The organism is Microcystis sp. LE18-22.4A (assembly GCF_027531105.1).
Classification (GTDB): Bacteria; Cyanobacteriota; Cyanobacteriia; order Cyanobacteriales; family Microcystaceae; genus Microcystis; species Microcystis aeruginosa.
In genome coordinates this window covers 1-45,408 of record NZ_JAPZRB010000222.1, presented here as the reverse complement: position 1 = coordinate 45,408, position 45,408 = coordinate 1, and the positions used below count along the sequence as shown (strand labels likewise).

Here is a 45,408-nt window from a genome sequence, read left to right as displayed (position 1 = left end):
TTAATTTATACAGCACCATTTTTTTATTACTTTTTTCCTCTTTTTTTTGACCAACTAAAACTTTTTTCTCCCTTTGTCACTTTAATGGGGTTGTGGGTGGGGGGGTGTGGGGTGGGGGGTGTGGGGTGGGGGGGGTGGGGTGTGGGGTGTAGGTAAGGAAACCTCTTTCGTCTCTGGTGGTGAAAATTTTTTCATCGGGACTGTCTCCTGTTTTTTAACAACAGAATCCTGTTTCTTCCCTGCTGTCTCCTGTCTCCTGTCTCCTGTCTCCTGTCTCCTGTCTCCTGTCTCCTGTTTTTTAACCACAGAATCCAGTTTCTTCCCTTCTGTCTCCTGTCTCCTGTCCCCCGACTTGCCAGTGGGAATTTTTGTCCGTCTGCTATCGGCGAATTTTTTCTTTAAAGAGCGCAATTCTTTTTTCAGAGACTTGAGAAACTCCTGACGGTTATGGAGGAGGGTTTCCAGCTGTTGAATTTTTGTTTGTAATTCCGTCGCTTCCGTCTCTAATTTTTGTCTTTCCAAACCGGTTAAACGACGTAGGGGCATAGCCAAGATAGAATCAGCTTGAGCGTCACTAATGCCCAATTCTGCCTGAAAACGATACTTAGCCGTCGTCCCATCGGGAGCATTTTTGAGAATATCCACCACTCGATCGATATTCTGCAAAGCTAATAATAAACCCTCGACTAGGTGTAAGCGATCGCTGGCCTGTTGCAACTCATCGCCATACTGACGGGTGAGAGTCGTTTCTCGAAAGCGCAAGAATTCCTGTAAAACTTGTTTTAAAGATAACTGCCGGGGTTGATTATCGACCAAAGCGAGGATAATCGCCCCAAAATTAGTCTGTAGGGCCGTTTGTTGGTATAAAGCCGCCAAAACCTGCTGCGGTTGACTTTCCCGCTTTAATTCAATCACCACCCGAATGCCTTCGCGATTACTTTCATCGCGGATATCGGCAATTCCCTCCAATTTCCCTAAATTGACTAATTCGGCGATTTTTTCGATCCATGCAGCCTTATTCACCTGAAAAGGCAACTCAGTAACCACAATTGCCGTCCTTTCCCTTCGGCGCTTGCCCTCAATGATAATTGTTTCAGTTTTCGCCACTCCGCGCACGGGAATAATCCCCCTACCGGTGCGATAAGCCTCCCGAATGCCGGTATCATCTAAAATCTCGCCTCCCGTGGGAAAATCGGGACCGGGGATAATTTCTACTAACTTTTCCTCGCTTAAATCGGGATTATCAATCAAAGCGATTAAACCTTCCACCACTTCCCCTAAATTATGGGGAGGAATATTAGTCGCCATCCCCACCGCAATACCTGAACAACCATTAAGAATCAGTATCGGTAACTGAGCGGGTAAAACAACGGGTTCCTGTTGAGAATTATCAAAATTACTGGTAAAATTAACGATAGCTTCGCTAATTCCCCCTAAAACCGCCTGATCACCGATGCCGGCCAAACGGGTTTCTGTATAACGCATGGCCGCCGGGGGGTCGTTATCGATCGAACCAAAGTTACCATGGCCCGATAAAAGTGGGTAACGACTGGAAAAATCCTGTACCATACGAACCAGTGCCTCGTACACTGACTGATCGCCGTGGGGATGATATTTACCCAAGACATCCCCCACCACCCGCGCACATTTGCGAAAAGGGCGATCGGGAGTTAAACCCAGTTCGTGCATAGCGTATAATATGCGACGATGCACTGGTTTTAGTCCATCGCGTACATCCGGCAAGGCTCGCCCCACGATCACACTCATGGCATATTCTAGATAGGATCGTTCCATCTCTTGGTGTAAGGCCGTGGGTATAATTTGACCACTAGCTAAGAAATCCAGTTGTTTGGCCATGAGTCTCTCGTTTTCAATCTGTCTAGCTGTGAATCATAAGGCATTTTGTCCGTTTTAACCTTGTTTATCCCTGAGCATCCCTATGACGACTGTTTTGATTGTAGAAGACGACCCGATTAATTTTCGCGTTTTTGCCAAAATTTTGACCAAACGAGGTGGTCTAGAGGTTAAAGGGACCGAAGACGTGGAAGAAGTGCTTCGTATTGCTCGGGATAAGGAAGCGGACGTGATCTTAATGGATGTCTCCCTCTCCCATAGTGTCTATGAAGGGAAAGCGGTAGATGGCATTAAAATCAGCCAAATTCTCAAAGCTAACCCCGAAACCGCCGATTTACCCGTTATTCTCGTCACCGCTCACGCTATGGAGGGCGATCGAGAGAATTTTCTCAAGCAGAGTCAGGCCGATGGTTATATTTCTAAACCAGTGGTTGATCACCAAGCTTTTGTTAATCAAATTTTGGCGATCATCGATCAGAAGCTGGTCTAAGCTTTGAGTCTTCTTTTGTTAGTATATCAGTATTGATCTAGGGTGGGCTGAATAAATCTAAAAACCTTGTTGGGTAAGACTTTTAGACCTTTTGTCAATCAAAAAGTACCGGCGACGGAAGTGATTGGGGGGAAAATCCCTGGACTTTTCCCCTGAAAATTAGGTAATTGACCCCCTCAAAATCGGTAAAACCCTACACCCCACACCCTGTCCCCACAAGAAACTTTTTGCCGCAAACCCTACTTAATCCTCCACTCTGCCATAGATGGCGTAGGCTCGATCGAGCGACCAGGCCCACATCTGATCCCCTAGGGAAAAATGCCACCATTCCCCCTTATGTCGGCTAAATCCCGCCTCCTCCATCACTTTAGCCAATAAAACTCGTTTTTGATGATAACTCTGTTCTCGCGGGCTTTTTGCGGCGATATAATAATCGGGATGCGATCGCTCACTGATCTCATCGATTTCCCCCCCCATGGGGATGGCTTGTCCCTTCTCGTTCACCAGGGTAATATCGATCGCCGCTCCGGTACTATGGGGAGGCGGAGTGGCGGCATTATCGCTGGGAACCGCCCAAATAGTGTAAACTTCTGTTAAAATCGCTTGACTTTCTGCCTCCGATAGTTTCTCTTTGGCTAATCCTTTTGTGTCTAGGAGACTCTGAAAACTATAATCGACCATAAATTGTTGCACTTCCACCGGTCGATAGGCATCAAAAATCAAAATTTGCCAACCAGGTTGATAGACTTGCAGGCGGTTTTGAGCGTCAATCAGAGCATTTAACACCCCTTGTCGCAAAAAATAGGGAGATTTACCCCGATAATTAGCCCCTAATTTCTCGTAAGCGTGGGGAGAAGGGATAACAAATTTATCTGCGGGTATAGGTACTAGGGGTTCCCCACATTCACGAATAGGAATTTTTTGGTAGGGTTTCATCTCGTCATCGGGAAACAGTAATTTTATTGATGGTCAACTCGATCGCCAGTTTACATAGGGTTTGCGGCAAAAAGTTTTTCGTGGGGGTAGGGTGTGGGGTGTGGGGTGTGGGGTGTGGGGTTTTACCCATTTTCAGGTGGTCAATTACCTAATTTTCAGGGAAAAAGTCCAGGGATTTTCCCCCCAATCACTACAAGGGTCGGCACTTTTTGAGGGAAAAAAGTCTAAAAACCTTATCCAACAAGGTTGTTAGATTTATTCAGCAAACCCTACATAATCCCGTTATTCTTCCTCCTCAACGGTTGTAGGGAATTTCATACTGGCCCAAGTTAACTGTTTTTGCGGGTCTTTTTCCGGTTCACTAAAACTCTCCTTGAGTTGTTCTTTCACCTGGGCAATATTACCACTTTGAGCGGCATTCTTTAGATCATAGACATAACGAGCATTTTCGATCGCTTCCTCTTTACTACGAGAACTAGACTCAAAGCATTTTTCTAGGTCTTTGTAAATACCCTTTCGAGAGATTTTGAGAAAATATTGACGTTCTGTATCGATAAGTTTAGCCAATAATTCTAGGTGCATGGAATCCTCGGCACAGATATCCGCGAGTATATCCCATTCTTCACTCCCCAAAAGATTATTATCCGCCCCCGGTCGCGGGTCTTGAAAAGTTTCTCCAGTCACTTGTTTATAAATCTTCGGTAATTGGTCATCAAATTCGTGCTTTTCTTCCCTCCAAATCCGGCGAATTTCGCTGAGTTCCTCCGTGGTAATTAGGGTAATATCTTTCATCTCCTCTGGGGCATTAGTACGCACGCTCTCCTGAGCTTCTAATACCCTTCTCAGCCAATATTCTCGCCATTGTTTAGTATAAGGACCGGGTATGGGTTCGATCGATATTTCTCCATTTAAGTTTCTTTCAAATAATTGTACTTTCCCAAAGATACGGCGAAAATCCCGTTTTGGTCGGTCATCTTCTATATCTAATTCGTTGCGAAGGTCTAAAAGCGGTTGTAACCATTCTTTTTCTTGGTCATTCTGTATCATTGCCTCCATCGATTTATCTTTATTCACCAACGTACACACCCAACAACCTAAACGCGAATCTCCACAGCTAGGAGTGGAAGTATCTACCACTAGGGGACATTCATTATCCGCAGTCGCTCCTCTATACATTGCTAATAATTCTTTGTTATCTCCTCCCCAGGGATTTTCCCACTGCATTAAGTACATCCATACTTCATCAGTACGCCAATCTTCTAAAGGGCTATAAATAATTGCATTGGGAAGGCTACCACTATAGCGCAATGGTTTACTAATATTCTCCTTAAGATTAAGTTGTTCTTGAAAGCTATTAATTTCATATTTATTCATTGTTGAAGCACGTTTATTACTCTCAGCCTTTCTTGTACCGAGCATAAGAATAACTTCGCCATTTTCTCGAATTTGCTGACGAATAAAATGATTTGTTGGTGTTATCTTTAGTCTTTCAGTACACCAACGAAATCCATGACGAGGTGCAGGATAGCCTTTACCAATTAAACAAGTCCAAAAAGTATCTTTTATTTCTGGGCGTAATAAATAAGGTTCTACAGGCATCTGCTGCATTTTAGCTTCATTTTTCATTCTGGCTAAAGATTGTTTAACCCAAGTAGATACAAGAGGATTTTCAACTTGAGTATCTGTAGTCATTACATAAATTTTTTTATGACGCTCCTCGATGGAAAGTTTGCTGATTGCATTCCAAATTAACTGAACAACAGCACTACTATCTTTTCCTCCTGAGTAACCTATAACAAATGGAATACTGTTAGAAAGATATAAACTTTGAATTTCTTTTGTAATTATTTCAACGTCTATAACAAAGTCATCAACAGTTCTAGAAGGAAAAATATTTATCTGTGTTTGCTCGCCAAAAATAACATTATTTCTCATAAATTTAACCTTTAAATATATTATCTCTATGCCATTTTACGGATTCAAGATTAGGCAGATATTCGTGATTATCAGGCAGTATAAGATTCTCACCATGAAAATCTTTTATAGACTTTGCGTTCGGTGAAACTTCTTCAAAATCTTCTGTGATAATAATTTTGTATTGATTATCAATTGTGAATAATCCTTGATCAAATGCCCAATGATGATTTTTACACAGAGATAAACCATTGTTTATCTGGTTATTATAGAATTTAGCAAAAGGTTTGATATGTGCGCCATCGACAATACTTTGTGTCAAGGAGTGGTTTACTTTAAGACCACAAAAAGAGCATTGATAATTATATATATAAACGACTGCTTTACGAAAAAAAGCACTTCTTATTAAAGATTTTCGTAGGTAGAATTTTTTCTCCTGTTCTACATTATCGAATATTGATAATTCTTCCGTACTTACATCCTGCAAGTTAGTGTTAATAGTCAATATTTCACTAATTTCTTTTTGAGATGATAAAAACCATACTGATATTAAAGTGTCTATTAATTCTTGACGACAATTTTGGTCTTGAAGCAAATTATATAAATCCTCATCTAATGAGGCATATTCTACAGCTAATTTGAGTTTTTTCATTGACTTTGGCTGTAGCCCATTAAAATCTGGCTTTAATCTTAAATACCAGAATCCTTCGCTTTGTAAGTGAAAAAATGGATAATACAACCCCCCCTCGTATTGAGACGATAAAACATTCCAGTATTTATTAAATGTATTAATTAATTCATCCGAAACAAAAATTTTATTTTCCGTGATTAATCCCTGTGAAATTAGATCGATAACTGATAAAAGTAAAATTGGTTTATATTGAGCATTACCTCTTTTTTTACTAACATTAACATTCAAAGATGCGAATCTTTCACAATAATATTTTAAATTGCGTAGGGGAAGACTATCGACCATAGGGGGGGGGAGATATGCGGATAAAAAAAGGAAACTATTACCAGCATACAGAAAAACATCCCACCGAGAGGGAAAAATACAGAAAGCCTAGAGAGATAGTCATAATAACATCGATCGAGCGCGGCTGACAAGCGATCGCAAAGTCGAACTTATGTACTATGATCAACCCTTAATGCAACTTTAAAAACCCGCTTCCCACTCCCTCCTATACCCTTTAAACAGGATTTAGTATCACTTTCCCGGGTTGAGGGTTTAAGTCCGGTTAGGGATTAAAGAGTAACTCCACCGTCCACGGGTAAAACCACCCCTGTCATATAGGGGTTGATAATCAAACTCAATACTGCTAGGGCGACTTCTTCGGGTTGCCCTAAATGTTCGACAGGTAGAGCAGAAACCGCCCATTTGCTCAGGTCGGAGCGTTCCGAATCACCTTGACTGGTCCAGATGCTTGTATCTTCTATTAATCCGGGGGCAACAACGTTAACGCGAATAGGAGCGAGTTCTAGGGCGAGGGCGCGTCCAAATACGGCTACGGCACTATTAGCGGCGGCTATGACGGAAATTCCGCCCATTTTGGAATATTTGAACATAGTGACGCTGGATGTCAGGGTAATAGAACCGTCCTTGGCCAAAGTTTTCAGGGAGCCACGCACTGCTAAAAAGGTTCCCCAGAATTTCTCCATACCTCCCCGGGCCGTTTCTGCGGTCATTTCGGTTAATAAGGCTCGCGGCATATTTCTGTCTCCGAGAGAGGTGACTACTAAATGGTCAAAGTTGCCAATTTCTGCAAAAAAGGCATTAACAGAATCTTCTTCTAAAAAATTAACAGTTTTGGCTTCAATCTCCCCGGAAATTAGGGCAACAGCGGCAGCTAATTTCTCTTGAGAAGCATGGGAAAGCACCACTTTTGCCCCCAGGGAGAGCAATTTTTCGGCAATCGCTAGGTCAATCCCGGAGCTTGCACCAATAATAACGACTTTTTTACCCGATAAGGAATCAAACATTTTTTTTGTCTCCAAAAATTCAAGAAAAACTTACAACTATTACAGTATATTGACTGGCTTTTGGGCAGCAACTAACCAATAAGTTATGGCCGAGGAACTTAGCAAATTATCCAGAGCCTTAATGTTTAAATTATAGGTTTCTTCGTCTAATTTTCCCGATTGCAATTCCTCTGTTAACCAAGACTTAAGATGGCGAAAATGTCTGAACCAGCACTCCTCCGTCACCTCGACAAATTGAACATCTTTAAACCCTGCCTGTTGATAAAGATTTTGATACTCTGCCCTATCTTTGACCGTGTTTGCTTGGGGAACTGTCCAATCACCTAAAAGTTCTGTTGTGGCAAAACTCAGATCTGAGAGAATTAAGGTTCCCCCCGGCTTTAATACTCGCCAAGCTTCTTGCAAGAATTGCCGCCTGGTATTAAAATAAAAAGCCGCTTCTACACAAATAATTTGCTCAAAAGAATGATCGGCAAAATCCATCTCTACTGCGTCCATTAACAGAAATTTACCCTCGGGAAAATTCAAGAGACTTCTGGCAATTTGTGTCGGAGAAATGTTAATCCCCACAATTGCTGTCAATGGGTAATATTTGAGAAGATAATGGGTAGTTGCTCCTAAACCACAGCCAACATCAAGAATTGTTCCCTGTTTGTTGGGAATAAATTCTAAAAGTTTCTCCATCAGAGTAGAGGATGCTTCCTGTTGATCTTGGGTATGGGAGAGCCAATAACCGACATTAAAAAACTCTCTTTCACCATAAAACTCTCGAATCGAAGGACTACAAATTAAATCATCGAATCTACTAATCCATTCATTTTTATCCATTGTTAAACTCACTTAACTGTTTCGGCAAAAACTACATTAGTTTAACACGATTGGGCTTAGTAGAGCGGGAAGTGGGAAGTGGGTTATAGTAATGCTTGCCAAACTCCTGTTAAGGCACTAGATATTGACCGCGTGGCTGAGGCGATATAAAAAAAAGGAGCCACACCTTTTCCCTTAGATACTGATAAATTTCCCTTAGAGGTTCAACTAACAGCCCAATTTAATGGTAAAAAAAGTTTTTATCAATTAACCTATAACCATCAATCTATATTATCATATCTGGTGAGGGACAGAAGTTATCGCTTTTGAATTAGGAATGGGGAGCGGAGAACAGGGAAGAAAATTGGCGTACCTGATGACCCTGAATAAAGCTATAAGTGTCACCCATGGGAGTGCGGGTAAGGTGAGTATTTGACTTGAGTAAGACGGCAATATATGTTACTATCACAAGGTAATCGCAGCTATCTTGAAAAAGCTGCTACTCAAAACTAGGAATGACCATGAATTATCCCAATACCGAACAAAGTAAAGCAATCCCCTTCTTTGCTCGTTTTCTATCTGTGGACCAAGACGAGGATCCGACTCCCGATTCCCCCCCCGATTCTGAACCGGCTCCCGTTTGGACTTGGAAATGGCCTTCTGACTGGGAAGATAGTTAATTAATTTAAAGATTGCTTTCAGTAATTCACACAGAAAACAACCACCGCCATAGGTCAAGCAGGAGTAAGATTTATGGCGGTTTTTTGTTGTATTTAGGGTTTGCTGAAAAAGTCAATTTGCCGGTGAGGGCAGCGGGGGGAGAAGGTGCTTAGTCAAGTCACAACTACTCTTCAGCAATTTCGACTTCTTTGGGAGCAATGGGTTCTTCGGCAGCAATTTCTACTTCAATAGCCTTTTTCAGGTTAAGTTTTAGAACTTGAGAAATTGGCAAACCTTCCACCTCATTGATGAGATATTCTTGAGTTTCTGTTTCACGACGTTTGAGATAGACCGTTTTAAGCAGTGCCTCAATGCCATAACCCGTCACAATGTCGCCAATAATGGTAGAGAGGCCTAAGACCCCAAGTCCACCAATTAGTCCCAGCGGACCGCCTAACCCAAAAAGTGCGTAAATCATCGGATAGGCAGTACCACCGGATGCGGCAACAGCAATAATGAAAATAATGCCGGGGAGTCCCAGAGAAGCAAGTTTTTGAACAACTTCATCCAGAGAAATTCCCCAGGAGACAAGTTTTTTGTTGATGTCTGTGGGATTAATTCCGAGAAAATCATTGGGAATGGCCGTTTCAGTAGTTTCCGTCATTGATGAGACTCCTAAAATCACTAAGTTGGATTGGTTGGTCGGGATTTCAGTCATATAAAATCCATGGTAAGGCAAAAGAATACAAATCGGCTGTCTAGCAATCAGATGCCTTGCAGCATTTTACATTAGTCTTACCGTTCACACAACTTGTAGAAAATCGTCAGTTCTTAGATTAAATCCTGTTGAAAAGATAGAGGAGATTGGGGAGAAACAATTGATAACTGTGTTTTTCAAGTTGAATTGGGAGTGAACCATAGTCTTAAAAACGGGTTTGGTATCAAATCTCAAGGCAAACTTTTAACTCTTCGGCTAAAATCTGGACATGGGGTTCTACCATAATCGAGACATGATTTCCTAGTACGAAATGAATCTCAACTGGCTCTGTAGAAAATTCACTCCAGCCTAAAGAGGAATCCTCGCAATCTCCAGCTATTAAATCTTTATTTGGATCATCAGCTAATTCCTCCCTAGCCCGTATAATCGTAATTTTACCAGGATAAATCTGTTTAGGGAGATAATCAATCAGACATAAACAGCTAGTTTTATAGGCTTGGACAATTTTTTCAAGCTGCCTAGTTTCCGCATTGGGAGGAAGCATATTAGCCAGTTTAAAAAAGTTTAAGGCGTATCTTAATTGTTCCTCCACTGTTAAGAGTTGAAGAGTTTCATAGGAAATATCGATGGTTTTATCTAAATAAACTTCGATACCTTTGCTGACTTCAGCTAACCATCGCGCATGATCCCAATTAATATAATCAAGCAAAATTTGTTTGTCTTTATAAGTGGGTGCTGAAGAATCAATGATTGCTAGTAATGCCACTTGTTGACCCTGATTAACCAACTGTTGAGCCATTTCAAAAGCCACATTACCACCGTAGGAATGTCCTCCCAAAAAGTAGGGTCCTTGGGGTTGTAAATCTTGCATGGCTTGAAGATAAATACTGGCTATATCCTCAATGCGAGTGATTTCTCCAAACTGTTGATAGAGATCATTTTCAAAACTGTAGAAAGGTTGATCTTTTCCTAAACAACGTCCTAAATGGTAAAAATAAAATGGTCGTCCCCCGGCGCCTGGAACACAGAAGAAAGGAGGCTTTGAACCCTGGGGTTGAATGGGAACCAAACAAGACTGGTTAGAGGAATCTGCATCGGTTTGGATAATGGTCGCTAACTGTTCAATAGTTGGGTTTTGAAATATTGTAGTTACGGCAATTTCCTTGCCTAACTGTTCTTTAATTTGGGTGATTAAATAAGGAGCTAAAAGGGAATGACCACCGAGGTCAAAAAAGTTATCATGCACGCTAATTTTGTCAATCTTTAGCACTTTTGACCAGATTTGCACGAGGTTTAATTCTAACTGATTACGCGCTTCAATAAATCTGTCTGAATCACTGGTATTACTAGGAGCTTTTAACGCACGACGATCAATTTTTCCGTTAGCTGTTAAAGGGAAAAACTCCAGCATCACAAAAGCACCAGGAACCATATAACCGGGCAATTTATGGCTAAGAAATTGACGCAAATCGCCACTTGTTAGCTTTACTCCTAGCTTAGGTACAATATAGGCAACTAACTGTTTTTCCCCTGGATTGTCTTCACGAACAATCACACAGGAAGACTGTACCGCCTGATTTTGACTAAGTACAGCCTCAATTTCTCCCAATTCAATACGGAAGCCGCGAATTTTTACTTGATTGTCAATCCGTCCTACATATTCAATATTACCATCGGGTAAATAACGGGCCAAGTCTCCCGTTTTATATAATTTTGACGGCTCATTGCCCCCCTTATTAAGGGGGGTTGGGGGGATCACTTCATCCTTCTCAAAAGGATTAGGGATAAATTTTTCTTGGGTTAATTCGGGACGGTTAAGATAACCTTTGGCTAATCCTGCACCAGCAATATGTAATTCTCCTACTACACCAATCGGGACAGGTTGGAGATAGTTATCTAAAATGTAAACCTGTGTGTTGGAGATTGGACAACCAATGGGAATTGACTTTATTGTTGCCTCTAGTTGTTTAGGAATAGGATAGCAACAGGTAAAAGTTGTACTTTCTGTTGGTCCATATCCATTAATAATTTGCGTCAATGGCAAAGTTTCCAGTGCTTTATGAACATGAGCAACTGAAAGTGCTTCTCCACCAATTAGTAGCTGTTTAATTCCTGATAAAGCTTGGGAATTATCGTCAATAATCTTATTGAACAAAGCAGCCGTTAGCCATAAAATAGTAATGCCATGTTTGTCTATTGCATTTCTTAAACTTGTAGCGGTAGGAATATCTTCCGTAAAAATCACACATCTCGCACCATGTAATAAAGCACCCCAAATCTCAAAGGTAGAAGCGTCAAAAGCAATGGGAGCCATTTGTAAAAATCTTTGTGTTGCATCCAGATGTGCGTAATTTACGCCAAACAAAAGACGGTTAACGCTACGATGAATAACCCCAACGCCTTTAGGTTTACCTGTAGAACCAGAAGTATAAATAACGTAGGCTAAATTATCCGCAGAAACTGTGCTGTTAAGATTATCCTGACTTGCTTGATTAATTTGTTGCCAATCTTTATCTAAACAGATAACAATAGCCTGATGATTTGGCAGGGAATTATGTAAATATTCGCAGGTTAATATTATTTTAACCTGGGTATCTTGGAGCATGAAGCTAATGCGTTCTTGGGGATAATCTGGGTCAATAGGAACATAAGCTCCACCGACTTTAAGAATAGCCAATAATCCCACAATCATGTCTAAAGAACGTTCTAGACAAATCCCCACTAATTCCTCTGGTTTTACTCCTAATTTCCGCAAATAATGGGCTAATTGATTAGCACGACAATTTAATTCATTGTAGGTTAATTGTTGCTCTGAACATACCACTGCTACCGCATCGGGTGTGCGTTTTACCTGTTCTTCAAATAATTGATGAATACATTGATCAGAGGGATAATCTGTGTGAGTTTCGTTCCACAATGATAACAATTGATAACGTTCTTCATCACTTAACATCGATAACTCAAAAATTCCCATATTGGGATTAGCTGCAATCGCAGTTAAGAGATTCTGAAAATGTTGCCCCATTTGGTTAATAGTGGGGGCAGCAAACAAATCCGTACTATAACACCAAACCGCTTCTAAACGATCAGAAACTTCCCAAAAATTTACCTCTAAATCAAATCGCGCTTTAATCTCAACAGATAAAGGCAAACTCTCCATCTTTAAGCCAGATAAACTGGCCTCAGATTGGGGAGTATTTTGCAGTGAGAACATCACCTGTATCAAAGGATTGTGACTTAAATCTCGGTTTAATTGTAATTTTTCTACTAACATTTCAAAAGGCAAATCTTGATGGGCATAAGCTGATAAAGTTGTTTGCTTTACTCGTTCTAATAACTCCAGAAAACTCGGATTTCCCGACATATCACCCCTTAAAGCCAAAGTATTGGCAAAAAAGCCCATTAATTTCTCAATTGCCGAACTATTACGATTAGCTATCGGAGAACCCACCAACACATCTAATTGACCACTATAACGAGAAATTAGGACAAAAAAAGCCGCCAGTAAAGTCATAAATAGCGTTGCTCCTGACTCCTGACTTAACCTTTTGAGGCGTTGCGTTAAGTCTTGATTCAGTCGAAAAACCTGCCCATCACCCCGGAAACTAGGAATTGGAGGACGGGGATAATCCGTTGGCAATTCTAAAATAGTAGGTGCATCTTGTAACTGTTTTTGCCAGTAATTAAGTTGACGCTCCAAAACTTCACCAGTGAGCCATTGACGTTGCCATACAGCAAAATCGGCGTATTGAATCGATAATTTAGCGAGAGGGGAAGGCAAACCCTGGACAAAGGCCGCATAAAGTTGAGATAATTCATCAAAGAAGATGCTCAAAGACCAACCATCGTAAATAATATGGTGCATCTTCAACAGCAATACATACTCTTGAGAACCCAGTTTAAGTAACTTAAATTGGACTAATGATTCCTTGGCTAGATTAAAGGGTTTTAAGGAGAGAGCAATCGCTATTTCTTGCAGATGTTCTGTTTGTTCATTCTTTGATAAACCTTGTAAATCTTCCAGGGGTAAACTGACGGGTGAAGGGGGAGCAATGCGCTGAATTGGTTGCCCTTCTACCATGGGAAAAGTAGTTCTTAAAATTTCGTGACGGCGAATCAGTTCGCTGAGACTTTGTTCTAAAGCTAATAGATTGAGGTTTCCTTCTAACCGCAAAGCGTCCAACAGATTATAGGAATGACTATCGGGAGAAAGTTGCTGCAGAAACCAGAGTCGTTGTTGAGCAAAAGAGAGGGGTAAATCCTGATCCCGTGACACGGGAATAATCTCTAAATCAACAGTATTAGTTGGGATTTTGGCCGCTCTTAAAAAGTCCAAAATTTCAGTTTTTTTGGCGGCGATTTCTTCTTTAATTTCTGGGGTCATAACCCCTTTGGGAGCCTGAAAACGAAGTTTTTCGCCTTCCAGCCATAGTTTAATGTCTAAACCCTTCAAATACGCTAAAAAATCTCCTACTTTCACTTACCAATTGCCTCCAAAGTTGTTGTTAAATTAGCTCTAAATCACGAAGTTTGCCCTGAGGATGTAAAAGTCCATCAGATTGCCATTGACTAGGATCAATATTTGTCCTTTGCCGTTTTAACTGTCTTGCTAAACTATTGATATCAGCTAAAACTTTAACTGTTTTTATAATTCACCATCCTCATAATCTTCCAAGCTTTCAGTCATAGCTGTTTCTCCCGGTGCAACGGTAAGAACTTCAATGATTTGGGCTAAATTAGCGATAGTTGGGTATTCCAGCAGATTTTGTAAAGACAATTCCACCGAGAAAAGATCGCGGGAACGGGAAATAACCTGAGTCGCTAACAAAGAATGTCCTCCCAATTCAAAGAAATTATCCTTAATCCCAATACGTTCGACTCCCAAAACTTCACTCCAAATTTGAGACATTTGAGTTTCAATCGGGGTACGAGGTGCGAGAAATCCCGTAGCTAAATTGCGTGTAGCTGTATCGGGTGTAGGCAAAGCCAGCCGATCTACTTTACCATTAGGAGTCAAAGGTAGGGTATTAAGCAAAACAAAAGCCTGGGGAACCATATAACTAGGTAGCTTTTGTTGGACAAATTCCCGCACCTGTGGTATCAGCTTCTGGACTAATTTACCATATAGAGGATTATTCGTATAATCAGTCCAGGATTTGGGAATAATCCTCTCATCATCCCAAAAATTGGGGTATGGTTGTTCATCAACTTTACTTATTATCGGTTCTAAGATGGCATTCTGGCGACAGAAAACCACATCGAAAGAACCATCTTGACTACCTTCCCACCAACTGAGATGAACAGTGTAACCTAACTGTTCTCCCAGTTGCCACATTTGCTCAGGATTAATCCCTATCCCGGTATTTTTTGCTAACAATTGCCGCAATTCTCCCACCGTTTTTACCCCAGGAGGATTTTCTAGACAGTCTAAAATTTGTAGTGCCTTTTGTAATCGTTGATTGGGTACATCTCTGATACCTAAATATTCTGGTTGTTCCAGTTTTAGTTTATCTTGCAGTTGCCCTAAAGAAAACCGATCCCGCTGCCAATTTAGCCAAGGAATTGTCGTTTTTTGCCCATCAGTATCCAGATGTAAAGTAACATCATAGCGGAATTGAGTTAACTCATTGTCAGCCTGACCCCGTTTCGGTGCAATCTCTACCCAAGAAATTCGCGGAAAGCGTTGTTTAAGCGCGATAAAGAACTGAGGTGCAATTAACAATTCTTCTTCGGTAGCTACACTTTGATTCACCTGTTTTTGCCATTGTTCAAGGGTTTTATTAGCTTCAGCACGAGCTAACTGTACCGCCGCATGGTAAGGCTCTAGTAAGGACAAACTACGGATATCACCTAGGAAAATCTTACCCCGATCTGCAATCGCCTTCACTGCTCCTGCGATAACTTGTAATAGATAATCCACACTAGGGAAATACTGAACAACAGAGTTAATCACTACTCGATCGAAAGTAGCTTGGGGAATGCCGGTAAAATCATCGGCTGTTCGGTGTAATAATTTTACTTTGCCCTCTAAACCCTCAATTGTGCCACATAAATGTTCGAGGTTATTAATAGTAGCAGCGGAATAATCGGCTCCCCAATATTCCTGACAATGTTTCGCCACACGGAATAGCAATAAGCCACTTCCGCAACCAATTTCTAACACTCGTTGCGGTGGTTGATCTGCCAAAATTCGGCTCACTGTCTGATCAACCCATTCCTGCATTTCTGCTGCGGGAATAGCTTGTCCCGTATAACTACTATTCCAACCACTAATATTAAAAGTGGGGTCCTCGGTTTGAGGTTGGGGTTTACTGTAGGATTCTTCGTAAATCTTTTGCCAATCACTAACATATTCACTCTGCCATTGAGCAAGCTGTTCAGGCAATACTTGACCCTTGAGAGCCGGAACTAAGTAGGCTACCAAATTAGTATTAAGCTGGTCTTGATCATGATCACTTGCCTGATCAGCGCGAGCCATCACAACCGCTTCTTGTACTAGGGGATGTTGGCTCAAAACTGCTTCAATTTCCCCTAATTCAAGGCGGAAACCCCTTACTTTAACCTGATTGTCAATTCGTCCCAGATATTCAATTTTTCCATCAGGTAAATAACGAGCTAAATCTCCTGTTTTATACAAACGTTTGCCTTTTAACTGTTCCTTATTTTCTAAATAGATAAATTTCTCTGCTGTCAATTCTAGGCGATTCAAATAACCTCTGGCTACCCCTGCTCCTCCGATATGTAATTCCCCGGGTACACCGATAGGAACCGGTTGTAAATGCGAGTCTAAAATATAAACCTGCACATGAGGAATTGGCCGACCAATAGTTATTTTTGTGTCAAAAGGCGTACATTTAGCTACCGTTGCACAAACACTTCCTTCGGTGGGTCCATAACCATTAAAGAAATTTCGTCCCTGGGACCATTTTTTCACCAATTCAGGAGAACAAGCTTCCCCGGCGACAATAATAGTTTGCAGAGAGGAAAGATTTTCCCAAGGTAGTACCGCTAAAGCTGATGGCGGTAGAGTAATATGAGTAATCTTATTCTCCCGTAATTGCTTGATTAAGGGTAAACCGGGCATTAAATTTTCTTTACTTGCCAAATAAAGTCTCGCTCCCGCTCCCAAAGCCATTAAAACTTCTGAAATACAGGCATCAAAACTAAAAGAAGCAAATTGAAGCACTCGACTCTGAGAAGACACAGCAAAAGTCTGAATTTGAGCCAGAGCAAGGTTAGACAACCCTTGATGTTCAACCATCACCCCTTTAGGTTTACCCGTAGAACCAGAAGTATAAATCACATTAGCCAAATTAGAAGCTGTTACCTTCCCCGTCAAATTATCCCAGTTCATTGGTTTAATTTCTGTCCAAATTTCAGCTAAAAATACAGTTTTAGCTTGATGATTTGGGAGTTTATCAATCAGTGAACTTTGGGTTAGTAATAAGGGTACTTGACTATCCTCTAACATAAATTGTAAGCGTTCTTGAGGATATTCTGGGTCAAGGGGTAGATAGGCAGCACCGGCTTTAAGGATGCCTATTAATGCCACAATCATGTCTAAAGAGCGCTCTACACATAAACCGACTATTACCTCGGTTTCTAAGCCTAAAGAGCGTAAATAGTGAGCTAGTTGATTGGCCCGACTATTTAATTCTGCATAGGTCAACTGTTGATTTTCAAAGACTACTGCTACTGCATCAGGGGTACGCGCTGCTTGTTCCTCGATTAATTGATGAATACACTTGTTATAGGAGTAATCAGCTTTTGTCTCATTCCAACCCTCTAATAGTTGATACTCTTCCTCTGGGTTTAATAAGGGTAGTGAAGCTAATGATTGACGGGGATTTTCTACAATTGCCGCCAACAAAGTCTTAAAATGAGTCATCATACGGACAATAGTTTCAGCATCAAATAAATCCCTGTTATAAGAGCAAAAACCGCCCAATCCTTCGGCTGCATCCCAGAGGTAAAGTTCTAGGTCAACCCTAACTGAATCAAGTCCTGATGGTATCTCCTCAATGTTTACTCCGGGTAAATCCCAGGGAGAACTAGGAGCATTCTGAAGGGCAAAAACTATCTGTGTTAAAGGATTACGATCTAAATGACGCTCAATTTGTAATTTTTCGACTAACATCTCGAAGGGTAAATCTTGATGGTCGTAAGCGTCTTGAGTAGTTTGTCTGACCTGCGCGAGAAAATCCTCAAAGGTCGGGTCTTGAGATAAATCAAATCTTAACACTAAAGTATTGACAAAAAAGCCGATTAACCCTTCAATTTCGGTGCGGTTACGGTTAGCAATTGGTGAACCAATTACCACATCTGTTTGTTGACTATAACGAGATAGTAACACAGCAAAACCCGCTAGTAATGTCATAAAGAGAGTGCTACCGGACTCTTGACTGAGTTTTTTCAGTTGTTGCGTTAGTTGACTATCTAGTTGCAGTCGCTCCGTCCCTCCGCGAAAACTTTGGATTGCTGGCCGGGGACGGTCTGTGGGAAGTTGGTGTAGTAGGGGAACCCCGGTTAATTGTTGCTTCCAGTAGCTTAATTGACGGTCTAATACTTCATTAGTTAACCATTGACGCTGCCACAGGGCAAAGTCAGCATACTGTATTGATAAATCAGGTAAATCTGCTTTTGTCCCGGTGCAGAAACTTCGATAATAGACTGATAATTCGTCGATTAAAACACCTATTGACCAACCATCCACTGCAATATGATGAATAGCTAATAATAGTACATATTCCTCTGTCTTGACTTGCCATAATTTGACTCGTAATACTGACCCTGATTCGAGATCAAAGGGTTCGGAGGCTGCTGCTAATAACAGGTTTTTTACCTGTTGCTCAGAATGACTGAGGTTTTGCAGATTGACAACTGGTAAGGTGAAGGTTACATTGGGAGCGATCGCTTGTATTGGTTTGTTATCTTTGAGCTTAAACTGAGTCCGTAGGGGTTCATGGCGTTGAATAATTGCCTGGAAAGCTTTTTCTAAGGCTTTAATATTGATATTTCCCCGCAAACGCATCGTTAAATCAATAGTATAAGCCCCACTTTCCCCTTCTAATTGATTCACAAACCAGAGACGTTCCTGGGACCAGGATAGGGGAATATCATCCTCTCGATTAACGGGTACAATTGATGGTAGCTTTAACCCTAAACCTGTTTGCAGTTCTTTTAAAATTACCGCACTTAACTGAGCAATGGTTGGAGATTCAAACAGATAACGCAAGGGTAAAACAATCTCAAAGGTTTCCTGTAATCGAGAAATAACTTGAGTTGCCAACAGAGAATGTCCACCTAATTCAAAGAAATTATCCTCAATACTGACTCGTTTTAATTTCAGTACCTCACCCCAAATCTGCGCCATTTTTTCTTCAATGGGATTACGGGGAGCGATATATTCACCTTGGCGCTGTAAATCGGGAACAGGTAAAGCACGGCGGTCGATTTTGCCATTGGGAGTTAAGGGGAAAGTATCAAGAAGGACAAACGCAGTTGGGACCATATAGTCGGGTAATTTTGCTCGCAAAAATTGCCGTATTTCGTTAATTGTCAGGTTGATTTCGGGTTGCGGTACAACGTAAGCAACTAAGCGTTTATCCCCTAGATTATCTTCACGAACAATCACACAAGAAGACTGTACCGCCTCATTTTGGTTGAGTAAGGCCTCAATTTCTCCTAATTCAATACGGAAGCCGCGAAGTTTTACTTGATTGTCAATGCGTCCTAAATATTCGATTTTACCATCGGGTAAATAACGCCCTAAGTCTCCCGTTTTATATAATTTTGACGGCTCATTGCCCCCCTTATTAAGGGGGGTTGGGGGGATCACTTCATCCTTCTCAAAAGGATTAGGAATAAATTTTTCTTGGGTTAATTCGGGACGATTGAGATAACCTTTGGCTAATCCCATACCACCAATATGTAATTCTCCCGGAACACCAATCGGGACAGGTTGTAAATGGGAGTCTAAGATATAAACTTGGGTGTTAGCAATGGGACGACCAATAGTTACTTTCAGGGTTTCATCTGTCCATTTTTCTACCGTGGCACAAACGCTGGTTTCTGTCGGTCCATAAGCATTAAAGAAATTTCTCCCTCTAGCCCATTGTTTGATCAATTCTTCTGAACAAGCTTCTCCCCCTACAATAATAGTTTGTAACTCTGGTATTTCTTCTAGGGGCAAAGCCGCTAAGGCTGAGGGGGGTAAAATAATATGAGTAATACCATAATCTTTTAATCGCCCCATTAATGGCAACCCAGGCATTAAAGCGTCTTTTGTGTCTAAATAAAGGGTTGCACCCGATCCTATGGCCATGATAATTTCCCAGATAGAAGCATCAAAATTGAGGGAAGCAAACTGGAGAAGGCGAGAGTTTGACTGTAAGTTAAACGTTTTAATTTGCGCTGTAGCTAGGTTAAATAGTCCCCGATGTTCCACCATTACCCCTTTAGGTTTTCCGGTAGAACCAGAGGTATAAATGAGATTAGCTAAATTATTGGCTGTTACTACTCCTGTTAGGTTATCTTGGCTGTTTTGGTTAATTTCTTCTGTGAATCTGTCTAACAAGATTAGCGGCGCTTGATGTTCAGGTAATTTATCGATTAATCCCTCTTGAGTTAGCAATAATGACAGTTGAGCATCAGCGATGGCAAATTGTAGCCGTTCACTGGGATAATCTGGGTCGAGAGGTAGATATGCACCACCCGCTTTTAATATCCCCAATAATCCCACAATCATGTCTAAGGAACGTTCTAGACAAATCCCCACTAATTCATCTGGTTTTACTCCTAATTTCCGCAGATAATGAGCTAATTGATTAGCACGACAATTTAACTCATTGTAGGTTAATTGTTGCTGGGAACAGACCACCGCTACCGCGTCGGGTGTGCGTTTTACCTGTTCCTCAAATAACTGATGAATACACTTATACTCAGGATAGTCAACTTGAGTATTGTTCCACTCAATTAATAACTGATTAGTCTCACTTTCTGTCAGTAAGGGTAATTGGGAAATCCGCGCTTGAGGATTGGCCGCAATTCCCCCTAATAAGTTGAGAAAATGCCCTGATAATCGCTCAATAGTGCTACTTTCAAACAAATCAGTATTATATTCCCAGACACCTTTTAAGCCATCATCGGTGTTAACCATAGCTAAGGTTAAATCAAACTTAGCTGTGGTATTTTCTGGAGGCAAATCTGTCACCGTTAATCCCGTCATTGCAATCTCAGACTTGGGTGTGTTTTGCAGGACAAAAGCGACTTGAAATAGGGGAGTATGGCTCAAATCCCGTTCCGGTTGCAACGCTTCGACTAACATTTCAAAGGGTAAGTCTTGATGCGCGTAAGCATCCATTGTCACTTCCCGAACACGGGTTAATAACTGACTAAAACTCGGATTATCTGATAAATCCGTCCGCATCACTAAAGTATTAACAAAGAAGCCGATTAAACCCTCAATTTCGCCGCGATTCCGGTTAGCGATAGGAGTTCCTACCAAAATATCACTTGACCCTGTATAACGATACAGTAAAGCATCAAAAGCAGCCAACAGCGTCATAAATAATGTCACCCCTTGTTGGCGACTCAATTCAGTCAAAGCTTGGCTAAGTTTGGGGGAAAGGGAAAATTCTTGCTGAGTACCGACAAAGCTTTGCACCGCAGGTCGAGGGTGGTCTGTGGGAAGAGATAATAAAGAAGGTGCATTTGCTAGTTGATTTTGCCAGTAATTTAATTGAGTTTGCAGGACATCCCCTTGTAACCATTGTTTTTGCCAGAGTGCAAAATCTGCATACTGAATCGGTAAAGGAGCTAAATTTGCGGGATGATTTTGAGTGTAAGCATTATATAAGCTGGTCAGTTCGTGAATAAATACTTCGATTGACCAACCATCACTAATAATGTGGTGCATACACACTAATAAGAGATGTTCCGTCTCGGATAGCACCACTAAAGTGATTCTGATTAAGGATTCTTTGGCTAAATCAAAGGGTTGAGTGGCTTGTTTTTGCTTTAATTGCTGTGTTTTTTCTGCTTGCTCCTGGATGGGTAAATCTTGTAAATCAACGACCGATATTGTCTCCCTTGTTGTTTGAATAATCTGAGTCGGTTGTCCATCAATCGTGACAAAATTAGTCCGTAATACTTCATGGCGATCACAGATTTCTCGTAAACTTTGTTCTAAGGCTTTTTGATTGAGGTTGCCTCGGAAATGCAACACCATCGGTATATTATATAAAGCGCTATTTGGTTGCAATTGATCTAAAAACCATAAACGCTGTTGAGCAAAAGATAGAGGTAGTTCTGTATCCTTAGTTCTCGGTAAAATCGGGGGTACTGTTAGCGTGAGATTTTGCTGCTGTAATTGTCCAATAAGATGCGCTAATTCGGCTACCGTAGCTGCACCAAATAAACTCCGCAAAGGTAGTTCTATTTTAAATAAACTCCGAATCCGAGAAACTAATTGAGTTGCGAGGAGAGAATGGCCGCCAATTTCAAAGAAATTATCATAAATTCCCACTTGATCTATTTTGAGTATTTCTGTCCAAATTTGCACCAACATCTCTTCAATTCCATTGCGTGGTGCTACATATTGATCCCTGCGATTTCCTATTTTATCTGGTGCGGGCAAAGCGCGACGATCTACTTTACGATTAGTAGTAAGGGGTAAAGATTCCAGAAAAACAAAAGCTTGAGGAACCATATACAAAGGCAATTTACTGGACAGAAACTGACGCAGTTCACTAATCATCGGTATCCGTTCGTAATGAGCTACTATGTAGGCGACTAAATATTTATCCCCCGGAGTATCTTCCCGAATAATCACACAAGATGTTTGTACATCAATATTTTGGTTAAGTACCGCTTCAATTTCTCCTAACTCAATACGGAATCCGCGAATTTTAACCTGATTGTCAATCCGGCCAAAACATTCAATATTACCATCAGGTAAATAACGCGCTAAATCTCCCGTTTTATACAAACGATTGAACGGTGAATGAGCAAAGGGATTGTCAATAAATTTTTCAGCAGTTAATTCGGGACGATTCAGATAACCCCGCGCTAAACGAACACCGCATAAATGCAATTCTCCCTTAACTCCAATGGGTACAGGTTGCAGATTTTGATCCAAGATATATGCTTTTGTGTTAGCAATGGGACGACCAATCAGCACTGAATTGATTTTTTCTGACTGATAATCTAGCAAGTCATGAACTATGGCGGTTACAGACGCTTCTGTGGGGCCATATACATTAATACATTGAACCCGTTTTCCGACCATTTGTCGCCAAATATTGACGGTTTCTGGTAACACTGCATCCCCTCCCACGGCGACGACCCGCAGACTGGATGGTACAGTAGCTAATGATTGGGAAACGGCGAGCGCCCATTCATGCCAATAGGCAGGGGTAATATTTAAAACGGTGAGGCTTTCTTGTTCGATAAAATCGGCAAAATCAGTCAAAGTTGGGAACATTTGCCCTGGTCTTAAGACCACTGTGCCACCTTTTAACCAGGTGGGGAAAATTTCTTCCGCAGCGACATCAAAACCAAAGGAAGCAAACTGTAAAACGCGATCAGATTCTGTTAAGCCGAATACTTCACTAATGCCCCAACTATGATTAACTAAGGCCGCGTGAGTTAACATCACTCCTTTAGGTTTACCGGTTGAACCAGATGTATATAATAGGCATAGTAGATTTTCTGGAACCACTTCACTGAAGGGATTTTCTGGATTTTGAACTGTCAAAATCTCGGCTAATTTATCTAAGACAATTACCCCCACATCTTCTGCTGGTAAAGAATCGAGTAAACTTTCTTGAGTTAGCAGTAGAGAAATTTGGGCATCTTCTGCCATATAAGTCAACCGTTGCTGGGGATAATCTGGATCTAAAGGTATATAGGCTCCTCCAGCTTTGAGAACTGCTAATAATCCGACAATAACTAACAGCGACCGCTCTAGATAAATACCAACTAAAACTTCTGAATTTACCCCCAAAGATTGTAAATAATGGGCTAATTGATTCGCCTGGATATTTAATTCTTGATAGGTTAATTCTTGACCTTCAAAGACCACTGCTACTGCAGCCGGTGTTCGTGCTGCTTGTTCTTCAAATAAATTATGAATACAATGATGGAAAGGATAGTCTTTTTCGGTGGCATTCCAGTCTTTTAATAATTCTTTTGCCTCTACTTCGGTTAATAATGGTAGTTGGAAAATTGGCTGCTGCGGGTTAACAACCAATGCTTCTAGCAAGGTGATAAAATTCCCTGTTAATCGCTCAATGGTACTGCGATCAAATAAATCGGTATTATATTCCCATACCCCTTTTAATTCTGCACCGGTATTCTCCATCGCCAGGGTTAGATCAAATTTGGCGGTGTCATTTTCTGTGGTGAGGGGAGTGGCAGTTAATCCTGTTAGTTCTAAGGGAGATGGGGGACTATTTTGCAGCAGAAAATCCACTTGAAATAAAGGCGCGTGACTTAAATCTCGTTCAGGTTGTAGGACTTCTACTAACATTTCAAAGGGCAAATCCTGATGAGCATAGGCATCCATTGCCATTTCCCGTACTCGACCCAATAACTGATTAAAATTGGGCTTACCTGACAAGTCAATTCGCAGAACCAAAGTATTGACAAAAAAGCCGATTAAACCTTCAATTTCACTGCGATTACGGTTAGCAATGGGAGTACCAATTAAGATGTCTTCCTGTTCTGTATAACGGTAAAGTAAGACAGCATAAGCGGTTAACAGGGTCATAAATAAGGTGACACCCTGTTCCTGGGTTAATTGGGTCAGTTTTTCGGTTAATTCCCAAGAAAGGCTAAAGGGTAAATGTCCCCCAGCAAAACTTTGTTGATTGGGTCGAGGTCTATCTGTTGGTAAAGATAGGAGGGCCGGTGCGCCGGCTAACTGTTTTTGCCAGTAATCTAGTTGCTGTTGCAATACCTCTCCCTGCAGCCATTGTCTTTGCCAAAGGGTAAAATCTCCATACTGGATAGATAGGGGATTTAGGGGCGAAGATAAACCCTGAATATAGGCATTATAGAGGGCGGTTAGTTCCTGAAGAAATACCCCCATTGACCAGCCATCACTGACAATGTGGTGCATACAGACTAATAAGAGATGTTCCGTTTCAGATAACACCACTAAAGTGATTCTGATTAAGGGTTCACCAGCTAAATCAAAGGGTTGAACCGCTTGATTTTGTGCTAACTCTTGAGACGCAATTGCTTGTTCACTACCAGATAAATGCTGTAAATCAACAACCGTAACTGTCCAGGTTCGTGCTTGTACAACCTGAGTAGGGATACCATCAACGGTAATGAAGTTGGTGCGTAAAGCCTCATGGCGATCGCAAATTTCTTCTAAACTCTGGATTAAGATTTCTGAGTTCAGGTTTCCCTCTAAACGCAAGGCTAGGGGTATATTATAAAAAGAACTATTCGACTCAAATTCAGCCAAAAACCAGAGACGAGTCTGAGCAAAAGATAGGGGTAATTCTGCTGCTTTGTCCCTGGGTAAAATCGGCAGTTCAGTTAGTTGTTCTCCTTCGGAAAGCCGTTTTATTCCCTGTGCTAATTCGGCGATTGTCGGTGCAACAAATAACTCGCGTAAGGGCATTTCTACCTGAAAAGCCTCACGGATGTGCGAAATTAGTTGCGTTGCTAATAATGAATGTCCGCCTAACTCAAAGAAGTTGTCGTGAATCCCCACCTGTGCAACTTTTAATACTTTTGCCCAAATCGAGGATAATATCTCCTCAATGGGGTTACGCGGCGCAATGTATTGCGCTTGGCTTTGGAATTCGGGGGACGGTAAAGCACGGTAATCAGTCTTACCATTGGGCGTTAAGGGTAGGGATTCCAAAATGACAAAGGCACTAGGAATCATATACTCTGGTAACTTAGCTTTCAGGAATTGCCGCAGTTCAGTAACATTAAGCGAATTTTTCTCCTTTTGGGTGGAAACAATCTCTACTTTGGGAATAATATAGGCGACTAAACGTTTCTGATTTGTCTCATCTTCTTGGGCAATTACAACAGCCGTTTTTACTGCATTGTGCTGACTAAGAACGGTTTCAATTTCTCCCAATTCAATGCGAAAACCCCGAATTTTTACTTGATTGTCAATCCGTCCTAAATATTCGATTTTACCATCGGGTAAATACCGACATAAATCTCCCGTTTTATATAATTTTGACGGCTCATTGCCCCCCTTATTAAGGGGCGTTGGGGGGATCACTTCATCCTTCTCAAAAGAATTAGGGATAAATTTCTCTTGAGTTAATTCTGGACGATTGAGATAACCCCTGGCTAACCCGACACCGCCAATATGTAATTCTCCAGCTACCCCCACAGGAACAGGTTGTAAGAAAGCATCAAGAATATAAACCTGAGTATTACTGATGGGTCGCCCAATGGGAACATTGGTTATAGTTGGTGAAGTAAATTCGGAGAAAGTCGCCGCAATGGTTGCTTCCGTTGGTCCGTAACCATTTAATAGTCGAGGAAGAGGGGAATATTGGCCTGTAACTGTTTGCCATTGCTGTACTTTTGCCGGTTGAATAGCTTCCCCACCAATGACAATTAGTTTAATCTTTGAGAGAATTGGCAGGGTATCAGGGGTTAATTCAGAGGCTAATTGATGCCAATAAGCAGTAGGAATACCCAAAACTGTTAATTGCCATTTTTGACAACATTGCCAAAAATCCTCACTAGAGCGCAACATTTCTTCTGTTCGTAATACCAAGGTCGCACCCGATAACAAACTAACAAAAATTTCTTCAACGGAAGCATCAAAGCAGATAGAGGAAAATTGCAGAATTTGATCCTCTGAGGTAATACCATACTCTCGAATAGTAGTCAGGATATAGTTGACTACTGAGCGATGTCCAATCATTACCCCTTTGGGTTGACCTGTGGAGCCGGAGGTGTAGATAATATAGGCTAAATTGTGCTGCTCAACTTCTACCAGAGGGCTAACTGTACTCTGTTTGGCAATTGTTGACCAGTCTTGGTCTAAACAGATAGTTGTTCCTTGAAATGCTGGTAATTGTTCCAGAAGTTGTGATTGAGTCAGGAGAATACTAAGTTGAGTATCTTCAAGAATATAGGTAATTCGCTCTTTTGGATAATTAATATCTAAAGGAACGTAAGCTCCCCCTGCTTTAAGTATTCCCAGGATTCCGATAATCATGTCTAGGGAACGTTCAACAAAAATCCCGACTAAACTATCGGCTTTTACCCCTAAAGATTGTAGGTAATGGGCTAATTGATTAGCACGATTATTTAATTCTTGATAGGTGAAAAATTCATTTTCTAATTTAACTGCGATCGCCTGTGGATTCTGTTTTACTTGTTGTTCAAACAACTGATGCAGACACAAATCATTTTTGTAGTCAATTTTAGTCTGATTCCAATCAAATAATAACTGATTAGTCTCGCTTTTTGTTAGTAAAGGTAATTGACCAATTACTTGTTCTGGATTAGCAATAATCCCAGTTAATAGGTTAACAAAATGCCCTGATAATCGCTCAATTGTACTTTTGTCAAACAGATCTGTATTATATTCCCAAATCGCAGTTAATCTGGCTTCTTTTACCTGTATGGATAAACTTAAGTCAAACTTAGCTGTCTTAAATTCTAAAGGCTGACGAGTGGCTTTTATTCCTTCTAAATCTATGCTATCTACAATTTCATTATCTAAACCAAACATCACCTGAAATAAAGGAGTATAACTCATATTTCTTTCAGGTTGTAGGGCCTCTACTAACATCTCAAAAGGTAAATCTTGATGGTCGTAAGCATCCGTTGCTGTTTCTCGTACCTGTTTTAATAACTCGCTAAAACTGGGATTTCTGGCTAAATCTGTTCTTAAGACTAAGGTATTGACAAAAAAGCCGATTAACCCAGCTAATTCACTACGAGTACGGTTAGCGATGGGAGTACCGACTAAAATATCTGTTTGTCCTGTGTAACGATAGAGTAAGGTCTGAAATGCGGTTAACAGGGTCATAAATAAGGTGACACCTTTTTCCCGACTCAGCTTATTTAACCCTTGACTAAGTTCTGGAGAAAGGATACATTTTATGCGATCTCCCTGAAAACTTTGTTGTAGAGGACGGGGATAATCCGTAGGTAGATGTAATAAAGCGGGTGCTGCTGCTAACTGTTTTTGCCAGTAATTTAACTGATTTTGTCGGATTTCTCCCTGCAAATATTCCCTTTGCCAAATTGCAAAATCTGCGTACTGGATTGGTAACTCTTGTAAAAGAGGTTCTAAACCTTTAGTATAGGCATTATAAAGAGTTGTCAATTCCTCAATAAATACCCCCATTGACCAACCATCAGAGACAATATGGTGCAGACAAATTAGCAAGAAATGTTCTGTGTCTGATAATTGCAGTAGGGTGGCTCTAATTAGGGAGTCATTGGCTAAATCAAAAGGTTGATGGCTGTGAATTTCTAGCCATTTTTTTATTTCCTGCTCTTCTCGATATTTTGGGCTGTCTTTCCCATTGACAAGTGTTAATTGCCAATTACTTTCTGGTTTAATTACTTGTACAGGATTTCCCTCAATAGTGGCGAAATTTGTGCGGAGGGACTCATGGCGCTGAATAATTTCTTGTAGGCTTTTTTCGAGGACATCTACCTGGAGATTTCCTGCTAAATGCAAGGCCAGGGAAATATTATAAAAGGGACTGTTTGGTTCTAATTGATCTAAGAACCATAAACGCTGTTGGGCATAAGATAGGGGTAATTCTTCAAAATTCATTTTCTTTTTCTTGGTAAAATTGCTGGAACGATGGGAGCGGATTTTTCCTGTTTTAACTGTTCAATCCCTTGGGCTAATTCTGCTAGTGTGGCCGAGTTGAATAACTGACGTAGGGGAAGTTCAACTTTCAAGCGATCGCGTATCTGTGCTACTAATTTAGTGGCTAGTAGGGAATGGCCTCCCAGTTCAAAGAAGTTATCATTTATACCCACTTTCTCAACTTTTAGCACTTCTGACCAAACAGTTACTAATATATCCTCGATCGGGTTACGCGGAGCAACATATTTTTCTGATGGTTCACTACTAGATTCTGGTGGGGGTAAAGCTCGACGATCTATTTTTCCATTAGCAGTAAGGGGTAAGGCATCTAAGATAACGAAAGCATTAGGTATCATGTAATCGGGTAATTTAGCTTTCAGAAATTGCCGTATTTCGTTAATGGTAATTATTTTTTCCGATTGTGGCACAATGTAGGCCACAAGACGCTTATCTCCTGTGGTATCATCCCTCACTATTACTACTGTTTCCCAAATCTGGGGATGAGATGCTAATAATGCTTCTATTTCCCCCAACTCAATCCGAAAACCCCGAATCTTAACTTGATTGTCAATGCGTCCTAAATATTCTAATTCTCCCTTGGGTAAATAACGGGCTAAATCTCCCGTTTTATATAATTTTGACGGCTCATTGCCCCCCTTATTAAGGGGGTTTGGGGGGATCACTTCATCCTTCTCAAAAGGACTAGAAATAAACCTTTCTGTTGTTAATTCAGGACGATTGAGATAACCTTTTGTTACTCCGGCACCCCCCACATACATCTCACCGGGTACACCAACCGGTACAAGTTGTAAATATTGGTCTAGTAAATATACTTGTAAGTCGGGAATGGGACGACCAATCACACTAGCTGTACTATCCAAGTCGGTCATACTTAATGGTCGATAGGTGACATGAACGGTAGTTTCTGTAATTCCGTACATATTAACTAATTGGGGGCATTGGTCGCCATGACGCTGAAACCAAGGTTGTAAACTGTTAATTTCTAAAGCTTCTCCTCCAAAAATCACCAAACGTAAGCTTAAATCGTTATCTGTTGTCGATAAACGATCCCCCCTAACCCCCCTTGATAAGGGGGGAAAACTTCCTTTTAAGGATTCTTCAGCTTGAATTAACTGACGGAAAGCGGTAGGAGTTTGATTGAGAATTGTGACTTTTTCTTGACACAATAGCTGATAAAATGCTTCGGGAGAACGGGTAACTAAGTAGGGGACAACTACTAAGCGTCCACCATATAACAAAGCTCCCCACATTTCCCACACCGAAAAGTCAAAAGCGTAGGAATGAAATAGACTCCAGACATCTTGACTACTAAAATTATACCAAGCATCTGTAGCGGCAAATAATCGCACGACATTGCAGTGATTGACTAACACCCCTTTCGGTTTACCTGTGGAACCGGAAGTGTAGATAACATAAGCTAAGTTATCTGGGGTGACGGTGTTTTCTGGATTTGAATGGCTGTTTTCGGCAATTTTTTCCCAGTCGGTATCTAAATAAATAATCTGCGCTTGATGTTGAGGGAGAGTTTCTCCTAGCTTTTGTTGCGTTAACAGCACTGATAATTGAGCATCTTCTAACATGAAGCTTAACCGTTCAATCGGATATTCAGGGTCAAGAGGAACATAAGCACCACCCGCTTTTAATATCCCCAATAAACCCACAATCATCTCTAAAGAACGCTCAAGACAAATCCCCACTAATTGATCAGGTTTTACTCCCAAAGACTGTAAATAATGTGCTAACTGATTAGCTCGATTATTTAATTCATTGTAGGTTAATTGTTGACTTTCAAATACCACCGCCACAGCATCAGGAGTCCGTTTTACCTGCTCTTCAAATAACTGGTGAAGACACTTAGTAACTGGGTAATCAACCTGCGGATTATGACCGTCTATTAATAATTGATTTTTCTCAAATTCTGTCAGCAGAGGTAATTGAGAAACTCGCGCCTCTGGATTGGCGACAATTCCCTCCAGTAAGGTTTGAAAATGCCCCAATAGGCGAGTAATTGTCCCATCATCAAATCGGTTAGTATCATAGCTAATTCGCACCTGTAATTGATCCCCAGGGAGCGCAATTAGGGTTAGAGGATAATTAGTTTGTTGAGAGACCTGAATATTTTCCAGATAAAAACCATCATTACCTAATACCGCAGTAGCGTCAACTGGATAATTTTCAAAAACAACTATACTGTCAAATAAAGATGCACTTCTAGGGATTTCACTCCAAGTTTGAATCTCTGCTAATGAACTATATGAGTATTGATTAGACTCAACTAACTGAGCTTGTAAATCTTTCAATAAAGTCAGTGCTGAGGTGTCCGGTTTAACTTGGATTCGCATAGGTAAGGTATTAATAAATAATCCCACCATTGCTTCAATACCGGCAATAGATGTCTCACGGCCAGATACAGTTGCACCAAATACTATATCTGTTTCTTGGCTATAGCGAGATAGCAATAATCCCCAAGTTGCTTGCACTAAATTATTCAGTGTCAAGCGATTTTTCCTAACAAAAGATTGGCAGGTAGCTGTGGTTGAAGCGGGGAACTGAATTTGCTGTTTTTTATAGACGTTGCTATTTTTTGAATTCGCTGATCTTTCTATTACCAAAGGAGTAGGAGCAGTAAAACCTTGCAGTTTTTGTTGCCAAAATTCTTCGGCTGGTTTTTGTTCCTGTTGCTGTAGCCAAGCAATATATTGGCGATAGCTGACAACAGTTTGATCAGTGCTAATCTGATTTTGAGAAATTTCTTGATAAATCTTTAAAAAATCTTTAATCACTAAAGATAAAGACCAACCATCAAGTAATAAATGATGACTACTCCAAACAAATTGATAGGTATTTTTATCCAACTTGATCAGATTTAGGCGCATTAATGGAGCTTCAGACAATTCTAGGGATTTTTGCTGATCACTCTCCAAAAAAACTGCTAATTCCTGTTCTTGCTGTTGTGCGGTTAAATGTTGCCAATCATAAGTAGCGACTCTCACAGTTACTTGTCGATACACTACTTGTACAGGTTGGCTCAATGCTTCCCAAATAAAAGCTGTACGGAAAACGACATACTTTTCTACTAATCTTTGCCAAGCTTGCTCGAATATTGTTGTATCGACATTGCCCTTTAAATTACAACTAAATTGGACGAAATATACATCTGAATCTGGCTCATACAAGCTATGAAACAACATCCCCTGTTGCATCGGCGATAGGGGATAAATATCGGCTACATTTTGTCTATTTGTGTTATTCATCTGGGAGTTCATCGTTACAGTTGAGCTAATATTTGTTCTAGTTCTATTTGGTCGATTTCTAATAAGGGGAAATCTTGGGCGGTGTAATCTCCAGTATCCGCTTCAGGCGGCGGAGGATTCACTATTTCTGGTTCTGTTTGTGACTCGGTGACTCTTGTTGCTACTGTGGCTAATTCGGCGATACTTTGATGGGTAAATAATTGTTTGGGGGTTAACTCTAATCCTGCTTTTCTCGCTCTAGTAATGATTTGAATAGTCAGGATGGAATCGCCCCCCAGTTCAAAGAAGTTATCATAGATACCTACTGGCTCTACTCGCAAAACTTGTGACCAGATTTTAGCTAATATTTCTTCTTCTAGGCTACGAGGAGCAACAAAATTCAATTCTATCTCCCCACGCAAGTTGGGTTCAGGTAAAGCACGATGGTCTAATTTGCCATTGGGGGTTAAAGGTAAGGTTTCTAAGGTAACAAAAGCACTAGGAATCATGTAATCTGGGAGCCTAGCTTTGAGAAATTGCCGCAGTTCATTTGTGCTTGGGGTGACATTTTTGGGCGGCACGATGTAAGCAACTAGGCGTTTTATTCCTGGACTATCTTCACGAGCGGTGACACAAGTTGTTTCTACATAATTATGCTGACTCAGAACCGCTTCAATTTCTCCTAATTCAATGCGGAATCCTCTAATTTTTACCTGGTTATCAATACGTCCTAAGTATTCGATATTGCCATCCGGTAAATAACGAGCTAAATCTCCTGTTTTATATAATCTGCTTTCTGTTGTCTGATGGAAGGGATGAGAGATAAATTTCTCATTGGTTAACTCTGGACAATTGAGATAGCCTCTCGCTAATCCCGCACCGCCTATGTGTAATTCCCCAGGCACACCAACAGGAACAGGTTGTAAATATTCGTCTAAAATATAGGTTTGTACGTTAGCAATAGGACGACCAATCACTGGTTTGAGGTTAGCTGTGATCAAACAGATTGTGGTATCCACAGTGCATTCTGTCGGTCCATAAACGTTATAGAAATTAATGTTTTGAGCCTTTGCCAAAGTTGCCCACATAGATTCATCAATGGCTTCTCCTCCCACCAAAACAGATTGAGGATGATTGTCACTGTCCAGCAATCCTACTGAAATCAGTAGCCTCAGTTGCGATGGTGTGCAATCCAATACATCTATTTTTTGCTGCCGCAGGTAGGATAACATGGCATGGCCATCAAATCGCACCTTTTCTGGCACAATGTTCAGGCTATGACCATATATCAGTTGGATAATCTGTTTCACGGAAGTGTCAAAAGCTAAAGAACCATTGATGCTGACTCGCAATGGGGAAATCTGATGGTGAGCATAAATAGCTTGATGCAGTCCGTGAGCAAGATTGACAACGGAGGAATGCTGAATCATCACTCCCTTTGGCTCTCCTGTTGAACCTGAAGTGTAGATTGCATAAGCTAAGTTTTCCGCTTGAACTTCACAGCCGGGATTTGATTCCTGTGCTTGAGTGATAAACGACCAGTCAGTATCTAAACAAACGAGTTCTGATTGGTGTTTTGGAAGTCCTGCGATTAAATGTTTTTGGGTTAATAGAACTCTAACTTGAGCATCTTGGAGTATATACAGTAAACGCTCAGTTGGATACTCAGGGTCAATTGGTAAATAACCTCCACCTGCTTTCAAAATACCTAGCAGTCCTACCATCATTTCTAGGGAACGCTCGACACAAATTCCCACCAACACATCTGGTCCCACCCCCAAATTTTGCAGGTAATGAGCTAACTGGTTCGCTCTGGCATTCAACTCCCGATAATTTAACTGCTGGTCTTCAAACACGACCGCTATATGATCAGGAGTTCGTTCCACCTGTTCCTCAAACAATTGATGAATACACTTATCTAATGGATAGTCAGCCTGAGTATTATTCCACTCAAAAAGTAACTGCTGCTGCTCAACTTCTGTGAGCATTGGTAACTGGAAAATGGGCTGCTGTGGGTTCAGCACAATAGAGTTGAGCAGTCTGACAAAATGCTTGACCATACGCTCAATGGTAGCGGCATCAAATAAGTCGGTGTTATATTGCCAACACGGCTCAATCTCCCCTTTCGCTTCCCTTACCATTAAACTCAAATCCAAGTGTCCGCCTCGTTGTCCTTTCAAGTATGGCTCCATTCGCAACAGGGATTTTTGCAAATGCAAGGAATTATTTTTTGCTTCACACCAAGTTAGTGCTTGCCAAGCAAAACTGACTTGACATAAAGGCGAACGGCTAGTATCTCGTTGTGGCTGAAGTTTATCTGCTAACCAAGAAAATGGGTAATCTTGATGCTTTTGGGCTTGTCTAACTATTTTGCCAACTTGAGCCAGAAGTTCTGTAAATGTGGCATTCTCCTGAACAGAAATTCTTAAAACGGTCAGGTTGGAAAAGTAGCCAACAATCTCTTTAAATTCTTTAGCCGTCCGACCTCTCATCGGACTACCTATAAGAATATCTGTTTGATTAGTGTAGCGGTAAAGTTGGACGTAAAATGCTGTGAGCAGAATCTGATAAAGACTGGTGTTCGATGCTGAAGCTAGATACCTGAGTTTTTCAGTTAACTGTTCATCTAGCTTGGCAATGTATGAGGCTCCTTGATAAGTCTTTACTGGAGGGCGAGGTTTGTCGGGAAGCAGATGCAAAATTGGCAATTCGCCAGCTAATTGTTGTTGCCAATATTGCCACAGTTTTTCTCCCCTATTACCCGATAGCATTGCTGCTTGCCATTGGACAAAATTTGCATAAGTTTTATTTTCATTCCAAGAATCTGGGGCTGTTTCTGTCTGCTGTTGACTAACTTGCTCCACTTCCTCGGGATATAAAGCTTGAAATTCACTCAGCAGTAAATTATAAGACCACATATCACCAGCAATGTGGTGCATTGTCAGCAAGAGAATGTGTTCTGCTGCTGAACGAGTAAATAAATTCACCCGCAAAACTGAATCTTTTTCTAAGTTAAAAGGGCGGTCAGCAATAGCATAGATTTTTTCTACTAATTGGTCTTCGCTCCAGTCGCTGGCATCTATTACCTCAACCTTAAAATTCTCTTGCTGGTTAACCTGCTGTACCGGTTTGCCTTCATAACTGGTATAGGTGGTTCTCAGAATTGGGTGCTTTTCAATAATTTTTTGCCAGACACGATTGACAACAGCAATCTCTAAATAAGCATGAATTTTTGCAGTAATAAATATATTATAAGCAACGCTCTCCGGAGCAATTTGGCAGATTAACCACATTGCTTCTTGTCCCGGTGAAAGTGGGTAAATTGTTTTCATATTTCTACTCATGACTCGCCCGCATTTGTGATGATCAAAAAAGGTTATCTAGGGGAAGGCGTATGCTTTATGCCGCTACAGAAACCGAATTTGCCCCACTGTAGGGGCGCAAGGAAGCCGAGGACAAAATGTAATATATATTGAACATTTTTCACCATCATGTCGCAAGGTCTGTTATCGCTTTGAGGGAACAGGAAACGGGGAAGAAAATCGGCGCACCTCATTACTTTGAACCCTGTATCCTGAAATCCTATCATAGAAAAGAAAATTTGTCATGGTCAACAAAATTCGATAATATGTGGTAGTCTGAGAAGCGCTCACTAGCTTTAGCTATCAAAACAATGGTTACTTGTAGTAAGATAACGAGGGTTAAAAAAGCAGTAGCAGGGGGCTGAGAAAGCGATCACTCTATGCTGACAGATAAAGCGACGGGATCATGTCACCACAACTCAAGCACAATAACCTTAAAATTGTCGGGGAGCTTTATATTTTCGCCAATTGCCTTCTACTCCGCCAATCCAGCCAAAATCTAAAATCATTCCAGCAAAATGTCCACAACTCAAATATAAATGCTATATGTCCGCCAAAGTCCCTCAAGATCGATCGACGACTAATATTATCTCCGATGTCAGCAAATTTTGGCACAGTGTCAAGCTGATCGCTGCTCCCTATTGGTATCCTACTGAATCGGGGGGAAGGGCTTTTTCTGATGTGATGAAAGCTTGGGCAATGCTCATCCTACTAATCGGGGCAATCCTAGGAGTTGTGGGATTAAATGCCTTCAATAGCTTTGTTAGTAATTACTTAGTTGATGTCATTCTTGAAAAAAATGATTTTGATAAATTTGTCAGAACTTTGGTAGTTTTCGCGGTTGGACTGCTCTTTGTCACCCTTTTAGTTGGCTTGCTTAAATTTCTCAGAAAAAGAATCGCCCTAGATTGGTATGCTTGGCTCAATGACTGGATTCTCAACAAATATTTGCATAATCGCGCCTATTACAGAATTAATTTTAAATCCGATATCGACAACCCAGATCAGCGTTTATCCCAGGAAATTGAGCCGATTACCAGTAAAGCTCTCTCCTTTTTTGCAGTTGCCCTGGAAAATGTCCTAGATATGATCACTTTTTTAGTGATTCTCTGGTCAATTTCTTCCTCTGTAGCCATTATCTTAGTCGTTTGGACAATTCTCGGTAACGTCATTGCTATCTATTTTAACCAAGCTCTAAATAAAATTACTCAAGAAGAATTAGAACTTAAGGCTAACTACAATTATGCTCTAACCCACATTCGTAATCATGCGGAGTCAATCGCTTTCTTTGAGGGAGAAAATCAGGAATTAAATATTATTCAGCGGCGATTTAATAAACTCTTAGACAGCGCTAAACGTAAAATTGATTGGGAGAGAGGCACAGAAATTTTTAGTCGGGGCTATCAGGCGGCAATTCAAGTATTTACTTTTGTCATTTTGGGTCCTTTGTATATCAATAGTGAGGGCATTAGTTTCGGACAGGTCGGGCAAGCCTGTTTAGCGGCTAATTTGTTTGCTACGGCACTGGCGGAATTAATTAGTGAATTTGGCACTTCGGCACAATTTAGCAGTTATGTTGAACGTCTATCGCAATTTTCCCAAGCCTTAGAAGAAGTCATTAAACAACCGGAAAATTTAAGCACGATTAAAACCATCGAAGAAAACCAATTTTCCTTTGAAGATGTCACCTTGCAAACCCCCGATTATGAACAGGTAATTGTCGAAAACCTCTCCCTTTCTGTTCAGCCAGGACAAGGTTTATTAATTGTCGGTCCGAGTGGTCGGGGTAAAAGTTCTTTGCTACGCGCTATCGCCGGTTTATGGAATGCAGGCACAGGCCGATTAGTGCGTCCCCCCCTAGAAGAAGTATTGTTTCTGCCCCAACGTCCCTATATAATTTTAGGAACCTTGCGAGAACAGTTACTCTATCCCAATCGTAATCAAGAAACCAATGAGATAAGATTGAGGGAAGTTTTGCAAGAAGTCAATCTCCAAAATTTACTAAATCGAGTCAATAGCTTTGATACAGAAGAGCCTTGGGAAAACATTTTGTCCCTGGGAGAACAACAACGTTTGGCTTTTGCTAGGGTATTGATTACCCGTCCCAGTTTTACTATCCTCGATGAAGCCACAAGTGCTTTGGACTTAAACAATGAGGAAAATTTATATCGGCAATTGCAGAAAACTCACACAACTTTTATTAGTGTTGGACATCGGGAAAGTCTCTTTAACTATCATCAATGGGTTTTAGAACTCTCTAGTAATTCCCATTGGCAACTGCTTACAGTGGAGGAATATCGCCGACAAAAAGTGAAAGAAATTATTAATATTTCTGTCGATAATTCTCAAGATAGGCTCGAAGATTTACCGAATCAGGAAACCGAGGTCAATCCTAAAATCAATTCTGCCGGGGAACCCCCCCCCGAATCGCCAACGACAACAATCTTAACAGAAGTCGAAGAGGGACTTTCCCATGCACAAATGAAGGAATTAAGCGACTATTCCCTTAGTAGCATCAGAAGCAAAGCCAGTCAGGGAAAATCAATTACGGGGAAAGATGGACTGACCTATCGCTATGACAAAGACCCTAAAATCTTAAAATGGCTAAGAGTTTAGCCGATGAGAGACGGGTCAAAAAACAACGTTAAACTATTACACCAACTTAGCTACCCAAAAAATGAATCAAACCCTGGTTAATCAACAACAGTTGTTCCAAGAAATCGTCCAAGATATCGAGCAAAATAAAATTGCAATCGCGGCGAAAAAACTGCGTCAACAGGAAGCAGATAGCTGTGAAGTTCCGGCTCAGTGGCTCTGGAAAACAGCAGCGGCTTTAGAAACCAACGACTGGAGCATTTTATCAGAAGATTTCATTAATCTGAATTTTATCGGTAAAAATGGTTATTTTCTGATGATTGCTCCCTATCGCATCAATCGTCAGGGAGAACGACAACTCACGTTGAGTGCGATTTACGGAAAAATTCACCAAAATAGTCAACCTTCTATCGAACAACTAGAAAGCTTGACTCGTGAAAAATTTGGCAGTCTAAGACAACCGATTCCTAGAAATTTATCCTTTACTGAAATTGCTAGTTGCGGCACGGTTAAAGGTGAAAAGGGGGAGGCTTTTATCGTTCCCCATAGGTGGACTTTTCCCAATAGTGTTCAGGGGCCAGCTTTAAATAATGCCAGTGAGCAAAAACGACGCTTTTCTGGTTCTAGCTACGAATGTATCCGAAAAATTTTTGAGCCAGAAACGGCCGATTTGCTATTAGGACCCCTGGAGGATCAAATTAATGGTGAACGCTATCGTCATCTCGATACCCAATTCCATGAAGCGGGTCATGCTAGTGGGTTAGGATTTGACTTAAAACTCAAAAATAAACTGTTTCAAAACTATACCTATGCCGGAGTCGAGGAGTGGCGCTCAGATAGTTTAGGCTTTGAATTTGCCGACTGTGCTTTACCTGCCGAAGAAGCGGGAAAATTAGTCGCTGTTAATTTCTGCATTCGCTTTGGTTTAGATGCTCACCGTTTAGGGGGTTTAGAAAAAGATGTGGATGTCCACGCTAGTTTGATCAGTTTGGAATATCTCTTGCAAAATGATGCTATTTATCTCAGAAAAAATGGTCAATTGGCCCTGCGTAATGTCAGTTATCCAGGCTTACTAAAAGCGGTGGAAATGCACCGAACAAAAGCCTTATCTCTAACGCGAAGGGAGTTAAATCTAAATAGTCCAACAGGTCTTTTTGCTCTGTATAAAGTAGAGATTCATCCCGCAACCCAATTAATTTTTCAGGGACTAATTGTAGAGCGCTGCCGCGGAATTTGGTCAGAGTTACAATAAGTACCTAGGGTTTGCTGATAACCGGCCCGGGGAGGGATGTCAATCAGCCATGAGCATTCCACCAAAGCCTATTGATGGCGATAGGGATTGGGGTCAACTCCTCTGAGTTTCTCGCCACAGCAAGTGCCGGCTCTGGAATATTAGTCGTTGACTCCTAAGTAGCTGTTTGCAATTAAATAGAAGATAGGTTTTGCACTCGATCCCCCCTGCCCCCCTTAATAAGGGGGGTGCCGACGGGGGGATCTTAGAGTTTTTTACGCCCATCTACTTACACATTTATTTATATATATATCGCTAGATAACTAAAATGTGTTAAGCTAGGCGGTAGCATTCTGGGAAATCATGACAGATAAATCAATCTCTTATTAGTCAGAGTCCCTGAACCCCTGATTACCCCTTTCTCCCCCGGTCGATGACAAAACCAATGGCTGAACAACGCTCTGTACTAAAATTTAATGGCATCGATGATCATATTGATCTATCCCACGGATTTCTTGACATCGATCAGAGTATTACCATTACATTTTGGGCAAAAGGGGAAAATAATTTAGCTACAGAAACGACTCTTTTAGAAGCTGTTAATCGGGAAAATAACCGGGTTCTACATATTACCCTGCCTTGGGGCGATCCCGTGAAACCTGCGATTTTTTGGGATGCGGGAAATGAAGAAGGTTTCGATCGAATTGAAAAAAAAGTCAAGCTTAAGGATTATAGCGATTGGACTCATTGGGCCTTTGTCAAAAATGCGACCACAGGCCGAATGTTGATCTATCGCAATGGTATCATTTGGCATCGTGGCAACGGTCATAACCGTGCCTTAACGGGGATTGAAAAAATCATCTTGGGAGCCTCTGTTAATCTCTCTCATTATTGGCAAGGTTGTCTTGCAGAACTTTCTGTTTGGAATCAAGCGCGTAGCCAAGAAGAAATCCAAAAAGCGATGTATCAATCTCCCTTAGTTGATGACCTTGGCTTAGTTACTTATTTATCACTCAATGGCAGTGCCGAGGATCAAACAAGTTATAGCAATCATGGTATTCTTTATGGGACAACCTGGCAACTAGATAGTCTTCCCTCCAAACCGACCTCGATCCCTAAATCAAAAACTCAGACTAGCAGTAAAGCTAGAAGGAGTGCGAAAAGGATAACAATGGTCAACGAAATTTTTAACTCCCTTGAAGAAGAAGAAGTGATTGAACAGGATGCTCCATCCGAAAATCAAGAACTTTCCCGGGAAGATAATTCAGAATCAATTATAATTGCTGCAGAAGCTGCTCTTGCCAGCAATGAAATTGAGGAGATTAGTGAAACAGCAATTTCTCAACCAGATATCCTCACTTATTCAAACCAGAAAAAACGGTTAATTATTTGTTGTGATGGTTCTTGGGAAGACTCTACCAGTGCTTACCCCACTAATGTGGTTAAATTCGCCGAATCTATTAAGTATATTGCCGAGGATCAAACCCCCCAAATCGTCTTTTTGTCAGGTTCTGGCACCCCCGAAGATAACGAATTTATTAAAAGTTTAGGCAATGAAACTTTTGGCTGGGGCCTTGATCGAATGATTCAAGATGCCTATCGTTTTCTTGTCCTTAACTACAATCCCACAACCGAGGATGAAATTTATTTGTTAGGTTTTAGTCGAGGCGCATATATCGTTCGTTGTTTGGCTAGTTTTATCGATAAATGTGGAATCCTAAAACGCTCTAAGATTAAAGAAATTCCCCTGGCTTATCAACTCTATCGAGACCACACCGTTAGTTCTGATAGTGCCAAAGCTCAACAATTCCGTGCCGCTAATGCTAAAAAAATTGAGACAGAAAAGGAAGATTTTCAAGATCGTATTCCAGTCAAGATGTTAGGTTGTTGGGATACAGTTGGCAATTTTGGTATTCCTGATTTAACTCCTTGGTTTCCCCTGGCTAAGTTTTATCATAAAAAATATGAATTTAGTAATACAAAATTAAGTCCGATTATCCAGAATGCTTTTCATGCTGTTGCCATTGATGAAAAACGTAAAAACTTCCCTTCCACTCCGATCAAAGCCAATCCAGAAAATCCCGAACAAGTTGTCAAAGAAGTTTTATTTGTGGGTGAACATACCTGTCTAGGTGGTGGCAAAAAAGAATATCAAGGACTTTCCGATTACCCGTTACAATGGATGATTAATCAAGCCAAAAAATTGGGATTAGAGTTTGACTCAACCACCTCTGAATCTGAGGAATTCCAAATTAAACTAGACCCGACCATCAAGTTCGATAATACTGTTAAAGGATTGTCGGCCTTGGGAGGTGAGCAATGGCGATATTTCAATACAAAAGTTGTCACTGTTCATCACAGTGTGGTAAAACGATTAAAGGCTTTTTCCGATTATCGTCCCAAAAGTCTTGAACCTTTTCTTCAAGCTTTACTTGACGACGATCAACAGACAGATTAACCTTGCTTTAGAATTAAACTAATCCTTCGCTAGAAATTTGAGGTGATTTTTATGGAACTCGATAACATTATCAAAAAAGTGGCAGGTACTTATTTAGCTTCGGCTATTATTGCTGTCATCGTGCTAATTCTGACCCTCGGACAACCCTTTGTAGTTTTTCTGGGTATTGGAGCGATGGGGTTGGTTACTGTGCTAGGAGATGCGATTGCTCAGTACGGAATTGAAGCGGTTCTGAATGCTTTTTACACTGAGCGAAGTAAAAAAGAATCCCTAGAAACACTTTTGGCTGAAATTGATGCTTTACCTCTGACTGATGACCTGAAATTAAAAACCAAAAAACACTTGACTGACCATCAAGAACAGACAGTAAAGCAGCAAGAAACGGTAACTGAGCCAACTCCTGAAAGTCCTCAAACAGTTGTTATTGAAAATGAACCAGTTATTGAAAATGAACCGGTTGTTGTTGAAGTTGAAAATGTTTAATTAGGTATTGCTCCCTCTTGCAATAGCTGGGGGCAGCGGATGATTATTGCTAAGTATTGAGGAATTTTTTGGTCTAAGATAGCTATGCTAAATAGGAACTCTCAACATCTGATGACCTATAAAAAAATTGCCATTTATGAGCAAAGCTATCAACTTCCTGTTTTTAAAAATAGATACTTAAAAAATTTTCAGAAAATCATCAAGGAACGTCGGAAATTAATTCAAGAAGGAGTTCGCTACCATTACTATTTTGGTAAGATTATTAAACGAAAAGAAAAAATTACTCAACAAGAAATCTTGATCGAGACTCAGTTATTAATTAAAGACTATAATTTATTAATTAATGGACTAGAAATCTATCAAGACGGATATTATCGTTTTTTACTCCAACTCAGTGACAATCTCAAAATTTTATTTTCCCAAAAATATCAAGAATTGAAAATCTTAGACTACGAGAGAATAAAGTTAGAAATTAAAAATAATAATAATCAAAATATTCTCAATCAACTCAAGCTGGAAAAACAGGAAAATTTTCGGGCAATTTTGCTACTGGGAAAAACATCTTTTTTGATGTTGAGAAAAACTAAATTACTAGGGGAAGGAGTTCAGAAATTAGCCGAGGATACTCAAAAGCAGAAAAAAATTGTGCAAGCAATTATTCAAGAACTCAAAATTTATGAGGAATTAAATCATTATCAACTCAAATCTCAACGAGTTCGCCAAGAAATTGCGGATCTTGCCCAAAATGCGATTAATTTTGAAAACTACTTACAGGACTATTTTGCGCCTTTTCAATTATTAATAGAAGAAGTGATTAAGGTGGATGAAGAATTTTATGCAACAGTTGGAGAAATTAAGTATTTGGTAGATAATATTTTTCCACCTCAGCCTGCTCTCTTAGAAACGTCAGATTCAGCCATAAATTCTGAGTTTTTGCTAAATTTTCTGGCGACTGGTTACGAGAAAGAAGCAAGGTTAAAAGAGGCTTTTTCCTCTGATCAATTTAATGATTACTTATTCAATGAAAGTGAATGGTCAGAACAATTTATTTCCCTAGAAAAAACCATCAATAAATTATCTCATCATTTAGCAGAACAAGAGGCTTGTCAAAAAGACACTATCCCCAAAACTCCCCTAGCAATAGTTGTCTCTCAATTCACTCAAAACAATATTCACAAATCTTCTACTTCTAAAAATCCCCAGACTTCCCCAAATATCTTAACTCAAGAATCGGCTGATATTGATTATAATCAATTACAAGATTTGCTAAGAAAGCAACAGTGGCAAGCGGCCGATCGCCAAACAACCAAGCTACTATTGAAAATCTTGCGTAAGACCTACTGGAATGAGGTTTATCCTCAAGATATTGCTCAATTACCTTGTTCGGATCTGAAAAAAATTGATCAACTTTGGCTTCATTATAGTAATGGTCATTTCGGTTTTAGTATTCAGCAAGCCATTTTCTCTAGTCTCGGTGGTTTAGTGGATTATGAAACCCAAAAGAAACTTGGCGATCGCCTAGGTTGGCGGAAGGAAGGTCAATGGCTCAATTATGAGCAACTAAACTTTGAATTAGAGCCGAATTCTCCCCTCGGTCATTTACCCGTTCATTGGTTGATTTTTGAAGAAAATCTTTGTTACCCATCTGCGGAAGCTTCTGACAATCAAAATTCCCTGGCTTTCTGGAGAGTTGGCAATTGGTTATTGTGGCAACTTCACCTCGTTTTAAGCAAAATTCAAGCCTGTGGAATTATTCCTCTGTCTGACTTTTAAAGCGATTATCTAAGCTGTTGACTATCTAAATTACTCGTTAATTAACAGGGATCAGGGAGAGGCAGTTTGAGCATTTATACTAAAATTCCCAATACATACGCAGTTTAAATGCAGTACAGCTTATCATCCTAAATCCTGTTTTAAAAAGCAGATAACAATCAATCCTAAGTTAGCCAATGATAGTTAGTCAAGTTTTTAATTTCATTAGTCATTGTTTCTTCCATTGCTTCAATCGTTTCAAAATGCTCATTAACCAGGGGTTCATCTACTAGAGACCACAATCTCTCGGCTGGCTGTAATTTTGGCGAATAAGCAAAGTAGAAAATCGAGCATGATTCCCTCGGCAACTTAAAGTTTTTGACTTCTATCTGAGAATTGGTAAATTTATCTCTTAATTATTGGACTTTTACTGGTAAATTCTGCTTAAATTTTTCTGGTTTAACTGGGTCTCCCTTTTATGTTTTGGTCTCGGTTTTTGACAAGAATATCTGCACTTTTTTTAAGTAATCCCATCCCCTTTGATTCCAAACTTTTTCTCGTCCCGTTTCCTTTTCTATCCATCTAGCCACCTTCGGACCTGTCCAGATTCCTCCATCGGCAGGACGTTTTTTCAGTTCTTCTTTTAATTTTTGCAATTGTTCTTCCTTCAATAAAGGTTCTTTTCCTCTCCGATGTTCCCCACTTTTTTTCTTGAGATTTTTAACTCCTTCTTCCCCTAATTCATTATATCTTTTGAGAATTCTAAAACTATATTGATAATCTAATCCTACAGCTACTGCAGCATTTTTGATTGTCCATCCTAACGATATTTTCCACAATAAGTGCCATCTTCTTGTTTCTACTGAGTCTTGACTTCTTCTGTATCTATCTTTCAGTTCCTCTGAACTTAGATGTTCGGCTAAGTAAGCTTTCTTGGGCATTTTATCTCATTGTTTTTATTTACCCTATTATAACAGGATTTAGGCTCAAACGGTAAGTCTGCCAAAGCAAGCGTCAAAAGCGCAAAATCTGCGAGATTAGTTTTGGAAACGCTAATCTCAGCGAAGCCGATTAGCTTAGTTCATATCGCTCTCATCGTCAAGTCTAGCTCTAGCACAGAGGCTCCCCTGTCTGGACAGCACTAAGGATTGTCTTGTAATTCACTCGATCCCGAACGTCACCGAAACGACCGCGGTAATATCTTTGTCGATCGAGGAGGTGTCGTAAATTCCCGAATCGCTCACGTCAGTGGAATTGCGCGAGGTGATCTGAAAAACTCCCGTTTTCGCATCGCGCACCCTTCCCACCCGACTGCCGGTACTACTGGCGATCGCCTCAGCCCTCGCTCTCGCATCCTTGGTCGCCGCAGCCACCATTTCCACCCGCAGCTTATCGAGTTGGGTGTAAAGGTATTGGGGGGGTTCAGAGACGAGGCTAATTCCCTCCTCGATCAATTCCGTTACCTGCCTAGAAAGTTCCGTGTAACGGGCCACATCCCCCGCTCGGATCTCGAAGCGTTGGCTGAGGCGATAGGCAAGAATTTGCCCAGTTTCCTGGCCGTTAGCTGTTACTTCGGGAATCGCCATCGTCTCGATCGCGTTGGTGGTGATTGCGTCGTCGGGAACTTGTTTTTCTTTGAGATAAGCTCGTATCCGCTCGGTTTGCCGGATCAGATCGCGGTAGGCTTCGCGGGCGGTGGGTTGTTGACTGGAAACCGATAAACGCCAGAGAATATAATCGGATGTAATCGGCCTTTTTGCCGAACCAGTCACGACAAAAACATCGCTGGCCCGTTTCACCGCTAAGAGGGAGCGCGCCGCTATCCAGGAACTCAAGACGAGAGCGATCGATAGCACTGACAAACCCGCGAATAGCTGCGGGAAACGTCGGAATATAGAACTGTCTTTCATCGGAAATTTTGGGTCTGAAACCCCGCCGTAGAACGGCGGCTTTACGTTAGAATTAAAAGGCCAGTCTCGAAAACCAAGTGGACGGCGCAGCACCTTGAAAACTCGGCTTAGGGGGTTCCGACCAGAAAAGCTTGGCCGGGTAAAAAGTCGCGCGCAACAAGTACAAGAAGCTATAGGC

At 40.8% G+C, this 45,408-nt stretch carries 20 protein-coding genes and 2 pseudogenes; 9 read left to right on the top strand and 13 right to left on the bottom strand.

The genetic code is table 11. The annotated features are described in order from the left end of the window. Positions 1-123: 123 nt before the first annotated feature. Positions 124-1,857, bottom strand: a pseudogene (locus O9295_RS09950) (DNA gyrase/topoisomerase IV subunit A); the annotation flags it as partial. An 82-nt stretch (positions 1,858-1,939) separates the two neighbouring features. Between O9295_RS09950 and O9295_RS09945 the strand changes: the two are divergent. Then, positions 1,940-2,344, top strand: a complete 405-nt coding sequence (locus O9295_RS09945; RefSeq protein ID WP_061430386.1) for a response regulator — start codon at positions 1,940-1,942, stop codon at positions 2,342-2,344. Between the two features lie 243 nt (positions 2,345-2,587). Here O9295_RS09945 and O9295_RS09940 read toward each other — a convergent pair whose 3' ends face one another. Beyond that, positions 2,588-3,280 (bottom strand): M15 family metallopeptidase, encoded by a 693-nt coding sequence (locus tag O9295_RS09940; protein ID WP_288032849.1) that lies wholly within the window; start codon positions 3,278-3,280, stop codon positions 2,588-2,590. 61 nt (positions 3,281-3,341) lie between these two features. On the opposite strand from O9295_RS09940, the gene O9295_RS09935 reads away from it, so the two are divergent. After that, positions 3,342-3,533 (top strand): hypothetical protein, encoded by a 192-nt coding sequence (locus tag O9295_RS09935; protein ID WP_104397014.1) that lies wholly within the window; start codon positions 3,342-3,344, stop codon positions 3,531-3,533. Between the two features lie 29 nt (positions 3,534-3,562). On the opposite strand, the gene dndC is transcribed toward O9295_RS09935, so the two are convergent. The 4 genes from dndC to O9295_RS09915 form a co-directional block, all read right to left on the bottom strand. After that, entirely contained in the window at positions 3,563-5,215 is a 1,653-nt protein-coding gene (gene dndC / locus O9295_RS09930) for a DNA phosphorothioation system sulfurtransferase DndC (RefSeq protein ID WP_288032848.1), read from the bottom strand. Between the two features lie 4 nt (positions 5,216-5,219). After that, on the bottom strand, positions 5,220-6,170 hold the full coding sequence (locus tag O9295_RS09925; protein WP_353737385.1) for an HNH endonuclease: 951 nt from the start codon (positions 6,168-6,170) through the stop codon (positions 5,220-5,222). A 269-nt stretch (positions 6,171-6,439) separates the two neighbouring features. Next, complete coding sequence (locus O9295_RS09920; protein ID WP_287669660.1) at positions 6,440-7,174, bottom strand: SDR family oxidoreductase; 735 nt, start codon at positions 7,172-7,174, stop codon at positions 6,440-6,442. Positions 7,175-7,213: 39 nt separating this feature from the next. Beyond that, positions 7,214-8,002, bottom strand: coding sequence for a class I SAM-dependent methyltransferase (locus tag O9295_RS09915; RefSeq protein WP_190722322.1), 789 nt, complete (start codon positions 8,000-8,002; stop codon positions 7,214-7,216). Between the two features lie 78 nt (positions 8,003-8,080). On the opposite strand from O9295_RS09915, the pseudogene O9295_RS27345 reads away from it, so the two are divergent. After that, positions 8,081-8,290 (top strand): annotated as a pseudogene (locus O9295_RS27345) (MvdC/MvdD family ATP grasp protein); the annotation flags it as partial. 212 nt (positions 8,291-8,502) lie between these two features. Next, positions 8,503-8,661, top strand: a complete 159-nt coding sequence (locus O9295_RS09910; protein ID WP_061430381.1) for a microviridin/marinostatin family tricyclic proteinase inhibitor — start codon at positions 8,503-8,505, stop codon at positions 8,659-8,661. A 164-nt stretch (positions 8,662-8,825) separates the two neighbouring features. Here the strand turns inward: O9295_RS09910 and O9295_RS09905 are convergent, their stop codons facing one another. From O9295_RS09905 to O9295_RS09885, 5 genes are all read right to left on the bottom strand, one after another. Further along, on the bottom strand, positions 8,826-9,305 hold the full coding sequence (locus O9295_RS09905) for a hypothetical protein (RefSeq protein WP_288032847.1): 480 nt from the start codon (positions 9,303-9,305) through the stop codon (positions 8,826-8,828). Between the two features lie 277 nt (positions 9,306-9,582). Further along, the gene (locus O9295_RS09900; RefSeq protein WP_288032845.1) at positions 9,583-13,839 is read right to left on the bottom strand and encodes a non-ribosomal peptide synthetase; all 4,257 of its coding nucleotides are present in this window, start codon (positions 13,837-13,839) and stop codon (positions 9,583-9,585) included. A 165-nt stretch (positions 13,840-14,004) separates the two neighbouring features. Beyond that, a complete protein-coding gene (locus O9295_RS09895; protein WP_288032844.1) occupies positions 14,005-28,146 on the bottom strand; it encodes a non-ribosomal peptide synthetase in 14,142 nt (4,713 codons plus the stop codon). Beyond that, on the bottom strand, positions 28,143-31,460 hold the full coding sequence (locus tag O9295_RS09890) for a non-ribosomal peptide synthetase (RefSeq protein ID WP_288032843.1): 3,318 nt from the start codon (positions 31,458-31,460) through the stop codon (positions 28,143-28,145). The genes O9295_RS09895 and O9295_RS09890 overlap by 4 nt, the downstream gene beginning before the upstream one ends. A gap of 14 nt (positions 31,461-31,474) precedes the next feature. Beyond that, positions 31,475-34,771 (bottom strand): non-ribosomal peptide synthetase, encoded by a 3,297-nt coding sequence (locus tag O9295_RS09885; RefSeq protein ID WP_288032841.1) that lies wholly within the window; start codon positions 34,769-34,771, stop codon positions 31,475-31,477. 576 nt (positions 34,772-35,347) lie between these two features. On the opposite strand from O9295_RS09885, the gene O9295_RS09880 reads away from it, so the two are divergent. The 5 genes from O9295_RS09880 to O9295_RS09860 all read left to right on the top strand — a co-directional run bounded on the left by O9295_RS09880 (position 35,348) and on the right by O9295_RS09860 (position 43,341). Continuing rightward, positions 35,348-37,417 carry an ABC transporter ATP-binding protein/permease gene (locus O9295_RS09880; RefSeq protein ID WP_288032840.1) on the top strand — a complete coding sequence of 690 codons (2,070 nt, stop codon included), beginning with the start codon at positions 35,348-35,350 and terminating at the stop codon, positions 37,415-37,417. Positions 37,418-37,478: 61 nt separating this feature from the next. Continuing rightward, complete coding sequence (locus tag O9295_RS09875; RefSeq protein WP_288032839.1) at positions 37,479-38,648, top strand: DUF6014 family protein; 1,170 nt, start codon at positions 37,479-37,481, stop codon at positions 38,646-38,648. Between the two features lie 424 nt (positions 38,649-39,072). Further along, the gene (locus O9295_RS09870; RefSeq protein WP_288032838.1) at positions 39,073-41,085 is read left to right on the top strand and encodes a phospholipase effector Tle1 domain-containing protein; all 2,013 of its coding nucleotides are present in this window, start codon (positions 39,073-39,075) and stop codon (positions 41,083-41,085) included. A 51-nt stretch (positions 41,086-41,136) separates the two neighbouring features. Further along, positions 41,137-41,568, top strand: coding sequence for a hypothetical protein (locus O9295_RS09865; protein WP_288032837.1), 432 nt, complete (start codon positions 41,137-41,139; stop codon positions 41,566-41,568). Between the two features lie 111 nt (positions 41,569-41,679). After that, on the top strand, positions 41,680-43,341 hold the full coding sequence (locus O9295_RS09860; protein ID WP_061430373.1) for a GUN4 domain-containing protein: 1,662 nt from the start codon (positions 41,680-41,682) through the stop codon (positions 43,339-43,341). A gap of 455 nt (positions 43,342-43,796) precedes the next feature. Here O9295_RS09860 and O9295_RS09855 read toward each other — a convergent pair whose 3' ends face one another. Both O9295_RS09855 and O9295_RS09850 read right to left on the bottom strand, forming a co-directional pair. Then, positions 43,797-44,261, bottom strand: coding sequence for a helix-turn-helix domain-containing protein (locus O9295_RS09855; protein WP_002799684.1), 465 nt, complete (start codon positions 44,259-44,261; stop codon positions 43,797-43,799). Between the two features lie 219 nt (positions 44,262-44,480). After that, on the bottom strand, positions 44,481-45,230 hold the full coding sequence (locus tag O9295_RS09850; protein WP_061430372.1) for an SIMPL domain-containing protein: 750 nt from the start codon (positions 45,228-45,230) through the stop codon (positions 44,481-44,483). Positions 45,231-45,408: the final 178 nt, after the last annotated feature.

Coding starts and splice junctions, on each gene's coding strand:
- O9295_RS09945 (WP_061430386.1), top strand. CDS start 1,940: ATGACGACTGTTTTGATTGTAGAAGACGACCCGATTAATTTTCGCGTT.
- O9295_RS09940 (WP_288032849.1), bottom strand. CDS start 3,280: ATGAAACCCTACCAAAAAATTCCTATTCGTGAATGTGGGGAACCCCTA.
- dndC (WP_288032848.1), bottom strand. CDS start 5,215: ATGAGAAATAATGTTATTTTTGGCGAGCAAACACAGATAAATATTTTT.
- O9295_RS09925 (WP_353737385.1), bottom strand. CDS start 6,170: ATGGTCGATAGTCTTCCCCTACGCAATTTAAAATATTATTGTGAAAGA.
- O9295_RS09920 (WP_287669660.1), bottom strand. CDS start 7,174: ATGTTTGATTCCTTATCGGGTAAAAAAGTCGTTATTATTGGTGCAAGC.
- O9295_RS09915 (WP_190722322.1), bottom strand. CDS start 8,002: ATGGATAAAAATGAATGGATTAGTAGATTCGATGATTTAATTTGTAGT.
- O9295_RS09910 (WP_061430381.1), top strand. CDS start 8,503: ATGAATTATCCCAATACCGAACAAAGTAAAGCAATCCCCTTCTTTGCT.
- O9295_RS09905 (WP_288032847.1), bottom strand. CDS start 9,305: ATGACGGAAACTACTGAAACGGCCATTCCCAATGATTTTCTCGGAATT.
- O9295_RS09895 (WP_288032844.1), bottom strand. CDS start 28,146: ATGAATTTTGAAGAATTACCCCTATCTTATGCCCAACAGCGTTTATGG.
- O9295_RS09890 (WP_288032843.1), bottom strand. CDS start 31,460: ATGAATAACACAAATAGACAAAATGTAGCCGATATTTATCCCCTATCG.
- O9295_RS09885 (WP_288032841.1), bottom strand. CDS start 34,771: ATGAAAACAATTTACCCACTTTCACCGGGACAAGAAGCAATGTGGTTA.
- O9295_RS09880 (WP_288032840.1), top strand. CDS start 35,348: ATGTCCGCCAAAGTCCCTCAAGATCGATCGACGACTAATATTATCTCC.
- O9295_RS09875 (WP_288032839.1), top strand. CDS start 37,479: ATGAATCAAACCCTGGTTAATCAACAACAGTTGTTCCAAGAAATCGTC.
- O9295_RS09870 (WP_288032838.1), top strand. CDS start 39,073: ATGGCTGAACAACGCTCTGTACTAAAATTTAATGGCATCGATGATCAT.
- O9295_RS09865 (WP_288032837.1), top strand. CDS start 41,137: ATGGAACTCGATAACATTATCAAAAAAGTGGCAGGTACTTATTTAGCT.
- O9295_RS09860 (WP_061430373.1), top strand. CDS start 41,680: ATGACCTATAAAAAAATTGCCATTTATGAGCAAAGCTATCAACTTCCT.
- O9295_RS09855 (WP_002799684.1), bottom strand. CDS start 44,261: ATGCCCAAGAAAGCTTACTTAGCCGAACATCTAAGTTCAGAGGAACTG.
- O9295_RS09850 (WP_061430372.1), bottom strand. CDS start 45,230: ATGAAAGACAGTTCTATATTCCGACGTTTCCCGCAGCTATTCGCGGGT.